The following is a 57,671-nucleotide window of genomic DNA, read 5'->3' as shown; positions in this document are numbered from 1 at the left end:
TCTTCAAACAGAACCGAAGAAATACCTATGATAAAATCAGCCGCCAACCATACACTTATATAAATAAGTACGCCCTTGGAACAAAGGGCTTTTTTGATGGATAATAAAGTCCCCAAAGGTTTTTCGTTTTGCGCATTGACACCTAAATAACCGCTGGGAAAACCATAACGTGCGATAGCCCCCATCATTCCAGATACAACACCTGACGCTCCAACAAGTGATATGATACTTTCTTGATGAAATATAAAATAAGTCAAAACAGAAATAACTGCCGTTAATACCCAAAAAATTAAAAAACGTAAAACACCAAAATGCCTTACTAAAGGAGAGCCAAAAACTAAAAGCCAAACCATATTAAAAGCGACATGTTTAAAACTTCCATGCATAAATGAATAACTCACCATGGTGTAATAAAATGCCACAGGATCCCTCTTAAACAATGCTGGTGTAAATGAAAAAAACTCAAGACTTTCAACATAAAACTGATGAGAAAAAAAATACTGTGGAATGCAATAAAGACAAAAACAAAATGCTATCAAAACAACAATAATAAATGGAACCTTCAATAAAGGTTCTTTAGGTTGTTTTGGTAATCGGGAACCATCATTATAGCGGTAATTAGAAACTTTCACTGTATAAAACTCGTATTCTTTAGAGAATGGATTATTTTTTACACAAAATAAATATATTTGTCTTGGATAAGGAATCTTTTAGACTTAAATCTTCTTGATTCCGATTTTTAAATTTTTAATAACTCACCGTAAAAATACAGGTATCGTATAAAAAATATTTAAAAAAGCATAGATATCAAGACAAAATGTGTAATCATTCTATTTATTTAAATGTGACGTTTGTCATGCAATATACACGAATTTACGAATAAACAAATTTACTTATGAAGTACTCTTCTCTTGATAACATTTGCTGGCTCTTAGTTAGCTATAAACCGTGTGTTAGTATAGTGGCTTTAAATATCTTCCATCTAAAAATTTTAGTGAAAATGATCAATAATCTTCTCGTTCAGAATCGCGTAGAACTTCAAAAAAAGCATCTTACAGGTAATGAATTCTGCTTTATGCTTTTCAAACGAGTAAAAGCTACTTTGCGATCATCAGGGTTGCGAACGGAAGTGGCATCACCAAGATATAAACACTTTTTCGTTAGCTGTTTTTTTTATTATCTGGATTGGTGACAACCGTATACAGTTATTATATGCCGATTGGGTCTGTGCTCTACGCATTAGCTTATAGTCCATGGGAGATGAGATCACGAGCTAGAAATTCATTTGTTATCGTCTTCTTTCTTTGCACAATTGAGAGTAAGTATGCCCTTTCTGCGGTTGTGAGTGCGTCCGCTGATGAACCTGAGAGCATCGGACATTTGTAGCACAAATATGCTGCTTACAGCACTAAACTGGCAATTGCGATTGATTTTAGGCATCGCAAAATCTTCAATATAATCTATTTATTATTCCTTTACCGTCTAAACCACGTCTTTTGCACGTCTTACACCGTTAGTTGTGTCTATTAAAAAGTATTTTATACAGTCAGGGAAATCAATTTTCTTTATAGATCTTTTATTTTTTCAGGCAGAACTTTAAACTAATGAGCAATTTTAGCAAAAACAGCCTTAAAACTTCTCAGGGTTCTAATTAGCACGATCTGCTGGCTTGATCGCATATGTGTTTTGCAGCCGTACTTAATCTGCTTCGTTGAAAAAGCGTAGAGTCCACTTTCAGTGTCTTGAATTATCTGCTTAAAATTATTATATAAATTATCAACCATTACCTAAGCACAGTACCATTTTTTAAAAATTTTCTGTAAAATAGTAAAGGTTGAACTATGGTTGCTGCAAAGCATTTAAATTTTTGCCATTTTGTCTTTAAGCTGAAGAAAGCGAATATAGGATGAAAGACCGATCGCATAGTTTTTGTCCTAGTGCGCATAAAGGTTTTCACAAACAAGCGGTCTGATTCCCAGCTTTCCCTAATCAAAGGGTGATACGAGTGAAACTAGGCGCATACCTCATTTGGCTTAATTCATCTAGAGTTGCAAATTGGAGAAGATCTGATTTAGAGGCAAGCATTGTAACATCAACTAACCCTAAAGCCAATAAACCTCTAGCGTGCATAGCTTATAGGTTTTGGAAGCAGAAAATTATCATAATTCAGGGGATTAAAGATCAAGTCTAGGACTTTTTAATCCAGTGGACAAACACGAATAATATGGCCGTCGGGATCTTTGATGAGGAAGGTACGTCCAAATATGTCAGTATACGGTTCCTTCAAGACATTTATCTCAACGGTGGTTTGCTCTTGCCATTCCGCATAGAGTTTATCTACATCTTCTCCAGTAGGCAACATAATGCCGATTTCTGAAAAACGAGGCACATTTTCCTTAGGTGCGTCACCCCCCGACCAGAGCGCGAAGAGTGCATCACCTGAAGAAGCAAATGCAACATAGCGTGGCGAGATGAATACAGGCTCTTTCTTGAAGATGAATTTGTAAAAAGCGGTAGAATGTTCTACATTTGATACGTATACTAACTGTAGGTTTGGGGTGACAGAATAAGTAGGGATGTTACTCATAAATTCTCCATGTTTAATAGCGGCTTTCTGACATGATATACCTAATAGAGAATATTTCAACAAGAGTTTGTGATTTTTCCGTTCGGATATGCTTTACTTATATGTTTTTATTCTTTTATTGTTATATGCTAAAATATCGAAACCACTGCTATGAGGCTCTCAAAGAAACTCTTGCACTGGCCCAGTACTGCAATAAGCGTTCTGTGGGTAGGTAAATACTTAGCCATATCGTATAAAGCCAAGATTTAGTGAGTAGAACGTCTGCTGTGTAGTCGATGGGTCTATAGCGCAGATATGTTATAGTTTCTAACCTTACATATAGGGGTACATCTCAATATACGGTTGAATTTGCGCCACGTATAAAAAACTCAATATTTTGTAACATAATGGCAGCATCGCAAATAGTATAGCCAATAAGAGTGCCTAAAATAAATAGCACGAAAGAGCGCTCGCGTACGGCCTATTTTATCAGAGAACTATCCAAAGAGAAAAGTACCAACGACCATAGTGCTGGCATAAGCTGCTAATGTTATACTATACAGGAAAATAAGCATGGTTGGTGCAAAAACCCAATTGTTCACAAGGGGCTCAGTTCAAGCTCCGCTGATAAGAGGCTAGAGCGTAAAGGTAACACCAGCGCTGTGCCTAAACTATCGACAAATATGAAAAGGAGAATTCAAATTGTATCGCGCGTGCGCCAATTGTGTAAATAAGGTATTTTTATAGTCATTGCGTTGTGCTCCTTATAATAAAATGCAAAATACATAAATGTTGCTTCTTACCAAAAATCTACCGATTGTTACATTCTTTAATCACGCTGAAACTTCAATTAAGGCCTTTAATAATCTTAAATCTCAACTGTTCCAACAATATCGCTTGAATTTCTTCTACCCACCCTTTGAATGAAACAACGATATCATAACGAGAATAAAAGTTTAGCAACATCTTTTATAGAACATTCGAAAAACAATAAGTTGATTTTAATGATAAATCATTGAATTTAGACGATTTATGAGAAAGATTTCATTCCTTATCTTAAACAGTCTTATCCACACATCCAACACTTCAACGTGTAAAGAAATATTTTTGATTGTTTTAATTATAAGAAAGTATGAAATGAGAAAACCATAGGAATCCAAACCTCTCATTCCACGTTGAAAATGATAAACTATCATTACAAATCAATGTATTAACAATAGATAACACACTATTACTGAAGAGGTGAGTTTTGAGAGTTCTGCTTGCAATCTTTTAACCACACATCATAAATAGGATGCTCAACAGCGTTCAAACCAGGACTATCTGCAAACATCCAGCCTGTGAAAATACGTCGTATTTTTTTATCTAATGTTACTTCATTGACTTCAACAAAACCTGTTGTACGCGTTGGTTCATCTTTAGAGCTCGTATAACAAGCACGAGGTGTTACCTGTAATGCACCATACTGATAAACTTCACCAAGAGAAACTTCAAAACGCGTCGTCCGCCCCGTGATTTTATCAAGGCCTGCAAATACAGCAATTCCATTGCTAATACGTTCAGCCTGTCCCCAACTATTTAAGGATAAAAACACTAAAATTCCTATTAAAAAAATATATATAAAATCCCTCAACCTCAACAATAAAAAAAACCTCATCATATCAAAACCAATCGCACCTTAAAAATAAATCTTGTTATAACGTAGAGCCAAATAAGACAAAAATACACGCACCCATTAAAACATTTTATTTTTTAGGTGACCACGCATCATAATCTTCACGGATACAAGAAAGCTCGTCATTGTAAGGAATAGCCCCCTTTGGTCGATAGGTCTCACTTGTTCCTGTCATATTTGCAACGTGCGGCTTTTCCCATTCATAGGGATGATAATTCTCCTGTGTTGGTGGACACTCACAGCGATGATGAATCCAGCCATGCCAACCTGGTGGAATAGTAGAAGGTTCAGAATAGTCTTTATAAATAACCCAACGGTGCGGATAACCATCCTTATGAAGTCCCCCTTCATAATATACATTTCCAAATTGATCTTCCCCTATCCGCTTACCTTTGCGCCATGTGAAAAAACGCGTACCAATGGTATTACCATTCCACCAAGTAAAGATTTGCTTAAAAAAACGAGCCATTTTCTATTCCATTTCTTCAGTATGCTCATGAAATCAATCGCTGGAATGAACCTATTAATGCTTGAAATGACCGAAAAAATTACCGGACAATTCAGCACAACTCCAATTAATAGGATAACCTTTTATCCCTTAATTTCGAGAAGATATCATATTTATAAATTCTTCTCCACCCCATAAAATTTAATCTATGCCAAGTTTTATCTTAACTAATTCATTAACAGTTTGAGGATTTGCCTTGCCGCCTGTTGCGTTCATTACCTGTCCAACAAACCAACCTGCTAAAGCAGGCTTTTGTTTTGCTTGCGCAACTTTATCAGAATTATTAGCAATGATCTCATCAACAGCTCTTTCAATAGCCTTTGTATCTGTTACCTGCTTCATATTGCGCTCTTCTACAACTTGGCGTGGTTCTCCCCCCTCATTCCAAATAATCTCAAAAAGATCTTTAGCTATTTTTCCAGAAATAACACCTTCTTTTATAAGATCAATAATGCTTCCCAATTGATTTGGCGATACTGGTGACTCTTCAATTTCACGATTATCTTTATTTAAAGCCCCTAAAAGATCATTAATCACCCAATTGGCCACTATTTTTCCATCACGACCACGAGCAACGTCTTCAAAATAATCAGCAATAGCTTTTTCTGTCACAAGAATGGAAGCATCATACACTGTCAACCCCATTTCCTTAACAAAACGTGCTTTTATAGCGTCAGGCAATTCTGGTAAATCAGCAGCCAAAGCATCCACAAATGCTTGATCAAATTCTAATGGTAAAAGATCAGGATCAGGAAAATAACGATAATCATGCGCTTCTTCCTTTGAGCGCATAGAGCGAGTTTCACCTTTAGTGGCATCAAAAAGCCGAGTCTCTTGCTCTATGACGCCTCCATCTTCTAAAACTGCGATCTGACGACGCGCTTCATACTCAATCGCTTGACCAATGAAGCGAATAGAATTAACATTTTTGATTTCACAACGCGTGCCAAAAGCTTCACCAGGACGACGAACGGATACATTAACATCCGCGCGCATAGACCCTTCATCCATATTGCCATCACAAGTCCCTAAATAACGAACAATCGTACGCAATTTTGTCATATAGGCTTTAGCTTCATCTGATGAGCGCATATCAGGCTTGGAAACAATTTCCATAAGCGCAACACCAGAGCGATTAAGATCCACGAAAGACATCGTCGGATGTTGATCATGCATCGATTTTCCAGCATCCTGTTCAAGATGTAATCTTTCAATTCCTATTTCGATATCCTCAAATTGGCCATTCGAATCTGGACCAACAGATACGGTAATTTTTCCCTCTCCTACAATGGGATAGCGAAACTGAGAAATCTGATATCCCTGCGGTAAATCTGGATAAAAATAATTCTTCCGATCAAAAACAGATTTTAAATTAATATGCGCTTTTAATCCCAAACCTGTTCGAACTGCTTGACGAACACATTCTTGATTAAGAACAGGCAACATCCCTGGCATAGCCGCATCAATAAGAGATACATGACTGTTCGGCTCTGCACCAAATTTGGTTGATGCGCCTGAAAAAAGTTTCGAATTTGATATGATTTGCGCATGAACCTCCATGCCAATGATGACTTCCCAATCACCTGTAACGCCAGAAATAAAACGCTTAGAATCAGGAGTACGCGTATCAATGATGTTCATTGCCAATCCACTACTAATATTTTAAAACATATCTCATGGCTTATCTCAAACCATTCACAGTGCAAGCTTAGAATATAATAGCACATCAAACCCGATTCTATCGGGCTCGTTCTGTTTGCGTAAATATTAAGCTTTTTTAGGAGCCTTTTTCTTAGCCGATGCTTTCTCTGCAGATTTTTCTTTCTCTTTCACAGCAGATTTTTTCTTTGCCGGCTTTTCTTCAGAGACATCTAATTCATCATATTCTTTCATCAATTCTTCAATCGTCACTTCTTTATCTGTGACTTTTATCTGTGCTAACAAATGATCAATAACCTTTTCTTCAAAAATCGGAGCACGTAGATTTTCAACAGCTTCCGGAGTCTTACGGAAAAAGTCCATAATCTCTTTTTCTTGTCCAGGATATTGACGAACTTGCTCAAAAACGGCTGCTTTTAGCTCATCCTCACTAACTTTAACACCAACCTTCATTCCAATTTCAGAAAGCACCAAGCCAAGACGGACACGACGTTGTGCAAGGACAAGATATTCCTCCCGCGCCTTTTCTTCTGTAACACCCTCGTCCTCAAAACTACGCCCAGCCCTTTTCAAATCATCACTAACCTGAGCCCATATATTATTGAATTCAATTTCTAAAAGTCCTTCAGGAATCTCAAAATTATAATCAGCATCTAAAGCATCAAGAATTTGACGCTTAACTTTTTGACGGGTCATTGAACCATATTGACTTTCAATCTGTCCACGAACAACCTCGCGTAAGCGATCTAGAGATTCCAAACCGACTTTTTTCGCCGCCTCATCATCAATTTTTAATTCATCTGGTCTAAAGACAGCTTTGACAGTAATGTCAAACTCTGCTTCCCGTCCTGCTAAATGTGCTGCACTGTAATTATCCGGAAATTTAACAGAAATCGTCTTTGCATCTCCAGCTTTTACACCAACCAATTGCTCTTCAAAACCAGGAATAAATTGTTTTGATCCAAGAATCAGTTGTGCATCATTATCCGCTCCACCTTCAAACGGAACCCCCTCAAGCTTACCTCGATAATCTATGGTTATACGATCACCTTCTTCAGAAGCCCCCTCTTTTAGAGAATAATTACGCGTAGAAGAAAGAACGCGATTGACTTGCTCATCAATATCCTGTTCAGGAATAGCTGCAACTTCACGGATAACTTCAATATGCTCAAAGGCTTTAATTTCAATTTTTGGTAAAACTTCATACTTTAAACTAAAAGTAAAATCGGCTTTTCCATCTAAAATTTTCTCATCTTCATCTATATCAATTTTCGGCTGCATCGCTGGACGTTCATTGCGATCCGCTAAAACAGAACGCGGAGCATCAGCGAGTATCTCATTGAGAATCTCTGCCATGAAAGATTTACCATACATTTTTCGCAAATGCTCACCCGGCACTTTACCAGGACGGAAACCATTAAGCTTGATTTTACCCTTGGTATCATCCAATCGTTCATTCAACTTTTCTTCTAAATCTTTCGCTGGAACCACGATCTTAATTTCGCGCTTCAGTCCTTCATTAAGCGTCTCGGTAACCTGCATTAAACACCTTCATTTTTCTAAGGAGAGGGATAAACCCACTCTAATCATCATTACATTCTAACACTTCAAGTGTTACATTACCATGAAGCGGAATCCCAGATACGTAGAAATCCGTAGCACTTAAGGGATTGCTTTGGTGCGGATGGAGGGACTCGAACCCCCACGGTCTCCCGCCAGAACCTAAATCTGGTGCGTCTACCAATTTCGCCACATCCGCTCAAACTTAGCAAGCTAATAACCTTATACAAGCGGCGTTTCTATACCATTAATTATAGAAAAAAAGCAAACAAATATATTAAAAAAAACTCAATACACGTCTTTCTTACAAAGAACAAAAATAAAATCTATGCTTTTCATACACGGCGACTTACGCTAATAAGTCAACTATGTTAAAGACATTTGATACTCCAATTCATATTATCGGTGGCGGTCTTGCGGGGTGTGAAGCAAGCTGGCAAATTGCTCAATCAGGAATTCCTGTTGTTTTGCATGAAATGCGTCCCCAAAAAAAATCAGATGCCCATAAAACCGATAAATTGGCAGAACTGGTTTGTTCAAATTCCTTTCGTTCTGATGATTCATCAACAAATGCCGTAGGACTTTTACATGCTGAAATGCGATTAGCAAAATCGTTAATTATGAAAGCGGCTGATACCAACAAAGTCCCCGCGGGGAGTGCTCTTGCTGTTGACCGCGATGGATTTTCAAAAACCGTGACATCAGCCCTTGAAAACCATTCGCTTATAACAATCAAACGTGAAGAAGTTCAAGAGATTCCTAAGGATTGGCAACATGTTGTCATTGCAACGGGCCCCCTTACCTCACCTGCACTTGCGCAAGAACTACAAGCAATAACTGGTGCAAAAGCTCTTTCTTTTTTTGATGCTATTGCACCTATTATCCATACCGATAGTATTGATATGAATATTTGTTGGTATCAATCGCGCTATGATAAAATTGGGCCTGAGGGAACAGGGAAAGATTATCTTAATTGTCCCCTTAATAAAGAACAATATAAAACATTTGTTGAAGCATTAAAAAATGCTGAAAAAACAGAGTTTCGTAACTTTGAAAAAACGCCCTATTTTGATGGATGCCTCCCCATAGAAGTTATGGCTGAGCGCGGACTTGAAACTTTAAGACACGGTCCTATGAAACCTATGGGCTTAACCAATTCCCATAATCCTACCGTTAAACCCTATGCTGTCGTTCAATTACGCCAAGATAATAAACTCGGAACGCTTTACAATATGGTCGGCTTTCAAACAAAATTGAAACATGGTGAACAAGTCCATATTTTTAGAATGATTCCCGGTCTTGAAAAAGCAGAATTTGCACGTCTTGGTGGTCTTCACCGCAATACCTATCTCAACTCTCCAATCATTCTTGATCACACCCTTCGTTTAAAACAAAAAAAACAACTCCGCTTTGCAGGACAAATTACTGGATGTGAAGGTTATGTAGAATCAGCAGCTATAGGGCTTCTTGCTGGACGTTTTGCCGCTGCCGAATATCATCACAACTGTCCTTGCCTCCCCCCACTAACCACGGCATTCGGAGCTCTTTTGAATCATATTACGGGGGGTCACATTATAGATGAAGAAGCAGAAAGACAGTCTTTTCAGCCAATGAATATCAACTTTGGACTCTTTCCCCCTATTGTTTCTCTTAAACATTCAGGAAAACGCTTGCCAAGTAAAGAAAAAAAATTAGCAAAAAAACAAGTTATAACAGCAAGGGCTCTCAATGATTGTATTCAGTGGTTAACAAATAAAGAATCAAAGAGCTCCTGTTGATAAAAAAACACATGATTCGTCACTCATCCCCTCTACTGAATAGATCTCTATGGTTCTCACGAAAAAATCATTCTAAAGCCTTGTTAAAACGCTATCTCAATCAATAGTCACTGTTCTACACTTCATCATTTATTTAATAATGTAAAAAATATGAAATAATTTTTGACTAGAGAAAAGTTTTTTATCGCCATAACCAGTTTAATATACTTCAGCAAAATAAAATAATTATATTGATATATTATGATAATAAATAGATAAAAAATAAACAAATAATACTGTATTTTATTACTATCAATATTTTTTTCTATCTATCATTTAATAATTGAAATTTTTATCTTTTTTTAAATTTATTTCTTAATATTTATGAAACTCTCTCAGTTTAACTTTTGTGTGATGAGGAAAAAATACTCACTTGCACGGTACAAGTGAAATAAAAATAGAGCTGAATATATCTCTTCCATCTCAAATGCCACGAAAAATCACAATATTGAAATGACAAAGCAGCTTTATAAAATAAACTTACAATACATTGATTTATAAACAACTTATCTCTTTCTATCTTAAATATCGTAAAATTCCTTTATTTCAGGCTTTCTTATAGTCAGTCAATAAAGGTGATTTGGTCAGTTAAGCACTGGCTCACACAAGCGAAGTTAGTGTTGTAAATTAAGAGAATTATTAAAAAAGGAATAAAACTATCCTTTATGCACCCGCCTCAAATGCCGCGAGCTGATCGAAACATTATAAAAACTAAGAAAACAATATGATTGCCCCAACATGCACCTCTATTCAGCAGAAAAGGTGGTTTAGTAGGCTTTATACATTTCAAAGCATTTTTTTTGTTTTATATTTATAAGCACTGTTTCTGAATGAACACTTTAGCCCTTCCACATAACAAAAGTTAACGTCCTACTTTATAAGCTATATAATGCCTCTTTATTAAAGTGGAATATTTATTGAAACGGCTAAAAATATATATTTCACACCTATGGTATTTTATGCAATTCATGAAATGAAAAAATGGTACAAAGACTCAAAATTTTTATATGAAAAACGTGTATAATATCCCTGTCTAAAAATATCTGTAAAAAAAACCCGCTTATAAATAAATCGGGTTTTTTTAATGTTGTTTAAATTATTTTTTATTAACTGCTTCTTTAAGGCTTTTTCCTGCAGAAAATTTGGGTACAGAACGTGCTGGAATATCAATTTCAGCGCCAGTTGAAGGATTACGCCCCTTTGTCGCAGCACGATGAGAAACCTCAAAAGTGCCAAAACCTGGAAGACGCACATCCCCCCCTGAAGCCAAAGATTCTGTTACAGAAGCCATAAAAGCATCAACAACAGCACCAGCTTGCACTTTCGAAACACCTGCCTTTTCAGCAACGGAACTAACCAATTCACTTTTATTCATGAGATATTTCCTTTCCCTATATTAGCTGACAACATGACCTAATCATGTTATTGGTCAGTTTATTGAAAAGTACAGCAAACAGAAGTCTTATTTTTATCCAAAACATTGTTTTTTTAGCAATAATCACAGTTATTCACGGAATTTTTCACTTTTTTTCAACAAAAAACAAAATAATAACCGCGACACCACCTTCTACACCTAAAAAAATGCCGTTATGAGTGAATCAGTGTGCAATCTGTATTCCTTCACTATCGCTGTTCTCTGACCGAATAGGGACAGCCACTGTAGAAGGTTCTTTCCACTCAACAGTGTCAGGAAAACGAACCAAAGCGTGTTTCAAAACTTCACTCACATGATTTACCGGAATAATTTCCATATTATTTTTAACATCGTCAGGAATATCAACCAAATCTTTTGCATTTTCTTCAGGAATAAGTACCTTTTTTATTCCTCCTCGAAGCGCAGCTAAGAGCTTTTCTTTTAATCCACCAATCGGTAAAACACGTCCACGTAAAGTAATTTCACCAGTCATTGCAATATCTTTATGCACAGCGATCCCTGTAAGGACCGAAACAATTGCTGTCACCATAGCAATCCCAGCAGATGGACCATCTTTTGGTGTCGCCCCCTCTGGAACATGAACATGGATATCGCGTTTTTCAAAAAGTGGAGGTTCGATCCCAAAATCAACAGCACGAGAACGTACATAAGATGCTGCCGCGGAAATAGACTCTTTCATAATATCACGCAAATTTCCAGTTACAGTCATCTTGCCTTTGCCGGGCATCATTACACCTTCAATGGTCAATAACTCTCCACCCACTTCTGTCCACGCAAGGCCTGTCACAACACCAATGTGGTTTTCTCCTTCAATCTGATTATAGTGATAGCGTTTAACACCCAAGAAATCATCGAGATTACTTTCTGTAACTTTTACAGATTTTTGATGCGTTTTGAGAATTTTTGTAACAGATTTACGGGCAATTTTCATGAGCTCACGCTCAAGATTACGAACACCTGCTTCACGTGTGTAAAACTGAATAATCGATCTTAGTGCTCCATCAGAAATGCTGAGTTCTTTTTTAGACAAACAGTGGTCTTTGAGTGCCTTTGGTAAAAGATGCTGCTTAACAATTTCCATTTTTTCACATTCAGTATAACCAGCAATACGAATAATCTCCATTCGATCCATTAACGGACTTGGAATATTAAGCGTATTGGCAGTTGTGATAAACATGACATCAGAAAGATCATATTCAACTTCCAAATAGTGATCAATGAAGGTCCCATTTTGTTCTGGATCAAGAACCTCTAATAAAGCAGAGGAAGGATCTCCACGAAAATCTTGTCCCATTTTATCAATTTCATCAAGCAAGAAAAGCGGATTAGATTTTTTTGCTTTTTTCATAGACTGGATAATTTTCCCAGGCATCGAACCAATATATGTTCGACGATGTCCGCGAATTTCTGCTTCATCCCGCACACCTCCCAACGAGATACGAACATATTCGCGCCCTGTTGCCTTTGCAATAGAGCGCGCTAATGATGTTTTTCCAACACCAGGAGGACCTAACAAACAAATAATGGGACCTTTTATCTTTGACGCACGACTTTGTACAGCCAAATACTCAATAATTCTTTCCTTAACTTTTTCAAGACCGAAATGTTCATTATTCATGATCTTTTCAGCAAAATCTAAATTGTTTTTAATCTTAGATTTTTTACCCCAAGGCATTGCTAATAACCAATCAAGATAGTTACGGACAACTGTCGCTTCCGCAGACATAGGAGACATATTCCGTAATTTTCTCAATTCTGCTCCAGCTTTTTCCTGTGCTTCCTTGGAAAGTTTTGTACTCTTAATACGGTCTTCTAATTCAGAGAGCTCATCGCGGTTATCATCTCCTGCTCCTAACTCTTTTTGAATCGCCTTCATTTGCTCATTGAGATAATATTCCCGTTGGTTTTTTTCCATTTGCCGTTTAACGTGCGAACGAATACGTTTTTCAACCTGCAAAACAGAAATTTCTCCTTCCATGAAAGACAGAACACGTTCAAGACGGGCTCGTACAGGTAAGAGCTCTAATATTTCCTGCTTTTCTGCAAGTTTAATCATCAAATGAGAGGCAATCGTATCAGCAAGCTTAGAAGGATTATCAATCTGGCCTATCGCATTGACAACTTCAGGAGAGATTTTTTTATTAAGCTTTACATAGTTTTCAAAATAAGCAATCACCGACCTTGAAAGAGCTTCAATCTCAACATCACCCTCTCTAGGCTCTTCTGTAACAGCTGCAAAAGCCTGATGATAACCATCACTTAAAGAAAATTGACTAATTTTTGCACGTGCAGTCCCTTCAACCAAAACCTTTACAGTGCCATCAGGAAGCTTTAAAAGCTGGAGAATATTTGCAAATGTACCAATATGATAAATATCCTCTGATTTTGGATCATCATCAGAAGCATTTTTTTGTGTCACCAACAGTATTTGCTTATCAACCGCCATCGTTTCTTCAAGAGCACGAATTGATTTTTCGCGGCCCACAAAAAGTGGAACAATCATATGGGGGAAGACAACAATATCACGAAGAGGTAAAACAGCATAAACCCCATCTCTCACTTCATCTGTCTTTTCATCAATATATTGCATAACTCTCCTTTCTGGAGCCTATGAGCTATCTATAACACCAAGCCCACCCTTAGAAAACCTCAGCTCTCCACAATACATGAAATGGTAATTGCTAACACATAAATCAAGCATTATAACGATATTATTAGAAACGCCTATTAAATACCGTTTTACCCACTTTTTATATTATATACCGCACAATGTCATGCTGATACATTTTCTTTATCTTCTGTACGTTCTGAGTAAATATAAAGAGGACGCGCTTTCCCATCAACGACATCGCTCGAAATAACCACTTCTTGAACCCCTTCAAGAGCCGGTAGTTCAAACATTGTCTCAAGAAGGATCTTCTCCATAATTGAACGTAAACCACGTGCACCAGTTTTACGTTCAATAGCTTTCTTCGCAATAGCGCGTAAAGCATCTTCGTGAAATGCTAACTCAACATTTTCCATTTCAAAAAGACGCTGATATTGCTTTACCAATGCATTTTTAGGTTGTGATAAAATTTGCACGAGAGCGTTAATGTCTAAATCTTCTAAGGTAGCGACTATAGGAAGACGCCCAATAAACTCTGGTATTAAACCAAACTTTATAAGATCTTCAGGCTCTAAATCGCGAAAAATTTCACCAACACAACGTTCATCAGGAGCCTTAACAGTCGCAGAAAAACCAATAGAAGTTTTTTCACCACGCCCTGAAATAATCCGCTCTAAACCTGCAAAAGCTCCTCCACAAATGAATAAAATGTTTGTGGTATCAACCTGAAGAAACTCTTGTTGCGGATGTTTACGTCCACCTTGTGGAGGAACAGAAGCAATTGTTCCTTCCATAATTTTTAGCAATGCTTGCTGAACCCCTTCTCCAGAAACATCTCTTGTAATAGAAGGATTGTCAGCCTTACGAGAAATCTTATCGACCTCATCAATATAAACGATACCACGCTGTGCACGTTCAACATTATAATCCGCCGCTTGAAGAAGCTTTAAAATAATATTTTCAACATCTTCACCCACATAACCTGCTTCAGTCAAAGTGGTCGCATCCGCCATCGTAAAAGGGACATCAATAATACGTGCTAATGTTTGTGCGAGATAAGTTTTACCGCAGCCCGTTGGACCAACAAGAAGAATATTTGATTTAGCCAACTCAATATCACTGCTTTTAGACTGATGCGCCAACCGTTTATAATGATTATGAACTGCAACAGAAAGAACACGCTTTGCATGCTGCTGACCAATAACATAATCATCAAGAACGGATATAATTTCCTGTGGAGTAGGGACTCCATCACGCACCTTAACGCCAGAAGACTTATTTTCTTCCCGAATAATATCCATGCAAAGCTCTACACATTCATCACAGATAAATACAGTAGGCCCCGCAATGAGCTTACGCACCTCGTGCTGACTCTTGCCGCAGAACGAGCAATAGAGAGTATTTTTTGATTCGTTCCCGCTATTGCTAATTTTGCTCATTTTTCTTTCCTTTCACCACGATATATGAATACTTCGCCTTTTCAAAGAAAGCTTTTCATCATGAAAACTAAAAGACATATAGAAAACCATGAATGTCTCAATATTTTTAGGTGTTTCTCTTAATTTTTGCGATATTTTATAAAACTCTTTAATTAAAGTAGCTGTTTTTTCTATAAAAATTCTTAATCTTTTTCTTCTTTTTCAGTTTCTGCACGATACTGTATAACATCATCAACTAAACCAAACGCTTTTGCTTCTTCTGCTGTCATAAAATGATCGCGATCAAGCGTTCTCTCAATAACCTCGTAATCTTGACCTGTATGTTGAACATAAATTTCATTTAAGCGCCGTTTCATCTTTATAATATCTTGTGCATGTCGCTCAATATCTGAAGCCTGACCTTGAAAACCACCAGATGGTTGATGCACCATAATACGCGCATTGGGCAATGTAAAACGATGACCTTTTGCTCCCGCTGTTAACAATAATGATCCCATAGATGCCGCCTGTCCCATGCAGAGTGTAGAAACAGGAGGACGAATAAACTGCATAGTATCATAAATAGCCATACCAGATGTCACAACACCCCCTGGAGAATTAATATAAAGACTAATTTCTTTTTTAGGATTTTCTGCTTCCAAGAAAAGTAATTGTGCACAAACAAGCATTGCCATACCATCTTCAACAGGACCATTAATAAAAATAATCCGCTCCTTTAAAAGACGAGAAAAAATATCATAGGCCCGTTCACCACGATTGGTTTGCTCAATAACCATAGGTACAAGGCTTAATGCTGTTTTCATTGGATCACTCATATTTTTACTTTCCTTGTCATATACCAATCGCTTTTTACACATTCAATATTTTTATCCATAGGCTCATATTACTCTCTTGGGCAAGCGACAATCAAGAGCTGTTTAGGATAGACTAAAATCCCAATGGTTAAAATAGCGATAATAACTCTACCTAAACAAATTATGAACTTCAGGAATGCGAGAAACTGCCCAATGGTAAAAACTTCCTTCCTGAGGTCCTTGCGTGGTCTTGGCCTTTCTGTGGATATGAAATCCTATCAAGCCTGAATCTGTAAGCGGTGTTATGCCAAAAGCTGGTTCAAAGATGTACTCAGTTTTTCGCCCAGTCCAATAATAAAAAGTTTCCTTTGCCTTTGCCTCGTGAAAAAAACCATATTGTTTTGCTAACCGTGAAATACCGTCATTGCCAAATATCGTAATGCCAAGATTTCCCAGTAAAATTGGTATCTTTTTTCTCTTTAACCAGAATGGTCTCCAAACACGACGCTTAAACCCAAGCCAATGAGGAATAATTTCTCTGCCTGCCCAATAATCTTCAAATACTCCTATAATAGGGTTATCTGGAGGAAAATAAAGAGCAGAAACGCCTACTATTCTCTTATTTTCTCTTGCCAACCAAACCTTATTTGCATCTGGATGAAACTGTTTAACGAGATAAACATCTGTATCTAACCACACACCTTGTTGATATTCCATCAGCATAACACGAAAAAAAAATCCGAGAACTGAACAATTGTACACCCTAGTTTATCAGCAAAAATGGGGATCAAGGCGATAAATTGCTGAACGTGATAAAATCGATTCGGCTTTATGCAACTCAACACCAGCAGAGAGATTGTCTATTTCTTTATCATAACTAAAAAGCTTAACGCGCTGTCCAGTTTTGACCATTGAGGACAAACAAAGCCTATCCACCAATCTTAACTGTCCACTATACCCAAAAGTACAAATATCCATCAATAATATATTAAAAATATTCCAAACTTACACGAAAAAGTTGTTCAACATCACGAACTCTATCAGCAAGAGCAAAAATCACTATTCTATCACCAGACAAAATACGCGTCTCTGCTGAGAGCTGTATAATTGTCTTATTACGATAAATTGCCCCAATTCTCAAACCATCTGATAAATTAAGCTCTGATAATGATTTACCAACCAATGAAGATGTTTGCATCACTTCGGCTTCAATAATTTCTGCTCGACCATTAAAAACTGAATGAACGGAACGAATACGTCCACGGCGCATTTGTTGCAAAATTTTTGATATTGTAACGCTATGGGGATTAAGATAGGCATCCACACCAACGGCGCGGCTAAACTCTTGGTAAGCAACATTATTAATCAACACCATATTAGCTTTACAGCCCAATCTTTTCGCAATGATAGCACTTAAGAGATTAACTTGATCCTGATTGGTCAACGTAATCATTAAATCGGCCTGATCAATTCCCGCATCTTGAAGAATCACTGGATCTAACACATTACCATATAAAACGGTTGTTTTTTCAAGCTGATCAGCAATTGTGAGGGCTCTTTCTCTCTGCGATTCTATAATCTTCAATTTTAATTTATGAAGACGTTTTTCAATCGCCTGAGCAACATAAAGACCAATGTGCCCGCCTCCAGCAATAATCATGCGGTGAGCATCTCGTTCTTTATGACCAAAAAGCCCAACAGCACGACGCATCTGCTCACGAGCAACAACAAGATAGGTTATATCACCAACGCGTAATTGCGTTTCTGAATGTGCAATCAATAATTCCGAGCCACGTTTAATAGCGGTAACCGTCGTGTGAAGATCTGGAAAAAGCTCTGTTAATTGACGCAAAGGTGTATTAATAACGGGACAATCTTCCATACACTCCAAAGCGAGCGCAACAATATCATCATTACAAAAATAAAGAACATCTATTGCACCAGGCAAAGCAATACGACGTAAAACCATTTCCCCGACTTCAACTTCTGGCGAAATAACCACATCAATGGGAATATTCTCTCTGGAAAAAAGCGTCTTATAGCGGGGTTCCAAATAAGATTGTGAGCGAATACGAGCAATTTTTGTGGGAACATCAAATAATGAATGAGCAACCTGACAAGCGACCATATTCACTTCATCAAACAAAGTGACAGCAATCAACATATCAGCTTTGTCTGCATCTGCAGCCAAAAGAACTTCAGGACGAGAACCGTGACCAACAAAACCTCTCACATCCAATGTATCGCGAATTTTTTCAATTAATCTGGTTTCAATATCAATAACAGTAACATCGTGATTTTCAGCAGCAAGACGCTCTGCTATTCCATAACCAACCTGTCCTGCACCGCAAATAATAACACGCATTGTTTTAAGAAACTCCAAGTGCTTTCAGCTTACGGTGTAAAGCTGAACGCTCCATGCCTATAAATTCAGCTGTACGCGATATGTTTCCACCCAAACGTCCAATCTGCGCCACTAAATATCTCTTTTCAAACAATTCTCGTGCTTCACGCAACGGTAAATCCATGATACTTTCATCCGAGTCCATTTGAAGACGTGGCAAAGGATCACTCACTTCACTGGGAAGAAAATCCGCTGTTATAGGACCATCACCATCCCGCACAAGAATAAGAAGACGCTCAATATTATTGCGTAATTGCCGTACATTACCCGGCCAAGCATGTGTTTGCAAAATAGCGATCACATCATCACTAATTTCACGTGGCTTAATTCCAACCTGCTGTGATATTGTTTTTACAAAATGATGCACAAGTTCTGGAATATCTTCACGACGGGCTGAAAGAGGCGGAACAGCAATAGGAACAACGGAAAGGCGGTGGAAAAGATCTTCTCTAAAACGTCCGTCAGAAATGAGGTTTTCAAGATTTTGCGCTGTTGAAGAAATGATACGAACATCCACCTTAACACGTTTTGTACCACCAACTCTCTCAAATGTCTGCCCCGTTAATACCCGAAGAATCTTACCTTGAGTTTCACGCGGCATATCAGCAATTTCATCAAGATAGAGTATTCCACCATGGGCTTCCTCTAAAGCACCGATCTTGCGCTCTCTTCCCTCCATTTCGCTGCCAAATAACTCTATTTCCATTCTGTCCGGTGTAATCGTCGCTGCATTTATTGTAACAAATGGCCCATTCGAACGTGTTGAGAGCGCATGAATCGTTCGGGCAACTGTCTCTTTTCCCGCCCCTGAAGGACCTGTTATCATAATGCGACTATTGGTTGGTGCTACTTTTTCTATGATGTGGCGCAAATTTCTTATAACCGTCGATTTTCCGAGCAACTCCAATGTCTCATTTGAACGTTTTCGCAATTCTGAAAGCTCACGTTTTAAATTTGAGTTTTCAAGTGTTCTTTCTGCAACCAATACAAGTCTATCAGCTTTAAAGGGTTTTTCAATAAAATCATAGGCCCCGCGCTTTATAGCTGAAACAGCCGTCTCAATATTACCATGACCAGAGATCATAACAACCGGAAGAGCTGGATATTGTGTCTTAATTTCATCAAGCAGAGCTAAACCATCGAGGCGACTCCCTTGTAACCAAATATCTAAAAAAATGAGTTTTGGAATACGCTCACTAATTTGCGCTAATGCTTCATCAGAGTTACAAGCAATACGCGTTTCATAACCTTCATCATCTAAAATACCAGCAACAAGCTCACGAATATCTGCTTCATCATCAACAATCAAGATATCTGATACCATACTATTCCCCTATCTTATGATTTATGGCTTGTATAATACTACCCTGCTTCCCCCCATCTGAGGGAAATATCAAACGGATCATCGCACCACGACCTTCATAAAAACTCTCCGGTGCATCATGAAGCTCCATGGAGCCTCCGTGATCTTCAATAACTTTGCGCACAATGGCTAGCCCGAGTCCTGTTCCTTTCTCCCGTGTTGTTATATAGGGTTCTAATAACTTTTGTCTTTGCTCTTTAGGAAGTCCTTTCCCGTTATCAACAACATCCACAATTACCCATTCTTCTTGACGGTAAGAACGGACAAGAATATGACCGTGAATATTTTCCTCTCGCATAACCGAATCTATGGATTCGCTCGCATTTTTGATAACGTTGCAAAAAGCCTGGACAATAAGACGATTATCAAATGCCCCCATAAGGGGGAGACTTCCTAAGTCTTGCTCAAAATAAATATCATGTCGCGTCACTTCTATCAAGAAACATGCTTCACGCAACAATTCACGTATATCTAAAACATGCATTTGTGGTTTGGGCATACGTGCAAAAGAAGAAAACTCATCAACCATACGCCCAATATCTCCAACTTGGCGAATAATTGTGTCAATACACCGCTCAAAAACCTCTCTATCTTGTATAATAACTTTGTTATAACGTTTACGAATACGTTCAGCCGATAACTGAATAGGTGTGAGAGGATTTTTAATTTCGTGTGCAATGCGCCGTGCAATATCCGCCCACGCCGCTGTACGTTGCGCTGCAACGAGGTCTGTAATATCATCAATTGTTAGAACCCAAGATTGCCCCTGTCCATCATCCTCTTCCATCGTAACTTGGACATTACAGACACGCTCTTTTCCTGCAACGTTTAAAGTAACCTGCTCACGATGATTTTTACGGTCCAATGAACGCGCTAACTGAAAAACCTGCCAAATTTCAGCACTTAAAGATAAAAGACTTTGTCCAACAACCTGTTCAGCACGAATATCAAACATCGTTTCAATAGACCGATTAATAATTGTAATATCACCATTATCATCGATACCTGCAACTCCCGCTGTTACACCCGATAACACAGCTTCAGAAAAACGCCGTCTCTCATCAATTTGATCACGTACTGCAATCAACTCATTGCGCCGACTTTTCAATTCACTGACCATATAATTAAAAGTTTTGGATAACTGCCCAATATCCCCATCTTTTGCTCGTACTGGGACGAAAATCTCCATATTCCCAGACGCAACATCATCAGCTGCACTAATGAGAAGACGAATAGGACGAACTAAGCGATCAGCAACAGCAATAGCTGCCCAAATAGCGGACAAGAATAAACTAAAAAAAAGACATAAATAAAGCATACCAAATGCAATTTGTGTCAACAGGCGGTTTTCATTTAAATCACGATAACGATCTGTATTAACTTCTGTCAAACGCAAAGCCGATAAAACGCCTTTATCAACGTCACGCACCAAATATAAAAATGTGTTTGGAATATTGTTAAATTTTAAAATAATACCAAAATAATCATGAACGCCTGGTTGAAAAGAAAAAGGCCTCGCGCTGGTTGCACGCTCGATAAGGTGCGAAGGAGGAATTGGTAGTTTATCCTCATCCCCAAGAGCACTTGATACAAAAATCGTTCCGCTAGAACTTAACAAAAATGCACCACGTAAATTGCGTCCTAGAGCATGACGCGTTAATTGCATCCGATATTCAGCTGGATTACGCTCTAAAAGTTTTTTGTTATCAAGTGCAAATGCCATCGCGTAGGATAAATTTTTTAAATTTTGAAGCATTTCATCTGCATAAGCATTTGCTAAATCAATAGAAGAACCTACAATTTGCCGCGTTGTGGTATCAAACCATCGATCAAGTCCTAAATTTAGTGCTGGACCCGATACAAGAGCGACAGCAACAGCTGGCATGGTCGCAACAAGTGCAAACAATGAAATAAGGCGCACATGAAGACGCGAGCCTGCACGCTTGGAACGCCAAGCTCGAATGATGGGAATCATCTCATAAAAAACGATGATAACAAGCCCTAAAACCCAAAAACTATTAATCCCTATAAGAATAAGGGTGACTGTTCTACTCGGAACAATAGGGGTCAATCCAATAAGAATAATAAACGAAATAGAGGCTGTAAATAAAGCCAATACAATAATTGCAATCCCTAAAAAGATATATACCTTGCTTAAACGATACAACTCATCGTTATAAGTATTTTTATCGATGTCTTGAGGATTCGTCACAGATGTTGCATTCATCATAAGCTTACAGACCCTTATCACATTATTCTCATATAATCTTTTGTGACAAAAATTGACAATGATAATACTCCATTTAAAATAGAGCAAATAAATATAATCAATAAGGAAGAACTTCTTCATTTTGCAAAATATCTTTAAAATAATCTGCGTTCGACGATACTTTACAAAGGAAACAAGATGCGATTAACAAAACAAACAAATTATGCTCTTCGAATGCTCATGTATTGTGCAGATAATCAGGGGTCACTCAGTCGTGTTCCAGAAATTGCTAAAACATATGCTGTTTCAGAACTTTTTTTATTTAAAATCCTTCAACCGCTTGTTCAAGCAGGTTTCATACAAACAGTGCGTGGACGCAATGGTGGTGTTAAATTGGCTAAACCCGCAGAAGAGATTTCTGTTGCTGATGTTTTGAAAGTAACAGAAGATAACTTTTCCCTAGCAGAATGTTTTGATAATGCAGAACCCAATTGTCCATTGATCGATTTTTGTGGTTTAAATATCGCACTTCAAAAAGCATTAAATGCTTTTTTTGAGGTGTTATCCGTGATATCCCTTGCTGATCTACAACGGCCATCCTTTCAAAATCATTTTAAAGTGAATAAATAATAAACTAAAGTTATAATATTAAGGAGATTCAGTATTTCTATTGCAGCAATCATATTAGCCGCTGGACGTGGTGAAAGAGCAGGATCTCCCCATGAAATTCCAAAACAATATCGGCTTCTAGGACAAAAGCCGATTATTTATCACACCGTACATTGTTTTTTGCAGCATCCAGCGATCACAACAATTATCCTCGTTATTCATCCAGAAGATCATCAAATCTGTGAACAAACACTCGCCGAATTTAAAGAACGCCTTATTATCGTTGAAGGGGGCAATACACGTCAAATCTCTACCTTACATGGACTTCAGGCACTTAAAAAATTCAATCCCCGATACGTGCATATTCATGATGGTGCACGTCCCTTTATCGAAAAGAATCTTCTTGATAACATTCATAACACTATCACGCCTGAAAAAGGCGTTCTTCCTGTTCTCCCCATTTCTGATACCCTTAAACGCGTCAATCATCAGCATGTTTTAGAAACAATTCCCCGTACCCATCTTTATAGTGCACAAACACCACAGTGTTTTCCCTTTGAACATATCTTAGCGGCCCATAAACAAGCAAAAAAAGTTTGTAAAGAAGACTTCACTGATGATTGTGCAATTGCCGAATGGTTTGGGATTCCTATGCTTACTGTTCTAGGTGATCCTCATAATATAAAAATTACATGGCACAAGGATTTTGATACCGCTCATTTATATCTCCAAAAAAAAATGCAAATGTTTCCTGATATCCGTACTGGCAATGGTTATGATGTTCATTCTTTCGAAAAAGGAGATTGTCTTATATTATGTGGTATAAAAATTCCTTTTCATAAAAAATTAAATGGACATTCCGATGCAGATGTTGCTCTTCATGCATTAACAGATGCTCTTCTTGCAACTCAAGGTGCAGGAGATATCGGTACACATTTTCCTCCCTCTGATCCTCAATGGAAAAATGTATCATCAGAAATTTTTCTTCGTCATGCTCTTGATATTGTTACACAAGCGGGCGGTCGTATTGCTAATGTGGATATCACCTTGATCGCTGAAGAACCTAAAATCGGCCCCTATCGTCAAACAATGATGGAAAATCTTATGCGCATCCTCACAATTTCATCCAATCGAATTTCCATCAAAGCAACAACAAACGAAAAGCTTGGATTTATTGGTCGTGGCGAAGGCATTGCAGCTTTGGCAACAGCGAGTATTCTTTATCCAGGAGAAATTCCCAAATGACATATTTTTGCGAAAAACAAGCGTGTGAAGTTCTTAATACCTGTCGCCAAAAGGGTTTACTTTTAACAACTGTAGAGTCTTGTACAGGAGGGCTCATTGCTGCAAGCCTCACAAATATTGCAGGATCATCAGATGTTCTCGATTGTGGATTTGTTGTTTATTCAAATGAATCTAAAACACGCCTTGTTAGCGTGTGCGCTGAACTTATAAAAAACTATGGTGCCGTTTCAAAAGAAGTTGCTCTTGCAATGGCTGAGGGTGGATTAAAACATTCACGAGCTGACATTGCAGTTTCTGTAACAGGAATTGCTGGTCCAGGAGGTGAAAGTCTGAACAAACCTGTAGGACTTGTGCATTTTGCCGTTGCTTATAAAAATCACTCCTCCCTGCACAAAGAAATGCACTTTGGTCATCTTGATCGTAAGACTATTCGCCATGCAACTGTTGAAAATGCTTTTCAAATGATTCTGGAGCGACTTCACTGAATTCCCATACCAATTTCAAAACTCTCTATTTTACATTGGAGTTCATAATCATCAACATCTTGCAAAAATAATTTATTGTCTCCCAACTTAAGAATGAAAGACCTGAATATCATAAGACTATCTCCAATCCTGTTTTATGATGAATCAAACAGATTTGGAAAGAGAGAAACCTAAAGTATTAAGAATTTTAATTCAAATAAAATAAATAACACTAAATTATCATTATAAATCAATATATTGTCTAATAATATTGTGATACTCTGTTTAAAAGATCTGCCCCTAAAAAAGAAAAAAATTATAAAGATGGGAAGCGATTTTCATCTTCACGCTTTTTAATATAAGTAAAACGTATTGTTAAAAAATCACAGAATAGACTACGTTACCGTAGAACCATAAATCTGATGGGCACGCTTCTCAAAAGCATCGGTAAATTTACGAAATGCAATATCAAACATGGAGCCCATCACACGTCCAAGTATTTTACTTTTAAACTCATAATCAATAAAAAACTCTACATTACATGCATTGGTGTTTTCAATATCATCAAAGGCCCAACGATTTTCAAGATATTTAAATGGACCATCAATATAATTAACCTCTATCAAACCTTTCTTTGGCTGAAGAAAAACTTGGGTCGTAAAAGTTTCTCGAATAATCTTATAGCCAACGGTCATATCTGCAAGAAGCAATGTTTTTTCTTCATATTCCTTGCGAGAACGTATTATTAAAGCCTCACACATGGGTAAAAACTCAGGATAACGTTCAATATCTGACACAAGATCAAACATTTCACGAGCACTATGGGCAACCTGCCGATGTATTGAAAAAGTTGGCATCATTATCTCTGTAAGAAAAATTTTTCATCACGCGCTTTTTGCAAAATAGCAAAATCATCTCCGGCATGATGAGATGAACGCGTCAGAGGATTAGAAGCCATATGTAAAAATCCCTTTACTTTACCAATTTTGGCAAAAGATTCAAACTCTTCAGGAGGCACAAAACGAACAACTGGATGATGTTTTCGCGTAGGCTGCAAATATTGTCCAATTGTCATAAAGTCCACATCAGCAGAGCGTAAATCATCCATTAATTGTAGAATTTCATTTCTCTCCTCCCCAAGACCAACCATAATTCCCGATTTTGTAAAAATTGTTGGATCCAATTCTTTAACGCGTTGCAACAAACGAATTGAATGAAAATAACGCGCACCCGGACGCACCGTCAAATATTTAGAAGGGACTGTTTCCAAGTTATGATTAAAAACATCAGGCTTAGCAGCAACAACAATTTCTAAAGCACCATCCTTATGACGAAAATCAGGTGTAAGAACTTCAATTGTCGTTTTAGGCGCTTTTCGACGAATCGCATAAATAACTTTTGCAAAATGCTCAGCACCACCATCAGCAAGATCATCACGATCAACAGATGTGATAACAACATGCTTTAATTCCATCCGTGCAACAGCATCAGCGACACGTTCTGGCTCGTTATCATCAACGGCAAGTGGAATACCTGTTGCAACGTTACAAAAAGCACACGCACGCGTACATATCTCACCTAAAATCATAAAGCTGGCATGCCGTTGGCTCCAACATTCGCCGATATTAGGGCAACCTGCTTCTTCACAGACAGTCACTAATTTATGGGTGCGTACAATACCATGCGTTTCCTTATAGATCGGCGATGTTGGCGCTTTTACACGAATCCAATCCGGCTTTTTCTGAACGCTTGTATCCGGACGATGGGCCTTTTCAGGATGACGCAAACGTCTATTCGTAACTCTATCAACAACCGTAACCATTTAAGCCTTTGCCTTATAAATACGAAGGAGTAATGAAAAATACAAAATCTTTCACACAAACCAAATCATCAAGCGTTTAAAACTTGACCATAAGCATCCAATACACTTTCTTTCATCATTTCCGATAAGGTCGGATGTGGAAAAACGGTATGCATCAATTCTTCCTCTGTTGTTTCAAGATTCATGGCAATAACAAATCCCTGTATCAATTCTGTTACCTCAGCCCCTACCATATGGGCGCCAAGAAGCTGTCCTGTTTTTTTATCAAAAATGGTTTTTACTAACCCCTGATCTTCACCCAAAGCAATCGCCTTGCCATTGGCGGAAAAAGAATAACGACCAATACGTATATCATACCCTGCTTCTTTTGCTGATGCTTCTGTAAGCCCTACAGATGCAACTTGCGGTGTGCAATAGGTGCACCCTGGAATTCTTTTCTTATCAAGCGGATGAATATTCTTTAAACCAGCAAGACGTTCAATACATATCACGCCTTCTTCTTCTGCTTTATGAGCTAACATAGGAGGACCTGCCACATCACCGATAGCGTAAATACCCGCAACCCCTGTCCAACTCCATTCATCGGTTACAATGCATCCACGATCGGTTTTTATACCCAACGCCTCTAACCCAAGATTCTCAATATTACCCTGCACTCCAACAGCTGAAATCACTCGATCAACCGTCATTGTCTCTATTTTTCCCTGAACATCAATATGTACAGTCACAGAATTGGAAGCTTTTTCAACCTTTGTGACTTTTGCTTGGCAAAGAATACGTAAACCTTTTTTCTCTAACTGTTTACGAGCAAATGTTGAAATTTCAATATCTTCAGCAGGCATGATATGAGGCATCATTTCAACGACAGTGACCTTTGCTCCCATATCATTATAAAAGGAAGCAAATTCAATACCAATTGCTCCAGACCCTATGACCAAAAGCGATTTTGGCATTGCTGTCGGTATCATAGCTTCAAAATAAGTCCAAATGAGCTTTCCATCTGGCTCAATACTAGGAAGGACACGAGGACGTGCTCCTGTTGCAATAATGATGTGCTTTGCTTGATAAGTCCCCTTCCCTAATGTTCCTTTAGGAACTGGATTTTGCGGTTGCATAACCGGTTTGGAGGATGAAGAAACCATAATTTCCGCAGGTTGACTTGCCTTCGCTGCTTTCATAAGCTTTGCTTCACCCCAGATAATATCAATTTTGTTTTTTTTCATTAAAAAATCAACACCAGCATTTAAACGGGATGAAACGCCGCGTGAACGTGTCACAACATCTTTGATGTTTGCTTCAATTGAACCATTAATTTTGAGTCCATACTCTTTCACATGTTCAGCAAAATGTTTTATTTCCGCCGAACGTAAAAGGGCCTTTGTTGGAATACACCCCCAATTTAAACAAATTCCTCCCAAATGCTCACGCTCAACAATCGCAGTCTTAAAGCCACATTGTGCTGCACGAATTGCGGTCACATATCCGCCTGGACCTGATCCAATCACAATTACATCATAAAGATTTGCCACAGTCATTCCTCCATGGATATATATAAAATGGATATGCACTTTTGAACTTAAGATTAAAAATCAACATCATAAAATCGGCTTAATGCTTTTTATTATACGCTTCACATCAATGCTTTACCCAAATCAGAAACAGCAATAACATTGCTTTTCAAACTTTTTAAATTTGCTTTCACTCTCTTAACACACCTTTTCATCATTTACGTAAAGAGCTGTCATTCAAACCAACATTGCTAATGGATTTTCAATTATCTTCTTAAAAGTTCGCGCCAGCTCTGCTGCTAAAGCGCCATCGACAGCACGATGATCGACAGAAAGCGTAACCGACATAACTGTCGCAACGGCTAATGCACCATTTTTAACAATGGCGCGTTGCTCTCCTGCACCAATCGCAAAAATCGTCGCATGGGGTGGGTTAAGGATAGCAGAGAAACTTTTCACACCATACATCCCCATATTTGATACAGCGGTCGTTCCCCCCTGATATTCTTCCATTTTTAATTTGCGCTCACGCGCACGCTTTGCAAAATCCTTCATCTCTTTGGAAATAAGCGATAACGGCTTTTCCTCTGCATGACGAATAATCGGCGTAATTAACCCATTGGGAACAGAAACAGCAACCCCAACATCACAATGTTTATGATGAAGCATTCCGCCTTCAAGCCAAGAGACATTCGCATCAGGAACCGCTTTCAAAGAAAGTGCAACCGCTTTGATCACCATATCATTAACAGAAAGCTTATAAGTAGGCTTAGCTTCTTCCAGTGTCTTAACCATTGGTGCTGCAGCATTCAATTGTGTCCGCAACGCCAATAACGCATCGAGCTCACAGTCTACGGTCACATAGAAATGTGGAATCCTTTGCTTTGATTCTACCAAACGTGTGGCGATCGTTTTACGCATATTATTATGGGGTGTGAAGATATATTCATCCTCTTTGAAGAGTTGCAATACCTGTTTGTCAGAATCACCTGCTGCAACCAGATCGCCGATTGATGACGAATAAGAAGCTTGAGAGATATCACCGCTCATAGCTTTTTCTACATCGCGCTTGATAATACGTCCATGGGGACCACTTCCAGAAATAAGGGATAAGTCAAGACCTGCCTGAGAAGCTAATCGCCGCGCTAAGGGAGAGGCAAAAAGACGAGCCTCCTCTTTATCTTGCTGTATTAATTGCTGAGTAGATGATTCATGAGACATCTTTGTCCCCTTTGAGTCCGTCTGTTTCAGAGAATCTGGTTGTTTTACACCCTCTGATTCTTGTCTTGTAGAAGAAGAGGTCTCTTCTGCAACTTTTGCAGCTTCAGCTAAATCTTCACCTTCTTCTGCTAAAACAACAATCAAAGAATTCACTTTAACGCCTTGTGTTCCGGCAGGAACAACAATTTTGGCTACTATACCTTCATCAACGGCCTCAACTTCCATCGTCGCTTTATCCGTTTCAATTTCAGCAATAACATCCCCAGAGGAAACCTTATCGCCTTCCTTAATATTCCATTTTGTTAAATTTCCCTCTTCCATTGTAGGGGAAAGCGCTGGCATCGTAATTTTAATAGGCATTGTGCTTTCCTCCGTTATGCTCTGTACGTCACAGCCTTAACAGCCTCAATAATTTCAGCAGTATCAGGCAAGGCCAACTTCTCAAGATTAGCCGCATAAGGCATCGGAACATCTTTACCAGAAATCGTCGCAATTGGTGCATCAAGATAGTCAAAAGCCTGTTGCATAACACGCGTTGCTATTTCAGTTCCGATAGATGACTGAGGAAACCCCTCTTCAACTGTTACCAAACGGCCCGTCTTTTTAACGGAAGAAAGAATTGTCGGAAGGTCCATCGGACGAATGGTTCGTAAATCAATTAACTCAACATCAATACCAAGCTTTTCAATTTCTGGTAATGCTTGAACAGCGTAATGCATACCAATCCCACAGGCAACAATCGTCACATCTTGTCCAGACTTATGAAGTCGTGCCCGACCAATAGGCAAAATAAAATCATCAAGTTGAGGAACCTCAAATTGATGCCCGTACAAAATTTCATTTTCAAGGAAAATAACAGGATTATCATCACGAATAGCCGCTTTTAGCAAACCTTTTGCATCTGCAGCACTATAAGGCATGATAACTTTTAAACCTGGAATATGACTATACCAAGCAGCATAGCATTGAGAATGTTGAGCACCAACACGAGCAGCCGCACCATTGGGACCACGGAAAACCATAGGAGCAGTCATTTGTCCACCAGACATATAACGTGTTTTTGCTGCTGAGTTAATAATTTGATCCATCGCTTGCATGGCAAAATTAAAGGTCATAAACTCGACAATAGGACGTAACCCTCCAAAAGCAGCTCCAACAGCCAGTCCAGCAAAACCATGTTCTGTAATTGGGGTATCAATAACGCGCCGTTCCCCGAATTCTTCCAACAAACCTTGGCTAACCTTATAGGCTCCTTGATATTGCGCAACTTCTTCCCCCATGAGAAAAACCTTTTCATCACGCCGCATTTCTTCAGCCAAAGCCTGATTAAGCGCTTCACGAACTGTCATTGTCACCATTTCTGTTCCCGCTGGAATATCAAAATCAGGAGGCGGCGCAAAAGCAAGAGACTGCGGAACTGATGAAGGAAGAGAAGGAGAAGACCCTTCGGGCTTTTGTGCTGTATTGGTAGGGTGCGAAATATCTTCAGCATGCTCACCTTCTTCTAACAAAACCGCAATAATACTATTAACCTTTACACCTTCAGAACCTTCAGGCACAAAAATTTTACCAAGAGTGCCTTCATCAACAGCCTCTACTTCCATTGTCGCCTTATCCGTTTCAATTTCAGCAATAACATCGCCAGAGCTAACTTTATCACCTTCTTTCTTGAGCCATTTAGACAATTTACCTTCTTCCATAGTTGGTGAAAGCGCCGGCATCAAAATATCAATAGACATACTTGCTTCCCTCGCATCAAACTAAAATATCCGTATAGAGCTCAGAAGCATCTGGCTCTTGATCACTTTGTGCAAAATCTGCCGCATCAGCAACAATGGCACGAACTTCTTTCTCAATAGACTTTAAATCGTCTTCACTCGCCCAATTTTGTTTAAGAATCCGACTTTTTACTTGATCAATCGGATCGTGTTCCTCTTTTATTTTTTGGACTTCTTCTTTAGAGCGATATTTTGCTGGATCAGACATGGAATGACCACGATAGCGATAGGTCTGCATATCAAGAATGATGGGCCCTTTCCCCGAACGAGCCCAAGAAATTGCTTCATCAGCAGCTCCTTTTACGGAGCGAACATCCATACCGTCAACAACAATACCTGGAATTTCAAAAGAAAGACCGCGGCGAGAAAAATCAGTTTCTGCAGATGCCCGTGAAACGGATGTTCCCATAGCATACTGATTGTTTTCAATAATATAAATAACGGGCAGCTTCCAAAGTGAAGCCATATTAAAACTTTCGTAAACCTGCCCTTGATTTGCAGCGCCATCACCAAAATAAACCAATGTCACATTATCTTTACCAAGATATTGATTCGAAAATGCCAAGCCTGAACCTATGGGAACCTGTGCACCAACAATACCATGCCCACCATAAAAATTCTTTTCTTTAGAGAACATATGCATCGAGCCACCTTTGCCTTTGGAAAATCCCCCCTGGCGTCCCGTTAATTCTGCCATGACACCTCGCGGACTCATCCCAACAGCTAACATATGGCCATGATCACGGTAAGACGTAATAACTTGATCACCTTCTTTTGTTGCCTTTAATGTTCCAATAACAACAGCTTCCTGTCCAATATAAAGATGACAAAATCCCCCAATAAGCCCCATACCATAAAGTTGTCCTGCTTTTTCTTCAAAACGGCGAATTAAAAGCATTTCACGATAGGCATCAATTTCTTCCTCTTTTGTAAAATCTGCTATTGGTGCTTTCTTTGTGGTGCTTGATAATGCAGTGTGCGCCACCGACGCAGAATTTTTTTTAAGTCGTTCTGCCATATTAAACTCCCTTTTATGATTATTTAGGAATAACCTTTACGAACAAAAGTTACAAGCCTTATCAATCGGCTCAAACAATATCATTGCTGATTGTCGCTTAAATTAAGCGATTTTTCATTTACCTTTGGTATCATTTTAAGGCATTAAGACTGTCAATTCATTTGGCTTAGAAAAATTTAAATTCTTTCGGACATACTCATCCAACATATCCTTTTCAATATGTCCATTGCGTAAAAGAGAAATACGCTTTTCAATGAACCACCGCTCAGCTTCTATTTTATGAAGCTCCTTTTCTAATTCGCTAATATATTGATTAACTTCACTGCGTGAATATAATCCATACTCACCATGATAAATATGATAGCTGAAATAGCTTAAAACGCCCACCGTCATAAGAGGTAGTACAAAACGCACTTTGATTGATCGACGTTTCTGCTTTGTCCACATAAAATAGCACAGTCTCTACAGCAAAAATTTCTTCATATTCCGCCTAACTATGCACGATTTTGATTAACACCTCATTACTTAATCTACACACGCAAACAATTTGTTATCACCAATTTATCCCCCCCCTTAAAATAATCAAAGTAAGCTGAATGCCTCATTTTCCATATTATAAATCGGATATTTACTAACTTGTGATTTTACACCCATCTTTGTCCTTAAAACTTCCTATTAAAATGACTATAAAATCAATCAATACCCAAGGTATAATTATAAAAATAATCCCTAGAAGCCCAAACCCCAAAAATGGTATAGTTATTATACTTAGTATAGTTATAAGAAGCATTATAATGCCTGTTACAATTTTACCAACCATAAAACGATGAATTCCTAATCCACCTAGAAAAAGACAAACGACCGCTAACGTCACTTTTGATTGTTGAGACTGCCCTGCTGACAAGATAGGGAAAACAGATTTAATGGTATCTCCTTCACAGACAAAATCAACCATATCACCAACCTTCGGCGGCGTTTTTCCTGACCAATCCCAATTCGCAAACTGATAACGCTTACCATCAGCCCCTGAAATGAAATATGTTCCCTGATCCTGACTAATAATCTTACCTTTCATCTTCACCACCTATAAAATTGTTATTCATAAAGAAGTTTTTCTTCTAATATGATCATATGTTAGATAAATCTCACTGCATGAGTACGATCTGCACTCACCGTGATTATGACAATTTAAAAAGCTTAAAATCCCCCAACAACTTAAAATTCCCGCCAATTATAAGTGGCAATACAAAGCACGCTGTTCGATTTGCACTTTTACTTTTTTTCATATGAAATAGTACAGTCTTTTTCAATAGTTTTATTTAAATATTTATAATTTTATTTAATATTTAACAGTTAAAAACATAGACTAAAATAATTCACATTATTAAATTAATTTATTTATAATAATAAATAAAGTATTTATTTATATATAATTTTATATGATTGCTATAACTTGGTAATTTTATTACCATCTCCATCTTTAAAAGATCCAGATAAAATAACTACAAAATCAATAAATGACCACAGTAAATTGATAAAAAATCCTATAACTGTTATATTTATAAGAAGCATTACGAGCCCCGTTCCAACTTTGCCAGCCATAAAGCGATGAATACCCAACCACCCCAAAAAAAAACAAATAACTGCCAGACCTAGTCTTGTTTGCTCTGATTCTTTTCGACTCAAGAGAGGGAGAACAGATTTAACAATATTATCTTCATATACAAAATCAACAACATCCCCTATCTTTGGTGTTTTTTTTCCTAACCAATTCCAATCCGCAAATTGATAACGCTTACCGTCATCTCCCGAAACGAGATAATCTCCTTGATCCTGACCAATAATCTTACCTTTCATCCTTGCCCACCTATAAAGCTGCTCCTCATGTGTTCTTCATGAAGAAATTATTCTAATTTGATGATATATCGATTAACCTCACGACATAAATAAAATTTGTAGCAGCCGTGATAAACGTGAAATTAAAATAGCTTAGAGCCCCCCCCCCAATGGTCTAATGTTTTCAGCTGTTATAAGCAGAAATACAAAACATACCTTAGTTGATTTACGTCGTTTTTTTACTCATATAAAATAGCACAGTCTTTTTCAATACTTTTACTTGACTGTGCATATTTTTCTTAAAATCTCACATTAAAGAAATAGAGTACAAGAATTTGGCATGATGAACTTAATATATTGGTCAAAATAAAAAGCAAACTAAATTATCTACTTCTTATTATAAATATAAAAAATTTACAGATCTGTAATCTGATTCCCATTTTTATCCGTAAATTTTCCAGCAAGAATGAGTATGAAATCAACAATTGCCCAAATACCAGTAATCATCAATCCAACAACAGATAAAGATAACACAAGCATTAAAACACCCGTCCGAACTCTCCCAACCATAAAACGATGGACACCAAAAATACCCGCACACCAACAAAGGAGTGCAAACATTATCCTTGAGTTCTCTGTATCTGGTCTCAACAATGGAAAAACAGAACTGACCACACCTCCTTCACAGAGAAAATCAACGGTATCACCAAGCCTTGGCGGTTTCTTTCCCAACCAATCCCAAGTCGCAAACTGATAACGCTTACCATCATCACCAGAAACGAGATATGTTCCTTGATCTTGACTAATAATTATACCTCTCATCTTAATCCCTATAAATTTAAATACCTATAAAATAATTGCTCTATGCCTTTGATAAGACAGCTCAATTTCATGATCTAAATGATCTTATACTTTCATATTTCGTGCTCACAACAATCAACGATATACATCACCAGCATAACGTGCTTGAACCCCTAGCATTTCTTCAATACGAATAAGTTGATTGTATTTTGCTAATCTATCCGAACGTGCCAGAGAACCTGTTTTAATTTGTCCACAATTCGTTGCAACCGCAAGATCTGCTATGAAAGAATCCTCTGTTTCGCCTGAGCGATGAGATATAATGGCACGATAACCCGCTTTATGTGCTGTTTCTACAGCATCAAGTGTTTCACTCAATGTCCCAATTTGATTAACTTTTATGAGAATAGAATTGCCTATCCCCATCTTGATACCCTCACGCAAACGCGCTGAATTTGTTACAAATAAATCATCGCCCACAAGCTGACATTTTTCTCCAATTGTATCAGTGAAGAGCTTCCAACCTTCCCAATCATCCTCTGCCATTCCATCTTCAATGGTAACGATAGGATAACTTTTCACAAGGTGCGCCAGATAATCTACCTGTTCTTGGATGTCACGACATTTTCCCTCACCTTTATAGAAATATGAACCATTTTTATAAAATTCAGTGGAAGCACAATCTAAACCAAGTGCAATTTGCTCACCTGGTTTGTAACCACATGTTATGATTGATTCCATAATAAAATCAATTGCTTGATCTGCACTTTTAAATTGAGGTGCAAAACCACCTTCATCACCAACATTGGTATTATAACCTGCATCTTTTAAACGCTTTTTCAACGTATGAAAAATTTCAGCACCATAACGGATGGCTTCTTTCACGGTAGAAGCTCCTACCGGAATAATCATAAACTCTTGAAAATCAATCAAGTTATCAGCATGAACGCCACCATTAATAATATTCATCATAGGTGTTGGAAGAATATGCGCTTGCGGTCCACCAATATAACGATACAAAGGTAAATTTAATGAGTTCGCGGTGGCTCTTGCAACAGCCAATGAAACACCAAGAAGTGCATTGGCACCAAGACGGGCTTTGTTTGGCGTTCCATCCAAAGCAATCATTGCTTGATCAATAGCGATTTGGTCTCTGGCATCCCGCCCACCAAGTTCTTCAAGAATTTCGCCATTGACTGCAGCAACCGCTTTTTCAACACCTTTTCCTTGATAACGTGGACCACCATCACGAAGCTCTACAGCCTCATGTGCCCCCGTTGAAGCTCCTGAGGGAACCAGCGCGCGACCAAAAGCGCCATTTTCTAAATGAACATCAACTTCTACCGTCGGATTACCACGGCTATCAAGAACTTCACGTCCAATGATATCAACAATGACCGTCATCTATGTTTCCCTATCCAATAAAAGTCGCGATTCATTTCTAATGTCCTGTTCATGAAATACTTCTCTCTATTCTTAATTCAATTTTTTTGATAAATCGTCAAATTCCATTAAAGTCTCAAGCAATCTTTGTAAATCATCAATTTTAACCATATTGGGTCCATCAGAAGGGGCATGATCTGGATCTTGATGTGTTTCTAAAAAAATACCGGCAACTCCAACAGAAACAGCCGCACGCGCTAAAACTTTAACAAATTGACGCTGTCCACCAGATGAAGCCCCTTGCCCTCCAGGTTCTTGAACAGAGTGTGTTGCATCAAAAATAACTGGAGCTCCAAATGAACGCAAAACAGGCAACGAACGCATATCCGAAATAAGTCGATTATAGCCAAATGATGTGCCGCGCTCACAAAGCATAACATTTGGATTACCGCTGTAAACAACCTTTTTTAAAACATTCTCCATATCCCACGGCGCTAAAAACTGCCCTTTTTTAATATTAATAACACACCCTGTTTTAGCAGCTGCAATCAAAAGATCTGTTTGACGACATAAAAAAGCAGGTATTTGTAAAATATCAACCGTAGAAGAAACAATGCTACATTGCTCTTCGGTATGCACATCAGTCAATATGGGACAATCAAACTCTTTTTTTAAATCAGAAAAAATAGCCATTGCTTTTTCAAGACCAATGCCCCGTGCTGCACTCAAAGAGGTTCGATTGGCTTTATCATAACTTGATTTATAAACAAACCCGATACCAAGCTGATCGGCAATTGTTTTAATGCGACCAGCCATTTCAAAAGCATGATCACGACTTTCCATCTGACACGGCCCCGCAATTAATGAAAGGGGCATTTCATTTGAAAAAATAACATTTCCAACTTTTACACGAGCATTTGGTTTTGTCATTTTATCCCTCAAAAGCAAAGTAACCAAATTTATACCTTAAACCAATCGACTTTGTTCTACAGCAGCTGCAATAAAAGAAGAAAAAAGCGGATGGGGTTCGAAAGGACGTGACTTTAGTTCTGGATGATATTGAACACCAATGAACCATGGATGATCTGCATATTCTATCGTTTCCGGCAAAATACCATCAGGAGACATGCCAGAAAAAATCAAACCACACTGCTCTAACTTATCTTTATAATCAATATTGACCTCATAACGATGGCGATGTCGTTCAACAATCTTTGTCATCCCATAAATTTGAGCAATATGACTTTCTTCTTTTAATTCAGCAGCAAAAGCACCAAGGCGCATGGATCCACCCAGATCACCATTTCTTGTTCGTTTTTCAAGAACATTGCCTTTGACCCATTCTGTCATTAAACCTACAATTGGATTTTCTGTTTCGCAAAACTCACTTGATGATGCATTCTCAATCTGTGCAATATTGCGTGCAGCTTCTATACAAGCCAATTGCATGCCAAAACAAATCCCTAAAAATGGAACTTTACGCTCTCGTGCAAATTGAATTGCTCGAATCTTCCCTTCTGCCCCTCGAGCTCCAAAAGCCCCAGGAACCAAAATTCCATGCGCTTTTTGTAAAGTTGAAACGGAATCTTCTTTTTCAAGAAGTTGCGAATCAATCCACTCAATATTAACTTTCACTTTATTCGCTAAACCACCATGCGCAATCGCTTCAATAAGAGATTTATAAGCATCCTTTAAACCCGTATATTTTCCTACAACAGCAATCGTAACTTCTCCTTCAGGGTGGTGAATGCGATGCGTAATATCTTCCCACCGATCCATCTGAGGAGGAGGGGACGAATCGATCCCAAAAGCGCAAAGAACTTCAGAGTCTAAACCCTCTTTATGATAGGCCATGGGAACATCATAAATTGTTGGCATATCTAATGCCTGAATAACCGCTTTGGCGCGAACATTGCAAAAAAGTGATAATTTGCACCGCTCTGTTTCTGGAATAGACCGATCTGCACGCACAAGCAAAATATCAGGAGAAATACCAATTGATTGCAATTCTTTGACAGAATGTTGTGTTGGTTTCGTTTTTAATTCACCTGCCGAGGGAATATAAGGCATTAATGTAAGATGGACATAAACGACATTTTGTCGGGAGAGTTCATTACCAAGCTGACGAATCGCTTCTAGAAAAGGCATGGCTTCAATATCACCAACTGTTCCACCTATTTCACACAAAACAAAATCAAATTCTTCATTTCCCGTCATAATAAATCGCTTAATTTCATCTGTAACATGCGGAATAACTTGAACTGTTGCCCCTAAATAATCACCTCGCCGCTCTCGTTCAATGATATTGCGATAAATACGCCCTGTTGTAATATTATCTTGGCTATTTGCAGAACGCCCCGTAAAGCGCTCATAATGACCAAGATCAAGATCCGTTTCTGCACCATCATCGGTCACAAATACTTCACCGTGTTGATAAGGCGACATCGTCCCTGGATCAACATTTAAATAGGGATCAAGTTTGCGAAGGCGTACACGATAGCCACGAGCCTGTAATAACGCTGCTAACGCCGCTGCTGCGATGCCTTTTCCAAGGGAAGAAACCACACCACCAGTAATAAAAACATAACGTGCCATGGGCTTATGGTGATAAGCAATTTATAATAATTTTTCCAGCAAAAAATGCAAAAAGAAACAATTTTTCTTCTAAAATAAAATCTAAAATAAAAAAGGTGAAAAAATCACCTTTTTTAAAATCTATATTTTCTTTAAAAAACTATTTTTTATTGTTATCCGGAACTGTCTTTTCAAGAACTGGTGGAACTGGGCTTTCCGCTTCGGGATTTTTAGGCGACTTTTGTTCCTGCGGAGAATCCGAAGTACCTCCTAACTGTTCAAGAATAGAAGGGGAAGACTTATCATCTGATGATGGGACTGATTCTGAACCTTTATTGGTAGAATTCTGCTCTGAATTAACCGGTATACGCTTTAAAATATCAGAACTCGAATTTGATATACTTCCCACAACAGTAAGTCCAATGGACACAACAAAAAAGCAACAGGCTAAAATAGCGGTTAAACGTGTTAAAGGATTTCGAGATCCACGGGTTTTCATCAGCCCTGAGCTATTACTCACACCGAGCCCACCGCCTTCTGAAGGTTGGATTAAGATCACCCCAACCAAAGTAATTACAATCAATAAGTGAATAACAATAAGTACTGTTTGCATAAACCCTGCTCTTCAAATAACTCTTTCATAAGCTCTTTACACATAAATAACACACAATCCAAGGGGGAACTCAAATTTCTCTGCTATAATTTACGACAAACATCGCAAATCGTTAAAAAATCAATCGCTTTTAAGCTGGCTCCACCAATCAAAGCCCCATTAACATGAGGAATACTTAAAAGCTCAAAGGCATTGGATGGCTGTACGGATCCACCATAAAGCAAACGTATCTTATTTCCTTCATCACCAAAGCGAGAATACATCTTATTACGAATGAAGTGATGCACTTTTGCAATATCTTCTGAAGTTGCCGTATTGCCAGTACCTATCGCCCAAACAGGTTCATAAGCGATAATGGTATTGTCTGCTGTTGCATCATCTGGTAAAGATCCTTCAAGCTGCCGCACAAGGACATTTAGGACTTCATTATTGTTGCGCTCCTCCAATGTTTCCCCAATACACACAAGCGCCACAAGTTCTGCGCGCCATGCTGCTTGCACTTTGGCACAGACAATTGCATCATTTTCCTGATACACTGTACGACGCTCTGAATGCCCAAGAATAACGTGACTTGCTCCGGCTTCTTTAAGCATAAAAGCTGAAATATCTCCCGTATAGGGACCATGATCATTAAAGTGACAATTTTGTCCTCCTAAAAGGAGATTTGCGCTATCCAGCGTATCAAGCACATCAGAAGCGCGCGATAAAAGCGTTGCTGGAAGACAAATGAGCGCTTCAAATAGATGACTGAGATCAGAGCTAACGCCTATAGCAATAGCACGTAACTCTCCAAGCGATTCTCTCGTTCCATTCATTTTCCAATTTCCAGCAAGAAAAGGCCGAATATTTGGAGACATATTTTTACCTCAAGAGCTCTTATAACACTTTGTTTATCTGTAGTATCAAATTATAAAACGAAAGCAAGTCTTTAAAAGCTTGCATCTTTCGTCTCTTTATTGCAAATTCGATTACTGCTTTGGTAATAATTTATGTTAAAATGGGATTGAACAATGCTTGACGTCATAAGAAGTGCTACAAATTCTTGGATTTTCAGAGTTTTCCTTTCTATTTTACTCTTATGCTTCATTCTTTTATGGGGAATACCACGGTTACACACAAAAAGCGAAAGAGATCTTATTACTTCTGGAAAGTCCATCGTAACGATCGATGATTATCGTCTTGCACTTGCCGATCAAAGCGCACGTTTAGCGCAGGCGGCTCATCTTGGACGAATGTTTACACCAAATGAAATGCAGCAATACCAAATTCCTGCTTTTGTGTTTAATCAATTGCAACAAAATGTACTGCTTGATGAACAAGTCCGTAAAATGAAAATAAGTCTTTCAAAAGATACGATCGCCCATACGATTGGTTCTGATAAGATGTTTCAGATAAATGGTACATTTGATAAAAATTTATTTTATAACTATCTTCAGCATTTACGTATCAGTGAAAGTGCTTTTCTTAATTATTATACCAAACAAGAAAAGCGTAACCAACTTATTGCAGCTTTACTCTCTGACATGAAAGCACCCGATCTCTTTTATAAAGCACTTGCTCTTTATCAAGGAGAAATGCGGAATGCTGATTATCTCATTATTGATCTAAAAGGAAAGCAAACAATTGCTGATCCTGATCACGAAACACTACAAAAATGGTTTGAAACACATCAGAGTGAATTTCGCACTCCGGAATACCGTACTGTCTCTTTGCTATCTATGGAACTTAATGATTTCGTAAAACCTAAAGATATCTCAACAGATGAGGCAAAAGCCTATTATACCCAAAATGCTTCACATTTTGTAACGCCTGAAAAGCGTACATTCGAAGAACTGCGATTCCCCACACGCGAAGAAGCCGATAAGGCAGCAAAAAAAATAACCGATGGATTGAGTTTTGATGAACTGGTAAAAACTGAAAAAAAGACTCTTAATGATATACAAAAAGGGCCTCTTGCAGAAAATGAACTTCCCAATCATCTTGCATCTGAAGTTTTTGAACTCAAACAAGGGCAAGTCAGTTCTGTAATAAATGACTTACAGGGACCTGTTCTCCTTCGCGTCACACATATTGAACCTGCAAGCTCACTTCCTTTTGAAAATGTAGAAGAAAATATTCGTCAAACACTTGCTAAAAATCGTGCTGCTGATGAGATCCGTAACAATTATGTATCCATTGAAAATGCTCGTTTTGAAGGCGCTTCTTTTAAAGAGCTTGCGGACCAGTACACATTAACTCTGCGCACAATTACCCTTGATAAAACGGGCAAAACGCTTGAAGGTACCATCCTCACGGATTTGCCTCAAAAAGATACTTTACTAAATGCCATCTATCAATCAAATGAAGGCGTCGATCTTGATCCTCTCTCTTTTCAAAATGGTGGATATCTCTGGTATAAGGTCGATAAAATTATTCCTGCCCGCGATAAAACACTAGAAGAAGCTAAGATAGATGTCCTTTCTCAATGGAAAAATGAAGAGATCCAACGCCTTCTTGATGAAAAAGCTCAAAATGCTCTCAAACAGCTTATGGAAGGAAAAAGTTTTGTTGCCCTTGCTCAAACACTTGGTCTTACAAAACAAACAACGCCCCTCCTCCGGCGTCAAGATCCCTCTGAAATCCTTGGTGTTGAAGGAATTAAAACATTATTTTCTGGTCCCCAAGGTCATTATGGCATCATCAAAGGTCCGGTTGCAACAAACCGTATCGTTTATCAAATAAAGTCTGTAACGATGCCTAAAGACATCACGCCTCATACTCTTCCACCTAAGGTTCGTGCCAATATAGATATGATGATAAGAGAAAATCTCAAGCTAGAAATGCTGCAAATTGCCAATCAAGAACATCCTTTGGAAATTAATAGCAAAAATTATAATCAGATCTTTAATACTCTCCAATAAAAAGGGTTAAGAACAGCATTACAATTAAAGCCCTCGCAAGTCAGTGCATTTATAGACTTGCGAGAAAATAGGTGATGGATATGGGGAGCCGTTTTTTTTCAACGCGGTAAGCAATATTATCTATTTAAAAGCTTTAAGGGCTATCGCTAATTCAGCTGTAAATGTCATGCTTCTTCCTTAAATGATTTTTATTGACACGCCCAATTTATGATATGAAAAAAACTCTTTTAAAATTCATGCGAAACATGATCTAAAATAAAGAAGTCTTCTTTTCCTTAAGGCTCTCATTCAATATGAGAAAAAAAACGAACTCTCGTGATAAATCAAGATTTTTATATAGCATAACAGTCATCAATTATGGCTTCATCATTTTAACTTATCAAAAATGAGCGTTTTTTACAGGCTTAATAGGAAGTTAAGATCACTTTTCTCATAATAAAATAAAAATGATCTTTCATTTGCACATAAGACGCGACCAATACCTTCAGAGTACTCAATATTAAAATTCTTGATCAAATAAATCAATATATTGAGCTGTATCTCGTATTTTGCCTTTTTGGCTTCTCACCTATTCAATACACTGAATAAAACAGTTTATTGATGAGGAGATACGGCGTATTTTAAAGATCATAAAGCTTCTTATTCTTTTGCGTTCATAGAAAGAACTATATCAACGTTTTTTATAACAAGGAAATGGTTTGGTATTACAGCACCTCTTTTTATCTTCAACATGAAAAAAATCAGCTTAACTCTAACGTCGTCATATTCTTTTACAATATCTTTGGAAAATTACCGCTTATTGCTGCTCTTGTTATCAACCAATAGCGATGTATCAATGGCAAAGTTGCACTTTCTTGAAAAATAGCAGCTCCCAGCTGTAGAGCCTTTTGAAGAGAAGCCGGTATAATGACCAGTGGAAGAAAAGCTGGTTTAAGAGCTCTAGGTATAGCACGAGAAGACATGTAGAATTTGCTATAATGATCACGTGATAATGCAACCATAGCTTCAACAATACAGTCCTTTTGTTGATCACTGAGACGATGAGAATCTAAATCCTTTCTATTCACCCCTATAGCCTTCAGCATATCAGTAGGTAAATAATAGTGATAGTGGGATTGCATGAAGGATAGAAGACGCAGTACACCGCTTAATCCTTGAGCCATCCCTCCTTGTTCATAGATATCTGTAAAATCTTGTGCAGTATCAGGATCTAATATCTGACAAGAAAGCTGTAAAATTATGCTTGCTGTCTCACGACAATAATGCTCAAGATCATGAAGCGTTTCTAGTGGGGTGTGATAAAGATCTAAAATTTGTGCATCACAATAACGTAAAAAAGCCGTCTTAGGTAAATTAAAAAGAGTCATTGCTGTCAATAAATCACTTAAAATCGGATTACTTCTACTCATTTGCATTTCACCATGCGCTATAGAATCATACCACCAGCGCAATCGTATTTCTCCGATGAGTGGATCATGAACACTTTCACGAATACGAGAAATCTCAGCATTAAATGCGTAGAGAGCAGCCAATGCTTTGCGCTTTTTTTTAGGTGCAAATAAAACCGATATATAGCGATCACGATCTATGGTACGTAAAATATCAAGACAATAAGGAAGAGAACCTATCATTCTATGAACCTATTAACGTCCCTTTTTTAGCCATTCAATTAATATTCTCTTTTTATTCATATTAAAAATTATTTATATTAAAAAATGAGAGATAAGGAAATACAGCTCAGAGAATAAGATTTTTTCAATGTATCTCTTCATGTATGATGAATGAAGGTTTCTTTTCTAGTCACTTTTCTTTTCTGAAAGAAAATTTTTTAAAATTAAAAATTAAATCAATCATTTTTTTGATAAAATTTATCTTATAAGTTGAAACTTTCATTTGTTATAAAAACAGTTAAAAATGAACCATAACATGCGTAATGAAACTTATGAAAACAAACAACGCAAAACACTTTTTAACTGAATAGATGACAATATACTTTTATAGAAAATGCACTGATTATAAAAACTTCATCAAATGATGACCTCTTCTCTTTTTTAAGAAACAAAGATTTCTCTCCACACCAGTCTGGCAAAAATCCAATTGTTTTTGATAGGTTCCTATTGCTCATAATGAATTAGTTGATAATGATAATTTATCGTTTTGTCTGTTGAATTAGAAATCCTAAGACCATATGATTTTCTCATTTCAAACCTATTCCCTTTCACGTGACATACAGAACGGTTGTGTAGATGTTTTAAAAAAATCCCTCTTATAAATCGCCTCAAATGCCAGAGGCTTATCACTTATGTGATATACTAGTCCCTATAAGCTAGGCCTGCTCTGAATACTTGCTCTTGTATATTAAGTTATGTATATTTTTTGTTCCTTATATTGCCATCTTAAACGACGACGGTATTTTACGGTATAGAAAAATAATCACCTTTGTCTTCTATGCTAGACAAGAGCATTTATTTTATTAAACAATACTTCATTTTACCGCAAATAATAACGCCGCAACAGCGCGATCTTCAGCCAATAAAACATTAAATGTACGCACCGCCGCTCCCGTACTCATTGTATCTGATGAAATACGCTTTTCCCATAAAAGGCCTCGTAACTCTTCAGGTAATCGTAATAATTCAGCTCCAGTCCCTATTAATAAAACTTCAATCTCATTTGCTTCTTCTAAAACACGAGATAGATCCCCTTGAGTGGGAAGAGGTCCTGCCATATCAATGCCATAAATTCCTGACGGAACACAAATAATAGAACCTCTATGTGACATATCAGCAAAACGAAATCCACCATTTCCATAAGCATCAATAGGTGCACGACTTGGAAAATGTGCTTCACGAATTTGAATGGCATCGGACATAAATAAGCACCTTTTATTTTTGAAAATCCACTTGTCTTTTACTTCTCACCATAAAAGTTAACGGCAATACAAATAGTGATATGTTAACCATAGCCCTTTAGAATATTGAGGTAGAGATTTTACTATAAAATTTTGATCGGATCATACAACAAATATATGGAAAGTTAGCAATAAACTGCGATTATATGCTACACTCATCTACCTTTTAAAAATTTTTTTGATTAGTTAACACAAAGATAAGAGACTTCTCTTTATGGAAATAAGGGCATTGTTTAAAAAAACAGGAAAATTTGCCGTAATATCCCATAAATAAAGCAACCATTTTAATCACCTACAGAAAACAAAGACACCATTTCTTGCCGTGACTATAAAAATCATTCCTTTTAATGAAATTGTCTTTATATTTCGATATTTTTTATAAAAATGCTTTCAAAAATGGTATAAATTGCACTTACACTTTAAGATGCATTTTTCTTATTTTCTTTTGATACAGTTTTTTCCTCTTTAGAGATACTCACATTTTCTCTCACAGTCTTTTTAGACTTAGACTTTTGTGATGTTTTTGTTTTGGCATTCAGTTTTGATTTTTTTTCTGCAACCGGCGCACCTTTAACACGGACATCCGCTAATGTTGAACGAACAACACGAATATTCATATTCTCACCAATTTCAACCTCTAGTTCACCACTCTCGTCGTGAACCTTCGTAACCTTGCCGATAATACCACCACCTGTTATAACTGTATCACCACGACGTACTGCATTAAGCATCTCTTGCCGTTTTTTCATTTGGGCGCGCTGTGGACGAATGATAAAAAAATACATAATTGCAAAAATTAAAATGAATGGGACAGCGTTAACAAATGAAATTCCACTGGAAACATCGCCTGCAACTTGAGCATAAGCGTTCGTAATAAACATTTTTATCTCCTATAGTTAAACTTCAGATAATTCCCACTCTCTTAAAATAAAACTCCGCTTCAGAAAAAATTCCTAAAGAATTTATCATAAAAAGTGAAGACACGATCATGTAATCTCAGCTTTATAAAAATGCAATAAATCCTGAAGAGACAGAATACAATAAGAAAAATCTTTAAAAAACAGATTTATTTTTTTCTCTTATAATCCTACACTAGAAGCCTGTTCTCTCACTCAATAAATGAGATAAAACAATTTTTCTAATGGAAAAACATTAATTTAAAGAGATAATTCATTATTTTTTAATGTCGAATGATAGAGCTCAATACCACAAAACACTCTCATTTCAAACCCTTTGAATTCATCAAAACAATTTTCTTGCCCATCACACCTGTGAAATGAACATAAAGATAAAAATTCGTTATGATAAGAAGTTAAATATCTGTTCTCAAGCTCTTCAAATGCAAGCATATTGCGAATGCTGGGTGCTGACAAATCGTGTGATGCTCTTTGTCCTATACCTTCATAAACACAAAGATGATAATCTCTAATGCCCCAAACAAACTGCTTTTCTATACTAATGACTTTTTGCTACCACATGACGTTAGACATGGGCCAATACCTTTCGATGATCGAACATCATGGTAAAGTCCATGAAACACATCAATACTTCATCAAATGAGATCGGTTTTTAAAAAAGAAGTAACATCACAGATTGATTATTTGACTCCACAAGCATTGCTTAGTGTCTTGAATCTTCTACAAAGGCAAATAGAGCAGAAAAATCATGTTATTGCAGAACTAGCACCGAAAGCAGAAGCTTTAGAAGATTTAAAACATTCTGATGAGTGCTATTGATTTAAGAAAATAAATTGTTTTCATGAAATTTCTATAAATTATAAGATTATTCAAATTTAATGTCATCAATCCATTAGTTTTCTAAATATTTAAGAGGATCAACCGGTAACGAATTTTTACGCATCTCAAAATAAACACGTGGCGTTTTAACATTTCCTGAAACACCCGACTTCGCAATCTCATCACCGCGTCTTATCCTTTGGCCTTTGTTAACAACAAGCTGACTATTACACCCATAAATAGTGATAATATTATTTTCATGTCGAATCATAACAACATTACCCAGCTCTTTTAATCCATCTCCCGCGTAAATAACGACACCATTTTCCGCCGCCTTTACCGATGATCCTTCAGGTACAGCAATGTCTATTCCTCGATTCATTATGGTTCCTTTTTTTTGACCAAATTGGCTTAATAAACGCCCTCTTACTGGCCAACGCATTTTGGAAATTCCCGTGGCTTGCGGCGTCTTAATATTATCTGTACGCGTAACGGTACTTGATAAATCAGATTCATGATTCAATTGCTGCATCTGTTTAGAAGAATTTTTTTCAGAATTTGATCTGTTCACCTGTGTAGAAGGTGGCGTTGTTACAGGAGCTTTATATATAGGTGAAGCCTTCTTATGCTTTGTAGAAGATGTCATTTGAGATTGGAATGAAGATTCTACTTTTGACGTTGCCCAATCGTTATAACTTGGCGCTTTTGAAGTTGCTAATACACGTCTGCTTGGAAGCACAAGAACCTGACCAATATAAATGGAATTGCTGTTTATGCCATTTACTGATTTTAATGCCTCAACACTAACCCCTACTTGTCGTGCAATACTGAGTAGTGTATCTCCACTCTGGACAATATAAGAGTTCTGCCGAAAAATAGGAGAGCTATCCATTTGTGAACGGGAAAGTTTTCCAAGATTACGTGGAGGAGCTCCCATAACGCGATCATCAGAAGGAGCTTCTCTACCTTGCTGTGGAGAATTATCATCGATCCACGAATCATCACTTGGTTCTACAGGGGGCAATTCAGTGCTCTGTATCATTTCCCCACCGTACGATAGCATTCCCGGATCTGTAGACATAGAGTTCGCTATATTTGATTGATGTAATCCCCTATGATGAGAGACAATATTGGAAAAACGTTGTGAACCAGAACTACAACCAGCAACAATAGTTACCACCGCTAAAAAAGTTACTCTCTGAAAATTATTCCGGAAAATATTATCCAAAGCTTTTAAACACATCGTTTTGCTCACTCATCAATACTCAATTTACTCCATTAAAGCTTTTTTAAATTACCGAAGGGTTAAAATGTGATGCTTTATTCATAAATATCTTTAATTAAGATCAAAATGAATTTAACTGAAAATAAAAAAGCGAAATAATTTGCGCTATTTCTTAAACTTTAAAAATTAAAGTCTCTCCGCAATACCTTTAATAAAAGGTTGATAACGTACTTGAAACAGTTCTAAACACTCAAATCGACTGCCAATTTTTGTATAGCGCGTCACCGTTTGTACCCCTTCATCAGGTCCTATCGCCTGAATGAGAATTCCGTTTTCAGCTAAAAGTTCTAAAAATTCCTTGGGTTCATCAGAACGTGATGGCCAAATAAGAATGCGATCAAATGATCCCAAACCTATCACACTATGACTTCCATCACTCTGCCGTATAATAATATTTTCAATACCCAAACTTTGAAATTTTTGGCGTGCCAAATCAACAAGCGTTTTATAACGATCAACCGTCGTCACACGGTCACTCAAACATGCCATAAGAGCAGTACAAAAGCCAGAGCCTGTACCAATTTCTAAGACACGATGCTTTTTTTTCAATGATAGTGCCGAAAGAATTAAGAGTTGTTCTTCCAAACGTTCCATATATTCCCCACACTCAAGGGGAATAACTTTATTATCATAAGCACTATTAAACCACGGAGCAGAAACAAATTGTTGACGTGGAATTTTCTCTAATGCCGAAAAAAAGCGCACGTCATCAATGCCTTTGCTACGCATTTTCAGTACAAGAGCAGCCAACTCCTCACGAAATTGCAAAATACCCTTTTGCTCCATAGTATCATTCACTCTCTAATGGAGATGCACCTTTATTGTCCCTACAAACCGCTTTCTTTTAAAATGGCAAAACCTCTTGCGTTTGCATAGCATTCCCTCTTTGCAATAAACGCATATTGCTTCTCCTTTCCCCAAATTAAGCAGTAATACAACGCATGCCTCCCATATAGGGTTGTAAAACATCTGGAACAATAATTGACCCATCAGCCTGTTGATAATTTTCAAGCACAGCAATAAGACAACGGCCAACAGCCGTACCAGAACCATTAAGGCTATGAACAAAATGCAATTTTTTATCGCCTTCTTTACGATAGCGAGCGTTCATACGACGACCTTGAAAGTCCCCACAAACCGAACAACTAGAAATTTCACGATAACATTCTTGGCCAGGAAGCCAAACCTCAATGTCATAAGTTTTCCGTGCTGCAAACCCCATATCCCCCGTAGAAAGAACTACTGTGCGAAAAGGCAAACCGAGTCGTTTTAAGATATCTTCTGCACATTCCGTCATCCGTTCCAATTCAATGAGAGACTGCTCTTCACTGGTAATCGAAACCATTTCTACTTTCCAAAACTGGTGCTGACGCAACATACCGCGTGTATCACGCCCAGCCGCTCCCGCTTCTGAACGAAAACAAGGAGATAAAGAAGAAAATCGCAGTGGCAAATCTGATATTTCAAGAATTTCATCGTTGACCAAATTGGTTAAAGGTACTTCTGCTGTAGAAATAAGCCACCGACCATCTGTTGTTTGAAAGAGATCTTCAGCAAACTTCGGCAATTGGGCTGCTCCGTAAACAATCTCATCACGAACAAGAAGAGGCACAGAAACTTCTGTATAACCATGATCATTAACATGCACATCAAGCATAAATTGTCCCAATGCTCGTTCTAGCCGCGCTAACGCCCCTGAAAGCACTGTAAAACGTGTTCCAGATAAACGACTAGCTCGCTCAAAATTCATCTGCTTGAGATCTTGACCAAGATCAAAATGCTCCTTTGGTGTAAAATTAAAGGTTGGAGGTGTCCCAAAATGTCGAATGACGACATTATCACTTTCATCTTTACCTTCTGGAACATCATCCAATGGAATATTGGGAAGTGCTGAAAGAATTTTTTCAAGACTTTCCGTCAGCTGTTTTTCTTCCGCTGTGGCAGAAGAAAGAAAGACTTTAAGCTCTTCAACTTCAGCCCTAAGGCGTTCAGCCATTTGCTCGTCAGAGATAGCTAAAGCTTGTCCTATTTCCTTTGAAACCGCATTGCGACGCTCCTGCGCCAATTGCACCTTAGCAACATGTGACCGGCGTGCAAGATCAAGTTGTATTAACCTTTCGGCTTGTGGCTCAAGGCCTCTTCTTACAAGTGCTTTATCTAATTCTTCAGGATTTTCACGAATCCACTTAATATCAAGCATTAAAATTCCTCATTTATATCGTTTTTATTATATTGTTTTTATTCATTTCTCATCGCATAAGATTATACACTTTTCTTAAGCGGATTTTCTTCTCTTTTCTATACCGTAAGCCATTAAAATTGAGATCTCATAAAGCGCTATCGTTGGTAAAGCTACTGCAAACATCGTAAAAAAATCCGACGGCGTTATCATTGCCGCAATGATAAAAGAGAGCAGAATAGCCCATTTTCGTTTAGACACCAAATCATGAGACGTTAAAAGTCCAACTTTTGTTAAAAGACTAATGACCAGAGGCAATTGAAAGATCAAACCAAAAATGAGGATAAACGACGTCATAAAGCCCAAATAATCAGAAATACGCACTATAAACTCTATCTTTAATTGAGCATCTGGAAGAAATTGTTGAGAAAGGCTAAACCATAGTATTATGGGTGCCAATAGAGCATAAACAAACGCTCCTCCAATACAAAATAAAATAGGGCTACCAATGAGAAAGGGCAAAAAAGCCCTGCGCTCATTTTTATAAAGCCCTGGAGCAATGAAACTATAGAACTGAAAAGCCGTATAGGGAAAAGATAAAACGATTCCTCCAAAAGCAGCAAGTTTCATCTTTGTTAAAAAAGTTTCCCATACCTGCGTTGATTGCAAACGAATATTCTCAGGATACCCTCCTGCTATTTTCATTGCCCATTGATACGGCCATAGCAAAAAATTCAAGATATAATCTTTAACAAGAAAACACATCGTAAAAGCGATCATAAATACAACCAAAACCGAAATAATTCGCTGACGAAGTTCAATTAAATGTTCTAAAAGTGGTGCCATATTGGCATTAACTTCATCTTTTTTATCTTTAGAAGCAATAGAAATACTTTCGGAATGATGAGAAGCTCGAGAGACTGTCCTATCTTTCTTGATTGCCTTTTGATCACATGCCAAAAGTTCTTTATCTTTTTCTGATTTATGGTAAGTGACCTTAACATCCAAATTATCGTGAATACCCTCTAATGTATTTTGAATGGAATCAAAAGTTTCTGCTAACTTCTCCCTTGAATCGTTCATATCCGAACATGTTTTTTGCAAATCATCGCGCTCAATTTGTTTTATTACATCATCAAACTGATGACGAAGTTCATTTGCTGTTGAATGTATATAAGCTCTTACCTGCGCGATTGTCTTGAGTATTTTAGGTAAATCTTTCGGACCAACGACAATGATGAGAACAAGTAAGATCACGACAAGCTCTGGTCCATCAATCCCAAACATCGCTTATACTCGACTTCCTCATAAAAAAATAACGCACAATGATGATGACGTTTTTGTTATTTAATACGTTTGTTATTTGACACGTTGTTTCTTAACAGCAGACACCTTGCCCCCTTTAGAGTAAGAGGAAGCCTTTCTGCGTGTTGCTACATGTTTTACCGATAACGGCTGAGATGGTTGAGATTCTCCATCAATTATTTGGGAAGAAGCAGCCATTTCAACGTTATCCTCAATGCCTCCCTCTTCTTCCTTCATATTCTTTTTAAAGGCTTTAATTCCCTTAGCAACATCGCCCATTAATTCAGAAATTTTACCGCGCCCGAAAAGCACAAAAACAAGCAATAAAATTATAATTAAATGTGTTGGTGAAAAAATATTACCCATTACTCTTCTACTCTATGCCTTTTATCTCACTTATTCATGCTTCCTCTGAAGAATGTATCAAATATTGTATCCTATTTATATATTTTTTTCTCAACTTAAAAGCAATCACACGCTTTTTAATAAAAGAAGAATGATCGTCATCAATTAATCAGTCAAATTTTTAAAAGATGCAACCTCATATTTTTCTAAAATATTAAGTGTAATACCGTAGTAGACTCACTCAAATGTGTATGAAACAGCATTTGTACGCGTGATCATATCTGAGAATATGTTTTATTAATGCGTCAAATACATTAATTTATAAGAATCACTCATTTGCACATTACAAGCAAGGTTAGCGTAGAGAGATCAAAACTCTTTAATACTCTTCTAGACCAGCTTAAGTGTCGATAACCTAGAAAATAAGTCGCAATATAAAGGATATAACGATGCTCGCTTTCATCTTTATTCAGTAAAGAGCTTCCATTGAAATGTTTGCCTTCTTCTTATCCAACTTTCATATAAAAGATTTAAAATCTTAATGAAATGAGTACTCCCGTGACATTCATATTTTATGTGTATCATTTTTGATGAGGGTCTTATTTGATTGATACAAGAAAATTTTTATGGATATCAATTCTATTATTCTATGCTAATAACCTGATACAGTTATCCATATGATAGAGTTTTTCCCATGAATTATCGGCATATTTACCATGCTGGCAATTTTGCTGATGTTTTTAAACACATTATTGTCATGCGTATTGTAGAGTATCTCAAACGCAAAGAAAAAGCTTTTCGCGTTATAGACACGCATGCTGGTATTGGTATTTATGACCTCTCTTCTTTAGAAGCCTGTAAAACAGGAGAATGGCGCGAAGGTGTGCAACGAATTTTTTCAACGCCGATCCCAGAAGATTTAAGAGCACTCCTTTATCCATGGTGTGATATCATTGATGCCCTCAATAAAGGAGAAGAAGAAATTGTATTTTATCCTGGATCTCCTGTTCTTATTCGTCAATTATTACGGAAACAAGATCGCCTCACCGCAATAGAATTGCACAATGAAGATTATCATAGTTTAGCAAAAAACTTTGCTGGCGATTATCAAACAAAAGTTCTGCATTTGGATGGTTGGCTTTCCTTAAATGCTCATTTACCACCAAAAGAAAAACGCGGGTTTATCCTTGTTGACCCTCCCTTTGAAAAAACTGGAGAATTTTCCCGCCTTATTGGGGGATTAATGAAAGCCTATCGCCGTTTTTCTGGAGGGATCTATGCTTTATGGTACCCTGTTAAACATGACAAAGAAATTGAAAGTTTTCTTGATGCGCTTTATAAAACAGGAATTCCTAAAATTTTACAGCTTGAAATGCGTATCCGAAAAAATTCAAGTCCACCGATAATGAATGGGAGTGGAATGATTATTATCAACCCTCCCTATCTTTTGGAAAACGAAATTAAAAAGCTCAGTCCCTTTCTTATAAACCGTCTTGGACAAGATGAAAATGCTCAAATAACGTACAAATGGCTTCAAAAAGAACATCTAAATTAGACTTTGCTCTTACGTTTTCCCTAAAAAATACCCTTTTGTAAGATACAAAGGTGTAAGCCTCTATTATTTTTTAGATAATATCACCATATAAAGTAATAATGATAAGCTTATAATGATTACGTGAATTATAGAACAATAAAGCTATTGAGCACCACCATTCTTACGCCTCATAAAAGGGATGTTTAGTTCTTTGTTGTATAGTTTCGCTCCACGCGGCTCTCCCCCGCTTGTAACGTGCAAAAGATATCGGTTTGAAGTGAAAAAATCTTACGCTCTTCAGGAATTTATTTTAATGTCAACAATGATGAATTTTCTTTATAAATCAATATATTATTGTAATTATTTTTTCTTTTAGAAAGTCTATCCTCTTATCATCATGGATTTCTTACTCCAATCATTTTTAATGAATCAATTGAGCGTATTCATAAAACTGTCTTAAATAAACAACTCCCATATTTTTTATGAAAGAAAAGCACTCTAAAATCACACTCTTATGCTATAATATGTTATTGATGGACAAAAATTATTAAAGACATAGATAATCGTTATTTAATAAAAAAGAATATTTCATACGTTAAACAAAAAGCATTTCTTGATAAACGAAATGATCCTAAAAAATAATACAAATTATCCGCAAAATGAAAGAGAAAAGCTTTCTTTTCTCTCTAACCTTACATGGAACAATGCCGATCAAAGCAATGAGAAAAATCAATTCCAAGGTGTTAAATTCATACAAGAATTTGTTAAACACCTTCCCCATAAGCCAGGAGTTTACAGAATGATTGGTGAAAATGGTGATATTCTCTACGTTGGCAAAGCTCGTAATCTTAAAAAACGTGTTTCAAACTATGCACGTGAAAAAGGACACAATAATCGTATTACCCGTATGATTCGTGCAACATATCATATGGAATTTATCGTTACCCATACAGAAACAGAAGCACTCCTTTTAGAAGCAAATCTCATCAAAAGATTACATCCACATTTTAATGTATTACTCCGTGATGATAAAAGCTTCCCTTATATCATGATTACAAATGATCATCGAGCCCCTGCACTTTACAAACATCGTGGTGCTCGAACACAAAAAGCTCATTATTTTGGGCCTTTTGCTTCTGCTGGTGCGGTGACACAAACACTTCATGTTTTACAACGCGCTTTTTTATTACGAACCTGTACCGATGCGATTTTTGAAAACCGTACGCGCCCCTGTTTGCTTTATCAAATTAAGCGATGTTCTGCACCTTGTACTTATGAAATTAGTGATAATGATTATAAAGAACTGGTGAGAGACGCAAAAGCGTTTCTTTCGGGAAAAGATCAATCTGTTAAAAATGATATGGTTCAAGCTATGCATAAAGCCGCAGAAAATCTTGATTTTGAACAAGCCGCTTCCTATCGTGACCGCTTATCAGCCCTTTCTCACATACAAAGTCATCAAGGTATTAATCCTCAAACGATAAAAGAAGCGGATGTCTTTGCAATTGCTCAAAAGGAAGGAATGACTTGTATTCAAGTGTTCTTTTTTCGCATGGGGCAAAATTGGGGAAACCGTGCCTATTTTCCTAAAGCAGACCCCTCTTTTTCCCGTACTGAAATTTTAGCAAGTTTTCTTGCCCAATTTTACGATGACAAACCCCTTCCAAAAAGCATCCTTTTATCCGAAGAAATTGAAGAAAAAACACTTCTTACAGAAGCATTGAGCCTCAAAGCAAATCACAAAGTGTCTCTCTCTTTACCCAAGCAAGGTGAACGAAAAACACTTGTTAATCATGCCTATCTCAATGCTCATGAAGCGCTAGAACATAAGCTTGCTGAAACAGCTACCCATACAAAATTACTTCAGGGGCTTGCTGAAACATTCCAACTGCCTTTTCCTCCACGCCGTATAGAAGTCTATGACAATTCTCACATTATGGGAACAAATTCTGTAGGGGCTATGATTGTTGCTGGTCAAATGGGATTTGTTAAAAATCAATATCGTAAATTCAATATTCGCTCAACAGATATCACGCCTGGCGATGATTTTGGCATGATGAAAGAAGTCATTAAACGAAGATTTTCACGCCTTATCAAAGAGCATAATCTGCCCAATAAAAGTCATGATATAAAAGATCAAGAGAATGATCTTTTTCCCGTTTGGCCTGATTTTATCTTAATCGATGGTGGTGAAGGACAAATCAACAGTGTGCATACAATACTTGCTGAATTACAATTGAATAACCTGATCACCGTTGTTGGAATTGCCAAAGGTGTTGACCGTCATGCAGGACGTGAACGTTTTTTTATAAAAGGTGTCCCTCCTTTTACACTTCCCCCCCGTGATCCTATCCTCTATTTTTTGCAACGTCTGCGTGATGAAGCACACCGTTTTGCCATTGGAACGCATAGAATAAAACGAAAAAAAACAACATTTAAAAATCCACTTGATGAAATCGAAAATATCGGTCCATCAAGAAAACGTGCATTGCTTCATCATTTTGGAAGTGCCAAGGCTGTTGCTGATGCCTCACTTGAAGACTTGAAAAAAGTTACGGGAATCTCTCTTGCAATCGCACAAAAAATTCATAACCATTTTAATGAAAAATAGGCTTGTTTCATCACTTTAGCCTTGTTACTTTCGGGGAATATGTTCTCTTTCACAAAAATTTAAAATGGCTCTATGAAAAATCATACTTTTTCTTTTCCAAATATTTTGACTTATGCACGAATTGTTGCAGTTCCAATGGTTGTTGCATGCTTTTTTGTAGAAGGACGCCTACAATCAAGTGATATCGCACGCTGGATTGCCGTTTCCATTTTTGTCATTGCATCTATTACTGACTTTCTTGATGGTTATCTTGCCCGTATTTGGGAACAAACATCCAATATTGGTCGCATGTTAGATCCAATTGCCGATAAACTTCTTGTCTCTGCTTGTTTACTCTTGCTTGCCGCAGACAGTACCATCGCTGGATGGACATTGTGGGCAGCCATTATCATTCTTTGCCGAGAAATTCTTGTATCGGGATTACGTGAATATTTGGCTGAATTAAAAGTGAGCGTTCCGGTCTCTCGTCTCGCAAAATGGAAAACTTTTGTACAGATGATCGCTATCGTATTTCTTTTAGCAGGACCAGCTGGTAATAAAATTTTCCCTTACACAGTAGAGTTTGGCATTACTATGCTGTGGATTGCTGCCCTCCTTACATTGTGGACAGGATGGGATTATTTTCGTGCCGGTTTAAAACATGTCATCTCATGAAATTGTCTCTTGATTTATAATGATAATCTATCTTTATGCACCTTAAACAAGAAGAGATACCCGTAAATCTACTTATTTTAAATCTATTGATGATCAATCAATTAAAATATTTCTGTTGTCCATCACAAACAAAGTTGGTGTCCAGATAAAAAACATTCAAGAAAAGAATTAATAGGCTTTATCTCCCCGCAAAAACAGTTGCAATATTAAAAGCGAAAAAAACGATGAATCCCCATATCTGTCAAAGAGATCTATAATCTCGTAAGCAAAAACCCAAAACATGGTGTTCTGGGCTTTTGCTTCTGATTTACGCTTTTATTAACCAACAATTTCTATCTCAGAAAACCAAAAAGCAATTTCTGTTTTTGCCGTTTCAGCACTATCAGATCCATGGACAGAATTTTCACCAATCGACAAAGCGTGAACCTTACGAATTGTCCCTTCTTCTGCATCATTAGGATTTGTAGCCCCCATCACTTCACGGTTTTTAGCTATTGCATTTTCTCCTTCCAAAACCTGTACAATTGTTGGACCAGAAGACATAAATTCAACCAATTCGCTAAAAAAAGGGCGTTCTTTATGAACAGCATAAAAATTTTCAGCCTCACGCTTGCTCATCCACACACGTTTAGAGGCAATAACACGCAAGCCCGCATCCTCAAGCATTTTGGTAATTGCACCTGTCAAATTACGACGCGTTGCATCTGGTTTAATCATCGAAAAAGTACGCTCTAAAGCCATTTACTCACCTTTATTTCATTGATAATATTCTCTAACTGTTTCTATAGCGAGCAGGCAGCCCTTTGCCAAGTGACTTTGCAAAAATCTATGCAAATTCTCAAAAACGTGGGATGGAGTGTAAAAAAAGACTTCAATAAAATAGATACACCTATTAATTGCCCCCATCATAAGATGCACACCGAGCTCTCAGTAAATGTTGAACTTCTTATTGTATTCCTAAATACTTCCCATCAAAATTATCATTTAAGCAATAACAATTATAAGAAAAAACAACACGTAAAAATAAATACCTTTTATGAAAACCTTCTTCTTAAAAAAGAAGACAGACTAGACACTTCAGATCTAGGTTTTAAAATTCCCTCACCTTACTGAGATCAATTAAAAAACTCCCTATAATTAGAAACTATAGCGTATCCCTAAAATGCCTTGAAGAGATTGTTTTGTTTTACGCCCTTTAACATAATGAGCCTCACCATATAGCTTCAACTTCTCACTCATAAAACTGCTCAAACCTATCCCTAATTTACCCGCGTTGCCTGATAAATCGCTCGTAAATGCATG

46 protein-coding genes, 1 tRNA gene and 2 pseudogenes (1 of these 49 running past the window's edge) are annotated in these 57,671 nt (G+C 37.5%); 9 read left to right on the top strand and 40 right to left on the bottom strand.

Annotated features, from left to right (window positions below):
• The 7 genes from PVV70_RS08235 to PVV70_RS08205 all read right to left on the bottom strand — a co-directional run.
• A protein-coding gene (locus PVV70_RS08235; RefSeq protein ID WP_273758780.1) for a rhomboid family intramembrane serine protease crosses the window boundary here: on the bottom strand, positions 1 to 632 show its 5' portion. Its footprint begins 100 nt before the window's first position; the window shows 632 of its 732 coding nt (coding positions 1–632); its start codon is at positions 630 to 632; its stop codon lies beyond the left edge, outside the window.
• Positions 633 to 2,197: 1,565 nt separating this feature from the next.
• Positions 2,198 to 2,587, bottom strand: coding sequence for a VOC family protein (locus PVV70_RS08230; protein WP_273758779.1), 390 nt, complete (start codon positions 2,585 to 2,587; stop codon positions 2,198 to 2,200).
• A 1,210-nt stretch (positions 2,588 to 3,797) separates the two neighbouring features.
• Complete coding sequence (locus PVV70_RS08225) at positions 3,798 to 4,223, bottom strand: DUF2155 domain-containing protein (RefSeq protein ID WP_273758790.1); 426 nt, start codon at positions 4,221 to 4,223, stop codon at positions 3,798 to 3,800.
• An 88-nt stretch (positions 4,224 to 4,311) separates the two neighbouring features.
• A complete protein-coding gene (locus PVV70_RS08220; protein WP_273758778.1) occupies positions 4,312 to 4,710 on the bottom strand; it encodes an NADH:ubiquinone oxidoreductase subunit NDUFA12 in 399 nt (132 codons plus the stop codon).
• Positions 4,711 to 4,890: 180 nt separating this feature from the next.
• On the bottom strand, positions 4,891 to 6,390 hold the full coding sequence (gene gatB / locus PVV70_RS08215; RefSeq protein WP_273758777.1) for an Asp-tRNA(Asn)/Glu-tRNA(Gln) amidotransferase subunit GatB: 1,500 nt from the start codon (positions 6,388 to 6,390) through the stop codon (positions 4,891 to 4,893).
• 126 nt (positions 6,391 to 6,516) lie between these two features.
• Positions 6,517 to 7,950 (bottom strand): trigger factor, encoded by a 1,434-nt coding sequence (gene tig / locus PVV70_RS08210; protein WP_273758776.1) that lies wholly within the window; start codon positions 7,948 to 7,950, stop codon positions 6,517 to 6,519.
• 134 nt (positions 7,951 to 8,084) lie between these two features.
• Positions 8,085 to 8,167 (bottom strand) — tRNA-Leu (locus tag PVV70_RS08205).
• A gap of 169 nt (positions 8,168 to 8,336) precedes the next feature.
• Between PVV70_RS08205 and trmFO the strand changes: the two genes are divergently transcribed.
• Positions 8,337 to 9,746 carry a methylenetetrahydrofolate--tRNA-(uracil(54)-C(5))-methyltransferase (FADH(2)-oxidizing) TrmFO gene (gene trmFO, locus PVV70_RS08200; RefSeq protein ID WP_273758775.1) on the top strand — a complete coding sequence of 470 codons (1,410 nt, stop codon included), beginning with the start codon at positions 8,337 to 8,339 and terminating at the stop codon, positions 9,744 to 9,746.
• Positions 9,747 to 10,881: 1,135 nt separating this feature from the next.
• On the opposite strand, the gene PVV70_RS08195 is transcribed toward trmFO, so the two are convergent.
• From PVV70_RS08195 to PVV70_RS08160, 8 genes and pseudogenes are all read right to left on the bottom strand, one after another.
• On the bottom strand, positions 10,882 to 11,160 hold the full coding sequence (locus PVV70_RS08195; RefSeq protein WP_273758773.1) for an HU family DNA-binding protein: 279 nt from the start codon (positions 11,158 to 11,160) through the stop codon (positions 10,882 to 10,884).
• A 223-nt stretch (positions 11,161 to 11,383) separates the two neighbouring features.
• Positions 11,384 to 13,810 carry an endopeptidase La gene (gene lon, locus PVV70_RS08190; RefSeq protein WP_273758771.1) on the bottom strand — a complete coding sequence of 809 codons (2,427 nt, stop codon included), beginning with the start codon at positions 13,808 to 13,810 and terminating at the stop codon, positions 11,384 to 11,386.
• 182 nt (positions 13,811 to 13,992) lie between these two features.
• Complete coding sequence (gene clpX / locus PVV70_RS08185; protein ID WP_005773676.1) at positions 13,993 to 15,267, bottom strand: ATP-dependent Clp protease ATP-binding subunit ClpX; 1,275 nt, start codon at positions 15,265 to 15,267, stop codon at positions 13,993 to 13,995.
• Between the two features lie 182 nt (positions 15,268 to 15,449).
• Positions 15,450 to 16,082 (bottom strand): ATP-dependent Clp endopeptidase proteolytic subunit ClpP, encoded by a 633-nt coding sequence (gene clpP, locus PVV70_RS08180; protein WP_005773677.1) that lies wholly within the window; start codon positions 16,080 to 16,082, stop codon positions 15,450 to 15,452.
• Positions 16,083 to 16,229: 147 nt separating this feature from the next.
• A pseudogene (locus PVV70_RS08175) lies at positions 16,230 to 17,039 on the bottom strand (hypothetical protein).
• A gap of 10 nt (positions 17,040 to 17,049) precedes the next feature.
• Positions 17,050 to 18,426: a Trk system potassium transporter TrkA gene (gene trkA / locus PVV70_RS08170; protein WP_273758770.1), complete on the bottom strand. Its 1,377-nt coding sequence runs from the start codon at positions 18,424 to 18,426 to the stop codon at positions 17,050 to 17,052.
• A 4-nt stretch (positions 18,427 to 18,430) separates the two neighbouring features.
• Positions 18,431 to 19,789 carry a sigma-54 dependent transcriptional regulator gene (locus PVV70_RS08165; protein WP_273758768.1) on the bottom strand — a complete coding sequence of 453 codons (1,359 nt, stop codon included), beginning with the start codon at positions 19,787 to 19,789 and terminating at the stop codon, positions 18,431 to 18,433.
• A gap of 1 nt (position 19,790) precedes the next feature.
• Positions 19,791 to 22,055: a PAS domain-containing sensor histidine kinase gene (locus tag PVV70_RS08160; RefSeq protein WP_273758789.1), complete on the bottom strand. Its 2,265-nt coding sequence runs from the start codon at positions 22,053 to 22,055 to the stop codon at positions 19,791 to 19,793.
• 180 nt (positions 22,056 to 22,235) lie between these two features.
• On the opposite strand from PVV70_RS08160, the gene rirA reads away from it, so the two are divergent.
• The 3 genes from rirA to PVV70_RS08145 are packed head-to-tail and all read left to right on the top strand — an operon-like array spanning position 22,236 to position 24,376.
• Complete coding sequence (gene rirA, locus PVV70_RS08155) at positions 22,236 to 22,667, top strand: iron-responsive transcriptional regulator RirA (protein WP_273758766.1); 432 nt, start codon at positions 22,236 to 22,238, stop codon at positions 22,665 to 22,667.
• 33 nt (positions 22,668 to 22,700) lie between these two features.
• The gene (locus PVV70_RS08150; protein ID WP_273758788.1) at positions 22,701 to 23,891 is read left to right on the top strand and encodes a bifunctional 2-C-methyl-D-erythritol 4-phosphate cytidylyltransferase/2-C-methyl-D-erythritol 2,4-cyclodiphosphate synthase; all 1,191 of its coding nucleotides are present in this window, start codon (positions 22,701 to 22,703) and stop codon (positions 23,889 to 23,891) included.
• Positions 23,888 to 24,376, top strand: a complete 489-nt coding sequence (locus PVV70_RS08145) for a CinA family protein (RefSeq protein WP_273758765.1) — start codon at positions 23,888 to 23,890, stop codon at positions 24,374 to 24,376. The genes PVV70_RS08150 and PVV70_RS08145 overlap by 4 nt, the downstream gene beginning before the upstream one ends.
• Positions 24,377 to 24,750: 374 nt before the next feature.
• Here PVV70_RS08145 and PVV70_RS08140 read toward each other — a convergent pair whose 3' ends face one another.
• The 15 genes from PVV70_RS08140 to tpiA all read right to left on the bottom strand — a co-directional run bounded on the left by PVV70_RS08140 (position 24,751) and on the right by tpiA (position 39,766).
• Positions 24,751 to 25,212, bottom strand: a complete 462-nt coding sequence (locus PVV70_RS08140; protein ID WP_273758787.1) for a type II toxin-antitoxin system RatA family toxin — start codon at positions 25,210 to 25,212, stop codon at positions 24,751 to 24,753.
• Between the two features lie 2 nt (positions 25,213 to 25,214).
• Complete coding sequence (lipA, locus tag PVV70_RS08135) at positions 25,215 to 26,177, bottom strand: lipoyl synthase (protein ID WP_273758764.1); 963 nt, start codon at positions 26,175 to 26,177, stop codon at positions 25,215 to 25,217.
• Between the two features lie 68 nt (positions 26,178 to 26,245).
• Positions 26,246 to 27,706, bottom strand: coding sequence for a dihydrolipoyl dehydrogenase (lpdA, locus tag PVV70_RS08130; protein WP_273758763.1), 1,461 nt, complete (start codon positions 27,704 to 27,706; stop codon positions 26,246 to 26,248).
• Between the two features lie 216 nt (positions 27,707 to 27,922).
• Positions 27,923 to 29,266 carry a pyruvate dehydrogenase complex dihydrolipoamide acetyltransferase gene (locus tag PVV70_RS08125; RefSeq protein WP_273758762.1) on the bottom strand — a complete coding sequence of 448 codons (1,344 nt, stop codon included), beginning with the start codon at positions 29,264 to 29,266 and terminating at the stop codon, positions 27,923 to 27,925.
• Positions 29,267 to 29,280: 14 nt separating this feature from the next.
• A complete protein-coding gene (locus PVV70_RS08120; protein ID WP_273758761.1) occupies positions 29,281 to 30,645 on the bottom strand; it encodes a pyruvate dehydrogenase complex E1 component subunit beta in 1,365 nt (454 codons plus the stop codon).
• A 16-nt stretch (positions 30,646 to 30,661) separates the two neighbouring features.
• Positions 30,662 to 31,702 (bottom strand): pyruvate dehydrogenase (acetyl-transferring) E1 component subunit alpha, encoded by a 1,041-nt coding sequence (gene pdhA / locus PVV70_RS08115; RefSeq protein WP_273758759.1) that lies wholly within the window; start codon positions 31,700 to 31,702, stop codon positions 30,662 to 30,664.
• Between the two features lie 135 nt (positions 31,703 to 31,837).
• Positions 31,838 to 32,149, bottom strand: coding sequence for a septum formation initiator family protein (locus PVV70_RS08110; protein WP_273758758.1), 312 nt, complete (start codon positions 32,147 to 32,149; stop codon positions 31,838 to 31,840).
• A gap of 184 nt (positions 32,150 to 32,333) precedes the next feature.
• A complete protein-coding gene (locus PVV70_RS08105; RefSeq protein WP_273758786.1) occupies positions 32,334 to 32,777 on the bottom strand; it encodes a TM2 domain-containing protein in 444 nt (147 codons plus the stop codon).
• A 371-nt stretch (positions 32,778 to 33,148) separates the two neighbouring features.
• A complete protein-coding gene (locus PVV70_RS08100) occupies positions 33,149 to 33,559 on the bottom strand; it encodes a TM2 domain-containing protein (protein ID WP_273758757.1) in 411 nt (136 codons plus the stop codon).
• Positions 33,560 to 33,952: 393 nt separating this feature from the next.
• Entirely contained in the window at positions 33,953 to 34,360 is a 408-nt protein-coding gene (locus PVV70_RS08095) for a TM2 domain-containing protein (protein ID WP_273758755.1), read from the bottom strand.
• A gap of 114 nt (positions 34,361 to 34,474) precedes the next feature.
• A complete protein-coding gene (eno, locus tag PVV70_RS08090; protein ID WP_273758753.1) occupies positions 34,475 to 35,743 on the bottom strand; it encodes a phosphopyruvate hydratase in 1,269 nt (422 codons plus the stop codon).
• A 72-nt stretch (positions 35,744 to 35,815) separates the two neighbouring features.
• Positions 35,816 to 36,652 (bottom strand): 3-deoxy-8-phosphooctulonate synthase, encoded by an 837-nt coding sequence (gene kdsA, locus PVV70_RS08085; RefSeq protein WP_273758752.1) that lies wholly within the window; start codon positions 36,650 to 36,652, stop codon positions 35,816 to 35,818.
• A gap of 36 nt (positions 36,653 to 36,688) precedes the next feature.
• On the bottom strand, positions 36,689 to 38,317 hold the full coding sequence (locus PVV70_RS08080; RefSeq protein ID WP_273758750.1) for a CTP synthase: 1,629 nt from the start codon (positions 38,315 to 38,317) through the stop codon (positions 36,689 to 36,691).
• Positions 38,318 to 38,456: 139 nt separating this feature from the next.
• Positions 38,457 to 38,909, bottom strand: coding sequence for a preprotein translocase subunit SecG (secG, locus tag PVV70_RS08075; protein WP_273758749.1), 453 nt, complete (start codon positions 38,907 to 38,909; stop codon positions 38,457 to 38,459).
• A gap of 83 nt (positions 38,910 to 38,992) precedes the next feature.
• On the bottom strand, positions 38,993 to 39,766 hold the full coding sequence (gene tpiA, locus PVV70_RS08070; RefSeq protein ID WP_273758748.1) for a triose-phosphate isomerase: 774 nt from the start codon (positions 39,764 to 39,766) through the stop codon (positions 38,993 to 38,995).
• A gap of 153 nt (positions 39,767 to 39,919) precedes the next feature.
• Here tpiA and PVV70_RS08065 point away from each other — a divergent pair, with 153 nt between their 5' ends.
• On the top strand, positions 39,920 to 41,809 hold the full coding sequence (locus PVV70_RS08065) for a peptidyl-prolyl cis-trans isomerase (RefSeq protein WP_273758747.1): 1,890 nt from the start codon (positions 39,920 to 39,922) through the stop codon (positions 41,807 to 41,809).
• Positions 41,810 to 42,579: 770 nt separating this feature from the next.
• Here PVV70_RS08065 and PVV70_RS08060 read toward each other — a convergent pair.
• From PVV70_RS08060 to yajC, 3 genes are all read right to left on the bottom strand, one after another.
• Positions 42,580 to 43,440: a phytoene/squalene synthase family protein gene (locus PVV70_RS08060; protein ID WP_273758746.1), complete on the bottom strand. Its 861-nt coding sequence runs from the start codon at positions 43,438 to 43,440 to the stop codon at positions 42,580 to 42,582.
• An 854-nt stretch (positions 43,441 to 44,294) separates the two neighbouring features.
• Positions 44,295 to 44,681 carry an Mth938-like domain-containing protein gene (locus PVV70_RS08055; protein ID WP_273758745.1) on the bottom strand — a complete coding sequence of 129 codons (387 nt, stop codon included), beginning with the start codon at positions 44,679 to 44,681 and terminating at the stop codon, positions 44,295 to 44,297.
• A gap of 458 nt (positions 44,682 to 45,139) precedes the next feature.
• Positions 45,140 to 45,601: a preprotein translocase subunit YajC gene (gene yajC / locus PVV70_RS08050; RefSeq protein WP_273758744.1), complete on the bottom strand. Its 462-nt coding sequence runs from the start codon at positions 45,599 to 45,601 to the stop codon at positions 45,140 to 45,142.
• A 589-nt stretch (positions 45,602 to 46,190) separates the two neighbouring features.
• Between yajC and PVV70_RS08045 the strand changes: the two are divergent.
• Positions 46,191 to 46,444 (top strand): annotated as a pseudogene (locus tag PVV70_RS08045) (phage antirepressor Ant); the annotation flags it as partial.
• Between the two features lie 85 nt (positions 46,445 to 46,529).
• On the opposite strand, the gene PVV70_RS08040 reads toward PVV70_RS08045, so the two are convergent.
• The 5 genes from PVV70_RS08040 to tatA form a co-directional block, all read right to left on the bottom strand.
• Complete coding sequence (locus PVV70_RS08040; RefSeq protein WP_273758785.1) at positions 46,530 to 47,699, bottom strand: M23 family metallopeptidase; 1,170 nt, start codon at positions 47,697 to 47,699, stop codon at positions 46,530 to 46,532.
• Positions 47,700 to 47,867: 168 nt separating this feature from the next.
• Positions 47,868 to 48,527: a protein-L-isoaspartate(D-aspartate) O-methyltransferase gene (locus PVV70_RS08035; protein ID WP_273758784.1), complete on the bottom strand. Its 660-nt coding sequence runs from the start codon at positions 48,525 to 48,527 to the stop codon at positions 47,868 to 47,870.
• A 136-nt stretch (positions 48,528 to 48,663) separates the two neighbouring features.
• Positions 48,664 to 49,941, bottom strand: coding sequence for a serine--tRNA ligase (gene serS / locus PVV70_RS08030; protein ID WP_273758743.1), 1,278 nt, complete (start codon positions 49,939 to 49,941; stop codon positions 48,664 to 48,666).
• Positions 49,942 to 50,016: 75 nt separating this feature from the next.
• Positions 50,017 to 50,766, bottom strand: a complete 750-nt coding sequence (tatC, locus tag PVV70_RS08025; protein WP_273758783.1) for a twin-arginine translocase subunit TatC — start codon at positions 50,764 to 50,766, stop codon at positions 50,017 to 50,019.
• 513 nt (positions 50,767 to 51,279) lie between these two features.
• Positions 51,280 to 51,591, bottom strand: coding sequence for a twin-arginine translocase TatA/TatE family subunit (gene tatA / locus PVV70_RS08020; protein ID WP_273758742.1), 312 nt, complete (start codon positions 51,589 to 51,591; stop codon positions 51,280 to 51,282).
• A gap of 673 nt (positions 51,592 to 52,264) precedes the next feature.
• On the opposite strand from tatA, the gene PVV70_RS08015 reads away from it, so the two are divergent.
• The 3 genes from PVV70_RS08015 (at position 52,265) to pgsA (ending at position 56,369) form a co-directional block, all read left to right on the top strand.
• Entirely contained in the window at positions 52,265 to 53,125 is an 861-nt protein-coding gene (locus PVV70_RS08015) for a 23S rRNA (adenine(2030)-N(6))-methyltransferase RlmJ (RefSeq protein ID WP_273758741.1), read from the top strand.
• A gap of 604 nt (positions 53,126 to 53,729) precedes the next feature.
• Complete coding sequence (gene uvrC / locus PVV70_RS08010; protein ID WP_273758739.1) at positions 53,730 to 55,715, top strand: excinuclease ABC subunit UvrC; 1,986 nt, start codon at positions 53,730 to 53,732, stop codon at positions 55,713 to 55,715.
• 72 nt (positions 55,716 to 55,787) lie between these two features.
• Positions 55,788 to 56,369 (top strand): CDP-diacylglycerol--glycerol-3-phosphate 3-phosphatidyltransferase, encoded by a 582-nt coding sequence (gene pgsA / locus PVV70_RS08005; RefSeq protein WP_273758738.1) that lies wholly within the window; start codon positions 55,788 to 55,790, stop codon positions 56,367 to 56,369.
• A gap of 318 nt (positions 56,370 to 56,687) precedes the next feature.
• Here the strand turns inward: pgsA and ndk are convergent, their stop codons facing one another.
• Both ndk and PVV70_RS07995 read right to left on the bottom strand, forming a co-directional pair.
• Complete coding sequence (gene ndk, locus PVV70_RS08000) at positions 56,688 to 57,110, bottom strand: nucleoside-diphosphate kinase (RefSeq protein ID WP_273758737.1); 423 nt, start codon at positions 57,108 to 57,110, stop codon at positions 56,688 to 56,690.
• 396 nt (positions 57,111 to 57,506) lie between these two features.
• A partial coding sequence (locus tag PVV70_RS07995) for an autotransporter outer membrane beta-barrel domain-containing protein (RefSeq protein WP_273758782.1) occupies positions 57,507 to 57,671 on the bottom strand: 165 nt, incomplete at its 5' end.

The sequence above is a fragment of the Bartonella sp. AU55XJBT genome (assembly GCF_028618525.1).
This window is presented reverse-complemented; position numbering and strand designations above follow the sequence as displayed.

What these genes read in the sequence shown, in the direction of transcription:
- PVV70_RS08230 (WP_273758779.1), bottom strand. Translation starts at nt 2,587, where the DNA reads ATGAGTAACATCCCTACTTATTCTGTCACCCCAAACCTACAGTTAGTA.
- PVV70_RS08225 (WP_273758790.1), bottom strand. Translation starts at nt 4,223, where the DNA reads ATGAGGTTTTTTTTATTGTTGAGGTTGAGGGATTTTATATATATTTTT.
- PVV70_RS08220 (WP_273758778.1), bottom strand. Translation starts at nt 4,710, where the DNA reads ATGGCTCGTTTTTTTAAGCAAATCTTTACTTGGTGGAATGGTAATACC.
- gatB (WP_273758777.1), bottom strand. Translation starts at nt 6,390, where the DNA reads ATGAACATCATTGATACGCGTACTCCTGATTCTAAGCGTTTTATTTCT.
- tig (WP_273758776.1), bottom strand. Translation starts at nt 7,950, where the DNA reads ATGCAGGTTACCGAGACGCTTAATGAAGGACTGAAGCGCGAAATTAAG.
- trmFO (WP_273758775.1), top strand. Translation starts at nt 8,337, where the DNA reads ATGTTAAAGACATTTGATACTCCAATTCATATTATCGGTGGCGGTCTT.
- PVV70_RS08195 (WP_273758773.1), bottom strand. Translation starts at nt 11,160, where the DNA reads ATGAATAAAAGTGAATTGGTTAGTTCCGTTGCTGAAAAGGCAGGTGTT.
- lon (WP_273758771.1), bottom strand. Translation starts at nt 13,810, where the DNA reads ATGCAATATATTGATGAAAAGACAGATGAAGTGAGAGATGGGGTTTAT.
- clpX (WP_005773676.1), bottom strand. Translation starts at nt 15,267, where the DNA reads ATGAGCAAAATTAGCAATAGCGGGAACGAATCAAAAAATACTCTCTAT.
- clpP (WP_005773677.1), bottom strand. Translation starts at nt 16,082, where the DNA reads ATGAGTGATCCAATGAAAACAGCATTAAGCCTTGTACCTATGGTTATT.
- trkA (WP_273758770.1), bottom strand. Translation starts at nt 18,426, where the DNA reads ATGCGTGTTATTATTTGCGGTGCAGGACAGGTTGGTTATGGAATAGCA.
- PVV70_RS08165 (WP_273758768.1), bottom strand. Translation starts at nt 19,789, where the DNA reads ATGGTATCAGATATCTTGATTGTTGATGATGAAGCAGATATTCGTGAG.
- PVV70_RS08160 (WP_273758789.1), bottom strand. Translation starts at nt 22,055, where the DNA reads ATGAATGCAACATCTGTGACGAATCCTCAAGACATCGATAAAAATACT.
- rirA (WP_273758766.1), top strand. Translation starts at nt 22,236, where the DNA reads ATGCGATTAACAAAACAAACAAATTATGCTCTTCGAATGCTCATGTAT.
- PVV70_RS08145 (WP_273758765.1), top strand. Translation starts at nt 23,888, where the DNA reads ATGACATATTTTTGCGAAAAACAAGCGTGTGAAGTTCTTAATACCTGT.
- PVV70_RS08140 (WP_273758787.1), bottom strand. Translation starts at nt 25,212, where the DNA reads ATGCCAACTTTTTCAATACATCGGCAGGTTGCCCATAGTGCTCGTGAA.
- lipA (WP_273758764.1), bottom strand. Translation starts at nt 26,177, where the DNA reads ATGGTTACGGTTGTTGATAGAGTTACGAATAGACGTTTGCGTCATCCT.
- PVV70_RS08125 (WP_273758762.1), bottom strand. Translation starts at nt 29,266, where the DNA reads ATGCCTATTAAAATTACGATGCCAGCGCTTTCCCCTACAATGGAAGAG.
- PVV70_RS08120 (WP_273758761.1), bottom strand. Translation starts at nt 30,645, where the DNA reads ATGTCTATTGATATTTTGATGCCGGCGCTTTCACCAACTATGGAAGAA.
- pdhA (WP_273758759.1), bottom strand. Translation starts at nt 31,702, where the DNA reads ATGGCAGAACGACTTAAAAAAAATTCTGCGTCGGTGGCGCACACTGCA.
- PVV70_RS08110 (WP_273758758.1), bottom strand. Translation starts at nt 32,149, where the DNA reads ATGTGGACAAAGCAGAAACGTCGATCAATCAAAGTGCGTTTTGTACTA.
- PVV70_RS08105 (WP_273758786.1), bottom strand. Translation starts at nt 32,777, where the DNA reads ATGAAAGGTAAGATTATTAGTCAGGATCAGGGAACATATTTCATTTCA.
- PVV70_RS08100 (WP_273758757.1), bottom strand. Translation starts at nt 33,559, where the DNA reads ATGAAAGGTAAGATTATTGGTCAGGATCAAGGAGATTATCTCGTTTCG.
- PVV70_RS08095 (WP_273758755.1), bottom strand. Translation starts at nt 34,360, where the DNA reads ATGAGAGGTATAATTATTAGTCAAGATCAAGGAACATATCTCGTTTCT.
- eno (WP_273758753.1), bottom strand. Translation starts at nt 35,743, where the DNA reads ATGACGGTCATTGTTGATATCATTGGACGTGAAGTTCTTGATAGCCGT.
- kdsA (WP_273758752.1), bottom strand. Translation starts at nt 36,652, where the DNA reads ATGACAAAACCAAATGCTCGTGTAAAAGTTGGAAATGTTATTTTTTCA.
- PVV70_RS08080 (WP_273758750.1), bottom strand. Translation starts at nt 38,317, where the DNA reads ATGGCACGTTATGTTTTTATTACTGGTGGTGTGGTTTCTTCCCTTGGA.
- secG (WP_273758749.1), bottom strand. Translation starts at nt 38,909, where the DNA reads ATGCAAACAGTACTTATTGTTATTCACTTATTGATTGTAATTACTTTG.
- tpiA (WP_273758748.1), bottom strand. Translation starts at nt 39,766, where the DNA reads ATGTCTCCAAATATTCGGCCTTTTCTTGCTGGAAATTGGAAAATGAAT.
- PVV70_RS08065 (WP_273758747.1), top strand. Translation starts at nt 39,920, where the DNA reads ATGCTTGACGTCATAAGAAGTGCTACAAATTCTTGGATTTTCAGAGTT.
- PVV70_RS08060 (WP_273758746.1), bottom strand. Translation starts at nt 43,440, where the DNA reads ATGATAGGTTCTCTTCCTTATTGTCTTGATATTTTACGTACCATAGAT.
- PVV70_RS08055 (WP_273758745.1), bottom strand. Translation starts at nt 44,681, where the DNA reads ATGTCCGATGCCATTCAAATTCGTGAAGCACATTTTCCAAGTCGTGCA.
- yajC (WP_273758744.1), bottom strand. Translation starts at nt 45,601, where the DNA reads ATGTTTATTACGAACGCTTATGCTCAAGTTGCAGGCGATGTTTCCAGT.
- PVV70_RS08040 (WP_273758785.1), bottom strand. Translation starts at nt 47,699, where the DNA reads ATGTGTTTAAAAGCTTTGGATAATATTTTCCGGAATAATTTTCAGAGA.
- PVV70_RS08035 (WP_273758784.1), bottom strand. Translation starts at nt 48,527, where the DNA reads ATGGAGCAAAAGGGTATTTTGCAATTTCGTGAGGAGTTGGCTGCTCTT.
- serS (WP_273758743.1), bottom strand. Translation starts at nt 49,941, where the DNA reads ATGCTTGATATTAAGTGGATTCGTGAAAATCCTGAAGAATTAGATAAA.
- tatC (WP_273758783.1), bottom strand. Translation starts at nt 50,766, where the DNA reads ATGGCACCACTTTTAGAACATTTAATTGAACTTCGTCAGCGAATTATT.
- tatA (WP_273758742.1), bottom strand. Translation starts at nt 51,591, where the DNA reads ATGGGTAATATTTTTTCACCAACACATTTAATTATAATTTTATTGCTT.
- PVV70_RS08015 (WP_273758741.1), top strand. Translation starts at nt 52,265, where the DNA reads ATGAATTATCGGCATATTTACCATGCTGGCAATTTTGCTGATGTTTTT.
- uvrC (WP_273758739.1), top strand. Translation starts at nt 53,730, where the DNA reads ATGATCCTAAAAAATAATACAAATTATCCGCAAAATGAAAGAGAAAAG.
- pgsA (WP_273758738.1), top strand. Translation starts at nt 55,788, where the DNA reads ATGAAAAATCATACTTTTTCTTTTCCAAATATTTTGACTTATGCACGA.
- ndk (WP_273758737.1), bottom strand. Translation starts at nt 57,110, where the DNA reads ATGGCTTTAGAGCGTACTTTTTCGATGATTAAACCAGATGCAACGCGT.